Below are 57,302 nucleotides of genomic sequence, written 5' to 3'. Positions count from 1 at the left end.
GGCGGTCTTCAACCCGTTGTGCCGGCGGTGCACGGTACGCCCTCCTGGTGGTGCGTGGGGGAACCCTCTGTTGACTGGTGCTTCCACTGTTCAGTGGACCCTCCCGTACTGGTCAACGCCAGGCGGGGAGCACTAGTTCCCTTGTGCGCTCAGGAGCGGTGTAGGCCGCGCGGGTGACGGCTCCGGGGCCGCGGTCAGAAGAGGCCGGTGTCCGAGAACCTCAGGACGAGCTGCGGCGCTCCGGAGAGCGCGACGCCGAGGACCGCGGTCAGCGCGATGGCCGCCGTGACAGGGGCCGGGACACGGTGCTCGACCGGCTCGCCCTCGGGGGCGCGGAACAGGAGCGCGGTCCACTGGAGGTAGTAGTAGAGCGCGATCACCACGTTCACGGCCATCACCACGGCGAGCCAGCCGAGGCCCGCGTCCACCGCGGCGGAGAAGACGGTGACCTTGGCGAAGAGTCCGATGATGCCCGGTGGCAGGCCCGCGAGGCAGAGCAGGAAGAAGGCCAGCACGAGGGCGGCCAGGGGGCTGCGCGCGTACAGGCCCCGGTAGTCGCTGACGCGGTTCAGGCGCTGGGTGCGCCCGACGAGCGCGGCCACGGCGAAGGCTCCGAGGTTCACGACCGCGTACATCAGGGCGTACGCGACGGTGGAGCCGATGGCCTTCTCGGCGCCGGCCTCGTTGTCCGCGTACCCGGCGGCGGCGATCGGCACCAGGAGGTACCCGGCCTGGCCGACCGAGGACCAGGCGAGGAGGCGGACCGCGCTGTACGCGCGCGTGGACTGCTGCCGCAGGGCTGCGACGTTGCCCGCCGTCATGGTGAGCGCGGCGAGGACGGCGAGGACCGGGCCCCAGACGTCCGCGTACGAGGGGAAGGCGACGACGGTGACAAGGATGAGCCCGGTGAATCCGACGGCCTTCCCGACGACGGAGAGGTACGCGGCGACCGGCAGGGGCGCGCCTACGTAGGTGTCCGGTACCCAGAAGTGGAAGGGCACGGCGGCCACCTTGAAGGCGAAGCCGACGAGGGTGAGGGCGACGCCGGTCTGGGCGAGCGTGTGCAGCTGCCCGTCGACCTCCTGGAGTTTGGTGGCGATCTCTGTGAGGTGCAGGGTGCCGGTCGCCGCGTACACGAAGCTGACGCCCATGAGGCTCACGGCAGTCGCGGTGACCGAGGAGAGGAAGAACTTCAGGGCCGCTTCGGAGGAGCGCTTGTCGCCGTACCTGAGGCCTACGAGGGCGAAGGCGGGCAGGGAGGCGACTTCCAGGGCGACGATGAGCGTCGCGAGGTCGCGCGAGGCGGGCAGCAGGGCGGCGCCCGCCGCGGAGGAGAGCAGCAGGAACCAGAACTCGCCCGCGGGGAGTTCGCCCTCGGAGATCTCGGAGACCTCGGAGACCTTGGAGCCTTCGGGCCCCTTGGGCCCCTTGGGCCCCTGCGCGTCCTTCAGGGTGGTCATGGAGAGCAGGGCGGCCAGCAGAGCGCCACCCAGGACGAGGAGTTGGATGACCAGGGTGAAGCGGTCCGCGGTGTAGCTGCACGCGTGCGTGCCGCCGCCGGTCAGGCAGAAGGTCGAGCGGTCGTCGTCCAGGAGGGGCAGCAGGGCGAGCGCCGCCGCGGCCAGGCCCGCCACGGAGATCCAGCCGAGGAGCGCCTTTTTGCCGTCGCCCACGAAGAGGTCGGCCACGAGTACGACGAGGCCGACGACCGCCGCGATGGTCGGCGGCGCGATCGCGAGCCAGTCAACGGACTGGACGAGGCTTGCGGCGCTTTCGGCGGCCACGGTCACGACTTGCCTCCAGTGAGGAGCTTCTGCACGGCCGGGTCGGTCAGGCCGAGGAGAGCCGCGGGCCAGAGTCCGGCGAGGATGGTGAGGGCGACGAGTGGGGTCCATGCGGCGAGTTCGTAGCCGTGGACGTCGGCGAGCGGAGTGGGAGCGGGCTCGGCGGCCGGCGCGGTCTGCGGCATCGGGCCCATGCAGACTCTGCGTACGACGATGAGCATGTAGGCGGCGGTGAGCAGGGTGCCGAAGGCGCCGATCGCCATGAAGGTGAGGAACGCCGGGCGGCTCAGCCCCTCGGCGGGCTTGAACGCGCCGAACAGCGCCAGCATCTCGCCCCAGAACCCGGCGAGGCCCGGCAGGCCGAGCGAGGCGACGGCGCCGAAGGCGAGCAGGCCGCCGAGGCGCGGCGCCTTGCCGTAGAGGGCGGCGCCGGACTCCTGCGCGAGCGAGTCGAGGTCGGTGGTGCCGGTGCGGTCCTTGAGCGCGCCGACGAGGAAGAAGAGCAGGCCGGTGATGAGGCCGTGCGCGATGTTGGCGAACAGCGCGCCGTTCACGCCGGTCGGGCTCATCGTCGCGATGCCGAGCAGCACGAAGCCCATGTGGCCGACGGACGAGTAGGCGATGAGGCGCTTGAGGTCGCCCTTCGCGCCCCGCTTGGCGAGCGCGAGGCAGGCGAGCGAGCCGTAGATGATCCCGACGACCGCGAAGGCCGCGAGGTACGGCGCGAACTCCCGCATTCCGTCCGGGGCGATGGGCAGCAGGATGCGGACGAACCCGTACGTACCCATCTTCAGCAGCACGCCGGCCAGCAGGACCGAGCCGACGGTGGGCGCGGCGGTGTGGGCGTCCGGCAGCCAGCTGTGCAGCGGCCACATCGGCGTCTTGACCGCGAGCCCGATCCCGATCGCCACAACGGCGATGACCTGCACGGATGTGGTCAGGCCCCGGCCGTTGTCAGTGGCGAGTGCCACCATGTCGAATGTGCCGGACTTGAGCCCGATGAGGAGGAGGCCCAGCAGCATCACGACGGAGCCGAGCAGCGTGTAGAGGATGAACTTCCAGGCCGCTTGGGTGCGTTGACCACCGCCCCAGCGGGCGATGAGGAAGTACATCGGGATGAGCACCATCTCGAACGCCAGGAAGAACAGCAGCAGATCGAGGACGGCGAAGGTCGCGAGGGTGCCGGATTCGAGTACGAGGATCAGCGCGACGAATGCCTTGGGGGACGGGCCCGCGGGCATTTTGAAATAGCTGTAGAGCGCGCAGAGGAAGGTCAGCAGCGCGGTCAGGACCAGAAGGGGGAGCGAGATGCCGTCGATGCCGAGGTGGATGCGCACGTCGAGTGCGGGGATCCAGCTGATATCGGTCGTGGCCTGCATCTTCGACGGCTGGGATGGGGTCTCCCCTGCTCGAGCGGAGTCGAGAGCTTGGGGATGGTCGAAGCCGAGCGCGAGGACGATCGCGGCCAGCAGGATGACGCCGCTCACCAGCACGCCGTGGCGCAGCACGGCCTGGTTGGGCGACTTTCCCTTCAGCCCGGGCGGGGCCGGCAGGAGAGCGGCCACGGCGCCGATGAGCGGGCCGACGACGATCAACACCAGAAGAAACTGCATCACGGACTCACTGATACCGATCACGGCTGCTCACGCTCCGGCGGTGGCGACGAGGACGGCGGCGACGGCCAGGACGACCGTGCCTGCGAGCAGCGCGCTCAAATAGGTCTGCACGTTGCCGGTCTGCGCGCGCCGGACGGCCGCGCCGAGCCAGCGGGGTGCGGTGCCCGCGCCCCGCACGTACGTCTCCACGACCTCGCGGTCGAGGAAGCGGACGAGGCGCGCGGCGGCCTGGACCGGGCGGACGAACACGGCGGCGTAGACGGCGTCGAGGCGGAAGCCGACGGCCGCGTGGCGGTGCAGGGGCCCGAGCAGCAGGCGGCCGGGGTCGGCCGGGTCGTGGGCCGAGGCCACGTCTCCGTATGCGGGGGCGTGCGAGGCGATGGCCTCTGCCTCGACCTGTCCCCCGTCACCGTCCGGGCTCACCGCGACCGCGCCCATCGGGACGCGGGCGGCGAGTGCCGCGGTGTGCCGCCACGCGCCGTAGGTGACGAGGACGCCGACGAGGGCGAGGCCCGTGCCGAGTACGGAGGTCGTGAGCGTCGGGGCGAGCGAGTGGCCGTCGAACCAGTCCGGCAGGACACCGACGGCGAGACCGAAGGCGAGGGAGGGGACGGCAAGCACCCAGAGCACGGCCGTCATGGCGAGGGGCTGCCTGCCGTGGTCGGGCACCTCGGCTCCCCTGCAGTGGAAGGCCAGCAGCCATAGACGCGTCGCGTACGCGGCGGTGAGGAGGGCGGTGAGCAGACCGGCGACGAGGACGATCCAGCCCGCGGTGGTGGGCGCGGACTCGGCGTGGCCCGTGGCCGTGTGCTCGGCGGCGCCGAGCACGGCCTCCTTGGAGAAGAAGCCGCTGAACGGCGGGATCGCGGCGAGTGCGAGGAGCGCCACGGTCATCGTCCAGTAGGCGTCCGGGATGCGGTCGCGCAGGCCCCGCATGCGGGACATGGCGGCCAGCGAGTTGGTGCCGGCGGCGTGGATGATCACGCCCGCGGTGAGGAACAGCAGCGCCTTGAAGGCGCCGTGTGACAGGAGGTGGAAGACGGCGGCACCGCGGTCGCCGACGGCGAGGGCGCCGGTCATGTAGCCGAGCTGGCCGATCGTCGAGTACGCGAGGACGCGCTTGATGTCGTCCTGGGCGAGCGCGGCGAGGGCCGAGCCGGCCATGGTGACGGCGGCCATGACGGCGAGAACGACCAGGGCCGCGTGGGAGGCGGCGAAGACAGGGAGGAGCCGGGCCACGAAGTAGACACCGGCGGCGACCATCGTCGCGGCGTGGATCAGCGCGGAGACGGGCGTGGGGCCCGCCATCGCGTCGGGCAGCCAGGTGTGCAGCGGGAACTGCGCGGACTTGCCCGCCACTCCCGCGAGGAGCAGCAGGGCGATCAGCGTGGGGTGGTCGAGGCCGCCGTCCGCGACCGTCGCGAGGATCGTCGTGATGCGGAACGAGCCCGTGTCCGTGGCGAGGGCGAACAGGCCGATCAGGAAGGGGACGTCGCCGAGCTTGGTGACCAGGAAGGCCTTCAGGGAGGCGGCGCGCGCCTCGGGCGTCTCCCAGTAGTGGCCGACGAGGAAGTACGAGCAGATGCCCATGATCTCCCAGCCGACCAGGAGCACCATCAGGTCGCCGGAGTAGACGACGAGCAGCATCGCGGAGGTGAAGAGGGAGACGAGAGCGGCGTACGAGGGGTAGCGCGGGTCCTCGCGCAGGTAGCCCGTCGAGTAGATCTGCACGCAGGAGGCGACGACGCCGACGAGGACGGCGACGAGGGCGGCGAAGCCGTCGATGTGCAGGGCGAGTTCGATGGGGACCGACCCGGTCGGGGTGAGCTCGGTGGCGGCGTCGACCGGCTGGTCGCCGCCCTGGCGGACGGCCACGAGGACGGCAAGGAGCAGGGCCGTCAGCGTGGGCAGGACCGCGAGGGGGCGTACGAGTTGGGGGGTCCGGCGGCCGAGCAGCAGGCCCGCGGCCGCGCCCAGGAACGGCAGGAGGGGGACGAGGACGGCGAGGGTGGTCGTGGTCACGCGGTGGCCTCGGCCTTCTGCGACTGAGCTGACTGCGGTGACTCCTGCGTCTCCTGCGACCCCTGTGATTCCCGCGTCTCGTCTGCCGCAGTGGGTTCGGCGGTGTCGCGGAGGTCGTCGACGGCGGAGGTGCCGCGGTTGCGGTAGACCGCCAGGACGATCGCGAGGCCGATGCCGATCTCGGCGGCGGCGATGGCGATGGTGAAGAGGGCCAGGGCCTGGCCGGCGTGGAGGGAGTCGCGGAGCCAGACGTCGAAGGCGACGAGGTTGAGGTTGACGGCGTTGAGCATCAGCTCGACGGACATCAGGACGAGGATCGCGTTGCGCCGGGCGAGTACGCCGTAGAGGCCGACGCAGAAGAGGAGGGCGGCGAGGACGGCCGGGTAGGCGAGGTGGAGGTGCATCAGCGGTCTCCCTCCGGGGCGGTGGCGCCGTTGGTCGTCTCGGGGCCGGTCGCGCCGTTCGTCGTGCCGGGGCCGGTCGCGCCCTTGGCCGCCTTGCGGGACAGGACGATCGCGCCGACGAGGGCGGCGAGGAGGAGGACCGAGAGCGCCTCGAAGGGGAGCACCCAGTGCCGGAAGAGGACCGAGCCGGTCACGTCGGTGGAGCCCTGGGCGGCGCCTTCCAGGTCGATCACCGTGGTGCGGAAGGCGTCCACGACGACCCAGACCAGAGCGGCGGCGGCGACGAGGGCCACCGCGAGCGCGACCGGGCGGTTGCCGGAATCGGCGTCCGGGGAGCGGCCGATGGGCGCCCTGGTGAGCATGAGACCGAAGAGGAGGAGGACCACGACGGAACCGACGTAGATGAGGACCTGCACCCAGGCGATGAACTCCGCGGTCAGCAGGAGGTACTCGACGGCGAGGCCGCCGAGCGCCACGACCAGCCAGAGCGCGGCGTGCACCAGCTGCCTGGTCGTGACGGTGATGACCGCCGCGCCGAGCGTGACGAGGCCGACGAGGAGGAAGGCGATCTCGACGCCGGTCGGGGAGAGGAAGCCGTGGGTTTCGGCGGCCTTGGCGGCTGTCGCCGCGGTGGCTGCTGCGGAGGTCACGCCTCGCCCTCCTTCGTCTCGGGCGCGGTCGCCTCGGCGGCGGCCAGCTTCTCCGCGGCCTTGCGGGCGGCGGCGAGTTCCTTCGGCTCCTCGGCGCCGGGGTCCAGGGCGGGCGGGGCCGGGACCGTCCACATCCACTCGCGGAGTTTGTCGCGCTCGTGGGTGAGTTCGTGGATGTCGGTCTCGGCGTACTCGAACTCCGGGGACCAGAAGAGGGCGTCGAAGGGGCAGACCTCGATGCAGATGCCGCAGTACATGCAGAGGGCGAAGTCGATGGCGAAGCGGTCGAGGACGTTGCGGCTGCGCTCGCGGCCGCCGGGGGCGGCGGGCGGGACCGTCTCCTTGTGGGAGTCGATGTAGATGCACCAGTCCGGGCACTCGCGGGCGCACAGCATGCAGACCGTGCAGTTCTCCTCGAACAGACCGATGACGCCTCGGGTGCGGGGCGGCAGCTCGGGCTGGGCTTCGGGGTACTGCTCGGTGACGGTCTTCTTCGTCATCGTGCGGAGGGTGACGGCGAGGCCCTTGGCGAGGCCTGACCCTGGGATCGGAGGCATCAGTTGATCGCCACCTTCACGATTCCGGTGAGCGCGATCTGCGCGAGGGCGAGGGGAATGAGCGTGGTCCAGGCGAGCTTCTGGAGCTGGTCCTCGCGGAGACGGGGGTAGGAGACGCGCAGCCAGATCACGACGAACGCGAGGACGGCCGTCTTGAGCAGGGTCCAAACCCAGCCCAGGCCGTCGGCGCCCCACGGGCCGTGCCAGCCGCCCAGGAAGAGGACGGTGGTCAGGCCGCACAGGACGACGATTCCGGCGTACTCGGCGAGGAGGAAGAGGGCGAAGCGCAGACCGGTGTACTCGGTGTAGGCGCCGAAGATGATCTCGGAGTCGGCGACCGGCATGTCGAAGGGCGGGCGCTGGAGTTCGGCGAGGCCCGCGACGAAGAAGACGAGGGCGCCGACGATCTGCCAGGGCAGCCACCACCACTCGAACGCGTCGACGATGCCGGGCAGCGAGACCGTGCCCGCCGCCATCGCGACCGAGGCGGCGGCGAGCAGCATGGGCAGTTCGTAGGCGAGGAGTTGGGCGGCGGTGCGGAGGCCGCCGAGGAGGGAGAACTTGTTGGCGCTGGCCCAGCCCGCCATGAGCGAGCCGAGTACGCCGATGCCCATGACCGCGAGTACGAAGAAGATGCCCGCGTCGACGACCTCGCCGACCGCGCCCTCGCCGGGGCCGATCGGGATCGCGACGAGGACGAGGAGGTACGGGAGGAGGGCGATCGCGGGGGCCAGCTGGAAGACGCGGCGGTCCGCCTCGGCCGGGACGATGTCTTCCTTCTGGGCGAACTTGACACCGTCGGCGACGAGTTGGGCCCAGCCGTGGAAGCCGCCGGCGTACATGGGGCCGAGGCGGCCCTGCATATGGGCCATCACCTTGTGCTCGGTCTGGCCGATCACGAGGGGCAGGACCAGGAACACCGCGAAGACGATGACGAGGCGCAGGGCGACGTCGAGGGCGTCGTTCACTCACTGCCTCCTGGGCGTTCGCCGTTCTCCGGGTTCTTGGCGGGGGCGGGGTTCGTCTCGGGCTCGGGGGGCTTGGGGGGTTCGGCGGGGGCTGACTGCTCGGGCTCCACCTCGGGCCGCTTGGGGTCCGTGTCGTCGAACGTCGGGCGTGCGTGGTGCCACGGGGCGTCCGAGCTGCGTGGGGCCGGGCGGCGCTTGGGCTCGGGGTTCGCGGAAGGCGCGGCCTCGGGTGCCGGTGCCGGTGCCGCCTCGGATGCGGGCTCCGGCTCTGCCTCCGGTGTGGCCCCCGTGGCTTCCGCGCCCTCCATAGCCGGGGCCGCCTCGCGCTGGGACACCGAGCCCTGGCCGGCGCTGCGCGAGCGCCTCGGGGGGCGGGCAGGGGTCACCGGTTGCTGAGCCTCGGCGGGCTGCTCCCCGGGGGTGACCGGCTCGCGGGGGTCGACCGGGTCTACGGAGGTGGCCGGGTCTGCGGACGGCGTGGTCGGCTCTCCGGAGGTGGCGACCGGCTCACCAGAGGCGACCGGGTCTACGAAGGTGGCCGCCTCTCCGGAGGCGACCGGGTCTACGGGGGTGGCCGCCTCTCCGGAGGCGACCGGGTCTACGGACGGCGTGGTCGGCTCTCCGGAGGTGGCGACCGGCTCACCAGAGGCGACCGGCTTCCCGGAGGGGCCCTGCCCCTCCGCCTTGTCCTGGCCCGCCGCAGCCGCGGTCTCGCCCACCACACCCGCAGGCTGGCCCGCCGCAGCCGCGGTCTCACCCGCCAACCCCGCAGACTGGCTCGCCGCACCCGCGGACTGGCTCGCCGAGCCCTCGCTCACCGAGCGGGACCGCCGCGCCGGGCGTTCACCGCCCACCGCACGGCCAGCGGCACCCGCCGCGCCCCGAGCAGCCCCCGCCGCCCCGCCAGCGGCACCCGCCGCGCCCGCCGCGCGCCCCGCGCCACGGGTCGGGCGGGACGGCGTCGCGGGGAGCTGGCCCTTCAAGGGGCCCCATTCGTTGGGGTCGGGTACGCCGGGGGGGAGCATTTGGCGGCGCTTGGGGCCGCCGTGTTCGGACTCTCCCGGTTCCTTGGCGCCCGGCCAGGCCTTCGCGACGCGGGCCGCGAGGATGAAGTCCTTGCGGAGAGGGTGGCCTTCGAAGTTCTCGGGCAGCAGCAGCGGCGCGAGGCCGGGGTGGCCCTCGAACGTCACGCCGAACATCTCGTGCGTCTCGCGCTCGTGCCAGGCGGCACCCGCGTAGACGCCGACCGCGGAGGCCAGCACCGGGGCGTCGTGCGCGACGGTCGTACGCAGGAGGAGGCGTCGTACGGGAGAGAGCGCGACGACGTGGGCGGCGACGCGGAACCCCGTGCCGGGCTCGTCGACCGCGCTCAGCCAGTCGAAGTAGGTGCAGGAGAGCGTGGTGCGGGCGGTCTCCAGGGCGGTGGTCCAGGAGGCCGCGGGGACGTCGACGGTCAGTACGTCGTACGCCTCCTCGGCCGTCGCCTCCGTGCCGAAGAGCTCCTCGACGGGGCTCGGCAGCCAGCCGGTCACCGGTCACCTTCCTGGGCCTCGGGGGCGGACGCCGGGGCCTGGACGAGGCCGCTGCGAAGCGCCGCCGCGGAGGGCCGCGTGCCGGTTCCGTACCGCTCGCCCAGCGACTCCCGGGCGATCTTCTCCTGGAGTTTGAGGATGCCCTGGAGCAGCGCCTCGGGCCGGGGCGGGCAGCCGGGAACGTACACGTCGACCGGGATGATCTGGTCGACGCCCTTGGTGACGGAGTACGAGTCCCAGTAGGGGCCGCCGCAGTTGGCGCAGGCGCCGAAGGAGATGACGTACTTCGGTTCGGGCATCTGTTCGTACAGGCGCTTCACGGCGGGCGCCATCTTGTCCGTGACCGTGCCGGAGACGACCATCAGGTCGGCCTGGCGCGGGCCGGGCGCGAACGGGATGACGCCGAGCCGGATGAAGTCGTGGCGCGCCATGGAGGCGGCGATGAACTCGATGGCGCAGCAGGCGAGGCCGAAGTTGAAGACCCAGAGGGAGTACCGGCGGCCCCAGTTGAGGACCACCTTCATCGGCTCGGGGGCCAGGCGGGAGAGCACGCCCAGCCTCTTCGGCTCCGGAAGGTCCACGGGAGCGGGGGCGGGGGCGGGGGTCACGTCCACGTCAGGACGCCCTTCTTGTATGCGTACAGCAGGCCCACGGCGAGGAAGCCGAGGAAGATGAACATCTCCACGAGCGTCGTCGCGCCGTAGCCGGGCTCGGCGAAGACCGTCGCCCAGGGGAAGAGGAAGATCGAGTCGACGGCGAAGATCACGTAGAGGAAGGCGTAGACGTAGTAGCGGACCTGGGTGTGCGCCCAGCCCTCGCCGACGGGGTCGACGCCGCACTCGTACGTCAGGAGTTTCTCGGGGGTGGGCACCACCGGGCGCAGCAGCCGCCCCGCGCCGAAGGCGACGGCGACGAACAGCACGCCCACGAGGGCGAGCAGCCCTACGACGGAGTACGACTGGTAGTAGCTCGCCGCGACGTTCGTCACGTGCACGTCAGCCCCTCACTCACGTCAGCCCCTCGATCTGTACGCACGGGAGTCTAGGGCCTGCTAAAGGATCGGTAAGCAGAGCGTCACGCATCGGTGTGGACGGGCCGGTGGGGTGGGGTTATCCCCCGGCCCGTCCGGGCGGGGGTCCTCATGGCGTTACGGCGGCGCGCCGGGCACTCTGGCGCGTATGACCGCAAGCACCATGCCCCCGCCCGAGGACCGGACATCGCCCGCGCCGTCGTACGACGACCGGACATCGCCCGCGCCGTCGTACGACGACCGGGTGTCGTCCGCGCCGTCCCACGACGACCGGATGTCGCCCGGGTCCTCGTACGACGACCGGCCGCCGCCCGCGCGATTCGCGTACGACCGGCACACCTGGAAAGAGATCGCTCAGCTGCTGGTGAACCTGCCGGTGGGTGTCGTCGGCTTCGTCTACGCGGTGGTGTCGCTGGCGCTCGGCGTCGGTCTGACGGTGACGGTCGTCGGTCTGCCGCTGCTGGCGGCGGCGTTGCTCGGGGCGCGGCTGCTGGGCAGGGCCGAGCGGGCGCGGGCCAGGAAACTGCTCGGTGTGCGGGTGGAGGAGCCGAGTCCGATGCCGGTGCTCGGCGGGCACGGCTTCTTCGGCTGGCTCTGGTCGAGCCTGAAGGACCCGGTGGGGTGGCGCACGATGCTGTACGCGTTCATCCGGTTGCCGTGGGGCGTGTTGACCTTCGCGGTCACGCTCATCGGGCTCTTCGTGCTCTGGCCGGTGCTGCCCTTCGTCGTCCGTGGCCTCACCAACGTCGACCGGGCGATGGTGCGCGGGCTGCTCTGCCCCTCCGACGAGCTGGAGCGGCGTATCGCCGAACTGGAGTCCGACCGGGGGGTGGTCGTGGACACGGCCGCCGCGGATCTGCGGCGCATCGAGCGCGATCTGCACGACGGCGCGCAGGCCCGCCTGGTCGCCCTGGCGATGGGGCTGGGGCTCGCCAAGGAGAAGCTGACCGAGGACCCCGAGGCCGCGGCCCGCATGGTGGACGAGGCACACGGCGAGGTGAAGGTCGCCCTCCAGGAGCTGCGCGACCTCGCCCGCGGCATCCACCCCGCGGTCCTCACCGACCGCGGCCTGAACGCGGCGCTCTCCTCACTCGCCGCGCGCTGCACCGTGCCGGTGAAGGTGACCGCGGATCTGCCGGCCCGGCCAGCGGCCGCCATCGAGGGCAGCGCGTACTTCACGGTCTCCGAGCTGCTGCAGAACGTCAGCAAGCACAGTGGGGCGCGGAACGCGAGCGTCGAGGTGTGGCGCGCGGACGACCGGCTGCTCATCCAGGTCTGGGACGACGGGCGTGGCGGGGCCCGGCTCGACGGCGGCACCGGCATGGCGGGCCTCGCGGACCGGCTCGGCGCGGTCGACGGGCTGTTCGTCATCGACTCGCCGGAGGGCGGTCCGACGACGATCACGGCGGAACTGCCGTGGCGCGACCGCGCGGGGGACCACGGTGGCCATGCGTCCGGTTCGCCGCGCCGGCTTTGACTTTTTCCGGCGGGGCGCCAGGGGGCTGGGCCGGATGCGGGTGGGCACGCCACCCGCCGATGGCCAGGGTAGGGAAAACCCCCGCCCCGAGACGCCGACCCGCTCCATGGTCCGCGAGCCCCGTGGCGGCGAGGCTGGAGGCACGGCAAACAGGCAGCGGCTCGACCAGAAACGGATGGCAGTGATGGCCACGGAATACGGACAGGGGTACACGCACATGGACCGGCCGGACTTCCGGGCAGAGGCAACCGGCATGGAGGAGCGGCGCCGCCGCCTCCCCGCGGGGCTGCGCGCCCCGATCGAGGCCCGTGCCTGGAAGGAGTTCGGCTACATCCTGCTGAGCCTGCCCATCGGCATCACCTCCTTCGTCTTCGCGGTCACGATGCTCTCGCTCGGCGCGGGTCTGCTGGTCACCTTCATCGGCATCCCGGTGCTCGCCGGCGCCCTGGCCGGCTGCCGCGGCATCGGCGCCCTTGAGCGGACGCGGGCCCGCGGCCTGCTCGACCTCGACGTCGCCGCCCCGGAGCCGCTGCGGCCCAAGGGCGGCGGTGCGATGGCGGTCATCGGCGCCGTCCTCAAGAGCGGCGCGTCCTGGCGGCATCTGCTCTACTCCGTGCTGCTGATGCCGTGGTCGCTGTTCTCGTTCGTCGTGGCGGTGGTCTTCTGGTCGTACGGCTGGATGATGCTCACGTATCCGCTGTGGTTCTGGCTCTTCCCGATGTACGGAGGCCAGGACGGCATCCAGCTCTACGACGACGGCGGCCACCACATCTACCTCGACAACCCCTTCGAGATCGGCATCACGGCGGCGACCGGCCTGCTGATCACGCTGGCCACGCCGTGGATCGTGCGGGCCCTGACGACCGTGGACCGCGTTCTGGTGCACGGCCTGCTCGGCCCCTCGCGGCTCGCGACCCGCGTCGTCGAACTGGAGTCCGACCGAGGCGTGGTCGTGGACACCGCCGCCGCGGATCTGCGCCGCATCGAGCGCGATCTGCACGACGGCGCGCAGGCCCGCCTGGTCGCCCTCGCGATGGGGCTGGGCCTCGCCAAGGAGAAGCTGACCGAGGACCCCGAGGCCGCGGCCCGCATGGTGGACGAGGCACACGGCGAGGTGAAGGTCGCCCTCCAGGAGCTGCGCGACCTCGCCCGCGGCATCCACCCCGCGGTCCTCACCGACCGCGGCCTGAACGCGGCGCTCTCCTCACTCGCCGCGCGCTGCACCGTGCCGGTCCAGGTGGAGGTCGACCTGGACAGCCGTCCGGCGGCCGCCATCGAGGGCATCGCGTACTTCACGGTCTCCGAGCTGCTGCAGAACATCAGCAAGCACAGCCGGGCGACCCAGGGCTCGGTCGACGTGTGGCGGTCCGAGGACCGGCTGATGCTCCAGGTCACGGACAACGGCTCGGGCGGCGCCGACGTGACGGCGGGCTCCGGACTCGCGGGCCTCGCAGAGCGGCTGGACGCGGTCGACGGAATCCTGGTCGTCGACTCGCCGCTGGGCGGCCCGACCACCATCACCGCGGAACTTCCCTGGCGCCATGCCTGAGGCCCCACATTCCAGGTCCCGGGTTCTGGCCTGAGTTGATCTGCCCGCCCCCCTTCCGCGCGCCGCCCCCGGTCCGACGCACCGACCGGGGGCGGCGCGCCGCGTGACGAGCCGACCAGTCTGGTGACAGCGCCGGTCGGCGGACGCGGATCGCGCGATACTGAGGTGCCGGACGTTCGGCCGACGCGATGGACGTCGGACCGTTGAGTGCCGGTCGAGCGTGCCGGGGGGCCGACAACAGTGGAGGACAAAGTGCGGGTGGTCATCGCCGAGGATTCAGTGCTGCTCAGGGAGGGCCTGACCCGGTTGCTGACCGACCGCGGGCACGACGTGGTCGCCGGTGTGGGTGACGCCGACGCGTTGATCAAGACGATCACGGACCTCGCGGCGCAGGACGCCCTGCCGGACGTGGTCGTCGCCGATGTGCGGATGCCGCCGACGCACACCGACGAGGGGGTGCGGGCCGCGGTGTTCCTGCGCCAGCAGCATCCGGGGCTCGGGGTGCTGGTCCTTTCGCAGTACGTCGAGGAGCAGTACGCCACCGAGCTGCTCGCCGGGTCGAGCCGGGGCGTGGGTTATCTGCTCAAGGACCGGGTCGCCGAGGTGCGCGAGTTCGTGGACGCGGTGGTGCGGGTGGCGCAGGGGGGTACCGCGCTCGACCCGGAGGTCGTGGCGCAGCTGCTCGGCCGCAGCCGCAAGCAGGACGTCCTCGCGGGGCTTACCCCGCGTGAGCGCGAGGTACTCGGGCTGATGGCGGAGGGCCGGACGAACTCGGCCGTCGCACGGCAGCTCGTGGTGAGCGACGGCGCCGTCGAGAAGCACGTGAGCAACATCTTCCTGAAGCTCGGCCTGTCACCGAGTGACGGGGATCACCGTCGCGTGCTCGCGGTTCTCACCTACCTCAACTCATGACGAGCTGACACCCTGCGAGTGATCGCAGACCCAAAAGGGCCACAGGGGAGACGAGCCGAGGGAAGCCGGACAGAGTCCTAGAACCAAAGGATGAGCGGGGAGCGTCATCTATGAAGGGCCGGGGGGTTAGGCAAAACATGGCAAACCATGGCATCGGACCGTCTCAAAAGGACGTCCAAAATACGAGCTACCCGAGGAAGGCACCCCTTACAGACGTAGGGTGGGCTTTGGGAACGCCGGGCGTCCCGGCGTTTCCCCTCAGCCGCCTCGAGGGAGGTCCAGTTCAGTGACCAGCCAGGTCAGTAGCCAAGCCGAGCAGGCCGACGGGGCACTCGTCGGAGAGCAACGCAAGCCCGCGGGTGAGAAAGACGTACGGCGCCTGGACCGGGTGATCATTCGTTTCGCGGGTGACTCCGGTGACGGTATGCAGCTCACGGGTGACCGCTTCACTTCGGAGACCGCGTCTTTCGGTAACGACCTGTCGACGCTGCCGAACTTCCCGGCCGAGATCAGGGCGCCCGCAGGGACGCTGCCGGGTGTCTCGTCCTTCCAGCTGCACTTCGCCGATCATGACATTCTCACTCCGGGTGACGCGCCGAATGTATTGGTGGCGATGAACCCGGCGGCGCTGAAGGCGAATATCGGTGATGTGCCGCGCGGCGCGGAGATCATCGTGAATACGGATGAGTTCTCCCGGCGGGCGATGCAGAAGGTGGGCTATGACACCTCGCCGTTGGAGGACGGTTCGCTGGATGGCTACAGCGTGCACCCGGTGCCGCTGACGACGCTGACGGTGGAGGCGCTCAAGGACTTCGGCCTTTCACGCAAGGACGCGGGCCGGTCCAAGAACATGTTCGCGCTGGGCCTGCTGTCGTGGATGTATCACCGGCCCACCGAGGGGACGGAGAAGTTCCTGCGGGCCAAGTTCGCCAAGAAGCCGCAGATCGCTGAGGCGAACATCGCGGCGTTCCACGCGGGCTGGAACTTTGGTGAGACGACGGAGGACTTCGCGGTCTCCTATGAGGTCGCCCCGGCCGCGAAGGCGTTCCCGGCCGGCACCTACCGCAACATTTCGGGGAACCTGGCGCTGTCGTACGGTTTGATCGCCGCGTCCCGGCAGGCGGATCTGCCGCTGTATCTGGGCTCGTATCCGATCACGCCGGCCTCGGACATCCTGCATGAGCTGTCCAAGCATAAGAACTTCGGGGTGCGCACTTTCCAGGCGGAGGATGAGATCGCCGGGATCGGGGCGGCGCTGGGTGCGGCGTTCGGCGGGTCGCTGGCGGTGACGACGACCTCAGGTCCGGGTGTGGCGCTGAAGTCGGAGACCATCGGGCTGGCGGTCTCGCTGGAACTGCCGCTGCTGGTGGTGGACATCCAGCGTGGCGGGCCCTCCACTGGGCTGCCGACCAAGACCGAGCAGGCCGACCTGCTGCAGGCGATGTTCGGGCGCAACGGTGAGGCGCCGGTGCCGATCGTGGCACCCAGAACCCCGGCGGACTGTTTCGAGGCCGCTGTGGAGGCGGCCCGGATCGCGGTCACCTACCGCACCCCGGTCTTCCTGCTGAGCGACGGCTATCTGGCCAACGGCAGCGAGCCCTGGCGCATCCCCGACGTGCAGGAACTGCCCGACCTGCGCGTGCAGTTCGCCTCGGGGACCAACCACACCCAGGACGACGGCACCAAGGTGTTCTGGCCCTACAAACGCGACCCCAAGACCCTGGCCCGCCCCTGGGCCATTCCCGGCACCCCGGGCCTGGAACACCGGATCGGCGGCATCGAGAAGCAGGACGGCACGGGCAACATCTCCTACGACCCGGCCAACCACGACTTCATGGTCCGCACCCGCCAGGCCAAGATCGACGGCATCGAGGTGCCCGCCCTGGACGTCGACGACGCACACGCCAACGCCACCACACTGGTCCTTGGCTGGGGCTCCACCTACGGGCCGATCACCGCCGCCGTGCGCCGGCTGCGCGCGGCCGGCCAGTGCATCGCACAGGCCCACCTGCGCCACCTCAACCCCTTCCCGCCCAACCTCGGCGAGGTCCTGGCACGCTACGACAAGGTGGTGATCCCCGAAATGAACCTCGGACAGCTCGCCACCCTCATCAGGGCGAAATACCTGGTGGACGCGGTCTCATACAACCAGGTCAACGGAATGCCGTTCAAGGCCGAGCAGCTCGCCACGGCCCTCAAGGAGGCCATCGATGACTGACGCCGGCAACCGGCTGCTGCAGCTGGTCCCCAAAGCCGAGGCCACTCAGACCATGAAGGACTTCAAGTCCGACCAGGAAGTGCGCTGGTGCCCCGGCTGCGGCGACTACGCCGTCCTGGCCGCCGTGCAGGGCTTCATGCCCGAACTCGGCCTGGCCAAAGAGAACATCGTCTTCGTCTCCGGCATCGGCTGCTCCTCCCGCTTCCCCTACTACATGAACACCTACGGGATGCACTCCATCCACGGCCGCGCCCCCGCCATCGCCACCGGCCTGGCCTCCTCGCGGCGCGATCTGTCCGTGTGGGTGGTCACCGGCGACGGCGACGCGCTGTCCATCGGCGGCAACCACCTCATCCACGCCCTGCGCCGCAACGTCAACCTGAAGATCCTGCTCTTCAACAACCGCATCTACGGCCTTACCAAAGGCCAGTACTCCCCCACCTCCGAAGTCGGGAAGATCACCAAGTCGACGCCGATGGGCTCCCTCGACGCGCCCTTCAACCCCGTCTCCCTGGCGATCGGCGCGGAAGCCTCCTTCGTCGCCCGCACCGTCGACTCCGACCGCACACACCTCACCAGCGTGCTGCGCGAGGCCGCCGACCACCCCGGCACCGCACTGGTGGAGATCTACCAGAACTGCAACATCTTCAACGACGGCGCCTTCGAAGTCCTCAAGGACAAGCAACAGGCCGAAGAAGCCGTCATCCGCCTGGAACACGGGCAGCCCATCCGCTTCGGCACCGACCAGTCCAAGGGCGTCGTGCGCGACACGGTCACCGGTGACCTCAAAGTCGTCGCCGTCACCCCCGACAACGAGCGCGACGTCCTCGTCCACGACGCGCACTCCACGTCACCGACGACCGCGTTCGCCCTCTCCCGCCTCGCCGACCCCGACACCCTGCACCACACCCCCATCGGCGTCTTCCGCAACGTCGAGCGCCCGGTCTACGACACCCTCATGGCCGACCAGCTCGACACCGCCATCGAACAGAACGGCAAGGGCGACCTCGCCACCCTCCTCGCGGGCGGCGACACCTGGACAGTCGTCGGCTAGCAGGCGTTTCCCCTTGTGATGGCTGAGCGCGAAGCCCGGTTCTGGATCTTCAGGACCGGGCTTCGTCGTACTCCTGTCGCGCCTTCTGTACGTCGGCCATGCGCCGTTCCGTCCAGGTCGCGAGGGTCCTGACCTGCTCGGCGGCCTCGCGCCCTAGGGCCGTGAGGGAGTAGTCGACGCGGGGCGGGATGACCGGCTTCGCGTCGCGGTGCACCAGGCCGTCGCGCTCCAGGGTCTGCAGGGTCTGGATCAGCATCTTCTCGCTGACGCGGCTGACCTCGCTGATGGCGCGGCGCAGCTCGCTGAAGCGGTACGAGCGCTCTTCGAGGGCGATCAGGACGAGGACGCCCCAGCGGCTCGTGACGTGCTCCAGGACGAGGCGGTACGGGCACATTTCCTCGGCGCCAGGCTTCCAGTTGCTTACGGCCATGCCAGTACCTTACTTCAAAGTGGGTACTTACGGATAGTTAGTGCAGGCCCTAAGGTGAGTGCCACAAGGCAGATCACACCGAAAGCCATAAACAGGAGTTCTCAGTCATGAGCATCGTCGTCACCGGAGCAACCGGGAACCTCGGCCGTCTCGTCATCGAGGGGCTGCTCACCGCCGACGTCCCCGCCGGGCAGATCGCGGCCGTCGTACGCGACAAGGCCAAGGCCGCCGACCTCACCGAGCGCGGCGTCGAACTGCGGATCGCCGACTACAACGCCCCCGAGACCCTGCGCGGCGCCTTCGCCGCGGGCGACCGCGTGCTGCTGATCTCCGGCAGCGAGGTCGGCCGCCGGGTGGAGCAGCACCGCGCGGTGATCGACGCGGCGCGCGAGGCGGGCGTGGCGCTCCTCGCCTACACCGGCATCCTCGGCGGCCCCGACGCCGACTTCGACCTGGCGGCCGAGCACAAGGAGACCGAGCGGCTGATCCTCGGCTCCGGCCTGCCGCACACGTTCCTGCGCAACGGCTGGTACCACGAGAACTACACCGAGCACCTCGCCCCGGTCCTGGAGCACGGCGCCGTCGTCGCCTCCGCCGGGGAGGGCCGCGTCGCCTCCGCCTCGCGCGCCGACTACGCCGCGGCCGCCGTCGCCGTGCTGACCGGCGAGGGCCACGAGGGCAAGGTCTACGAGCTGAGCGGCGACGTCGCGTGGAGCATGGCCGAGTACGCCGCGGAGGTCGCCCGGCAGAGCGGCAAGGACATCTCGTACGCGAACGTCTCCACCGAGGAGCACCTCGCGGTGCTGACCGGGGCGGGGGTGCCGGAGCCGATGGCGGCGATCCTCGTCGACGTCGACGCGGCTGTCGGGCGGGGGCGCCTGGCGGGGACGAGCGGGGATCTGGCCCGGCTCATCGGACGACCGACCACGCCGCTCGCTGACGCTGTGTCTGAGGCGCTTCGGGGCTGATGTCCGTCTGGCGTGCCGGGCGTGCCGTCCATCGCCCTTCGGGCTCGTCCTCGATCGCCGGACGGGCTTTTATCGGCCACCCCAGTGTCATGAGTGTCTCGGCCATACGGACATGACAGGCGAGGGGCTTCGGCGCTACCTTCGGTGAGGCAGCGTCGGGCTGCCGTGTGCCAAGGAGGGGCCGTGGACAGCGGAGCAGCCGGACAGGCCAAGGGTGAGCAGCGCGTTGGGCTGCTGAACGGATTCGCGGCCTACGGAATGTGGGGCCTCGTCCCCCTCTTCTGGCCGCTCCTCAAGCCGTCCGGGGCCGCCGAGATCCTTGCGCACCGGATGGCGTGGTCCCTCGTCGTGGTGGGCGTCGCGCTGCTCTTCGTACGACGTTGGGGCTGGGCCCGCGAGCTGCTGCGCCAGCCGCGCAGGCTGGGCCTGGTGGTGATCGCCGCGGCGGTCATCACCGTCAACTGGGGCGTCTACATCTGGTCCGTGAACTCCGGCCACGTCGTCGAGGCCTCGCTCGGATACTTCATCAACCCCCTGGTCACCATCGCGATGGGCGTCCTGCTGCTCGGCGAGCGGCTGCGGCCCGTGCAGTGGGCGGCGGTCGGCGTCGGGTTCACCGCGGTCCTCGTGCTCGCCTTCGGCGCCGGGCAGCCGCCGTGGATCTCGCTCTGCCTCGCGCTCTCCTTCGCGACGTACGGCCTGGTGAAGAAGAAGGTCAATCTCGGCGGCCTGGAGTCGCTCGCCGCCGAGACCGCGGTGCAGTTCCTGCCCGCCGTCGGCTATCTGGTGTGGCTCGGCGCGCAGGGGGATGCCACGTTCGGCGGGGAGGGCGCCGGGCACACGGCGCTGCTGGCCGCCACCGGTGTGGTGACCGCCGCTCCCCTGGTCTGCTTCGGCGCCGCGGCGATCCGGGTGCCGCTCTCCACGCTGGGGCTGCTCCAGTATCTGGCGCCCGTCTTCCAGTTCCTGCTCGGGATCCTGTACTTCCATGAGGCGATGCCGCCCGAGCGGTGGGCGGGCTTCGGGCTGGTGTGGCTGGCGCTCTCGCTGCTGACGTGGGACGCGTTGCGGACGGCCCGCCGGAACGCGGTCCGGCTGTCCGCCGCGCGCCGGGCGGGGGCGGCCGGGGCGGCCACGCCGACCGCCAAGGACGCTGCGGACGCCGTGGACACGGCCCGGGTGTCCTGATCAAGAGGTCCAGGCGCCCTTCGAGCAGGGGCGCGTGCCTGGTTCGCCAGGAACTTCGCCGAGCTGGTCGAAAGGCCCCCATGGCCTACCTCACCGAGGGGCGCATGACGCTCGCCGCGGAACTGCTCACCGAGCCCGGCGCGACGGTCGCCTCGGTGGCACGTCGTGGCCGAAAGCCGAGCGCTCCGACCGCGTAACCGCTAAGACTGGTTACATGACTCACACCCTGCACTGGAAACTCGTCATCGACGCCACCGACCCGCAGGCCCAAGCGGCCTTCTGGGGCGAGACGTTGGGGTACGAGGTCGAGGACAACAGCGCGCTGATCGAACGTCTCCTCGGTTTCGGCGCGGTGCCGGAGTCGGCGACCGTCGAGTTCCGCGGCCGTCGCGCCTGGCGCGACCTCATCGCCGTGCGGCACCCCGACGATCCGTACGAGGAGGAGAGCGGCGTGGGTCTCGGCCGCCGGATCCTCTTCCAAGGCGTACCGGAGGCCAAGACCGGCAAGAACCGACTGCACCTCGACGTGCACTCCGCGCCGGGGCGCCGTGACGACGAGGTGTCCCGCCTGGAGGCGCTGGGCGCGGCCGTGGAGCGGCACGTCAAGGAACCCGGGGGCGAGTGGGTGATCATGCGGGACCCGGAGGGAAACGAGTTCTGTGTCCACTAGGGACGGCGGCCCGCCGGTGGCAAGCTGGCCGTGACGCATCCCGATGGCCGGGGAGCTGACCGCGGCGGCGGGGACGGGGACGTGGTGAGGGACGGGGAGGGGGTGAAGGGCAGGGAGCGGGTGAAGGGCAGGGAGCGGGTCAGTGGCCGAGAGCGGGTTGGCCGCGGAGAGCCGCTGTGCAGCGAAAGCCTCACGCGCCGCGAAAGGCAGGCCCCCGCACCCCACCGCCTCCTCCTCGCCGTCTGCTGTGCCTTCGCCCTGCTCTCGCTCGCTCTCGTTCCGATCGGTCTGCCGCTCGGCTGGGACGAGCTGGTCTATGCAAGTCGGTACTCGCCCTACGCCCCCGCCACCCCGTTCAGCGCGCCCCGCACCCGCGGTGTGCCATTCCTCATCGCGCCCGTGGCTGCTTGGAGCGACTCCGTCGTGCTCCTCAGGGTCTGGCTGACGCTGCTCTCGACCACCGCGCTCTATCTGGGCTTCCGGCCCTGGCTGCGCGCCGCGGCCCGGCCCTCGGTGGCCCCCGTCGCCGCCGCGCTGTACGGCGGGCTGTGGATCACGCTGTTCTACGCGAGCGCCGCCATGCCCAATCACTACACCGCCATGGGTGCCGTCGGCGCGGTCGGGTTGTTCCTGTGGGCGCGGCAGTCCCTCCTGACCTGCACCGGTATCGCGGTCGGCCTCGCGCTGGCCACCCTGATGCGGCCCAACGACGGCGCCGCCGTAGCGCTGCCGCTCCTGATCGCCGCCCTGCTGGTGCCCGCCTGGCGGGGCCGGGGCCGCCCCATGGCCGTGCTCGGCGGGCTGGTGGCGGGCGTGCTGCCCTGGGTCGTCGAGGCGTACGTCCGTTTCGGCGGCGTCCGTCAACGGCTGACGGAGGCCAGCGAGGTGCAGGGCGACCTGCGTCCGCTGCTCTCGTTCGTCCACCACCTCACGGTCCTGGACGGGCCGCTGCTGTGCCGCCCCTGTGACAGCGACGGCATCCGTCCCGTGGCGGCGGAGTGGTGGCTCCTGCTGCTGATTCTGGTGGGGGCCGGTCTATGGGCCCTCCATCGCCATCGCGGCACACCGCCCCGCAGCGGGCCGCCGGACTCCGGCGAGGCCCCCCGCCGGCGACCACCCACACCCCGTTGGCCCCACGGCACCTTTCTCCCCCTCTTCACCGCCTTCGCCGTAGCCCTCCCCTACCTCCTCCTCGTCCCTTACGCCGCCCCCCGTTTCCTCCTCCCCACCCACGCCCTGCTCGCCCCCACCGCCGCCCTCGGCCTGCTCACCCTCGTCGGCCTCGCCCGCGTGGCCCGGCCCCGGTGGGTCGCGGTCGGTGTGCTGGCCCTCGCGCTGAGCGGTCACCTCACCGTCCAGGTGCTCCTCGCCCACGGCAACGCCACCATCCAGGCGGGCGCCCGCGGCGACTGGGAGCGGATCGCCGAGGTGCTGCAGCGGCACGGCGTCGGCAACGGCACGGAGCCCGGTACCAGCACCCGCGCCCCCTGCACCCTGAACGGCAACACCTCCGTCATCCCCCTCGCCTACGTCGCCGGATGCGCACCCGGCAGCGGCCCGCGCGATCGGCGCCGCCCCACCGCCCTGGTGCTGCGCGAGGCGGCGCCCCCGCGCTGGGCCCGCCACTGGCCCCGCCACACCGTGCCCGACACGTACGCCTCCGGGTGGATCATCCTCGTACGCCCGTGAACGGCCGGGCCCGCGCACGCGCACCCCGGGCCGCGGGCCACCCCTGGACGATATTGCTTGCGCATGCATATAGTGCGCGTGCAAGTAATTGCCGCGCCCGGTCGCACCGAGCCACATCCAGGGGGATTCCCATGACCCGCAAGTTCCTCTTCGTCGTCGGCAGCGCCCGCCCCGAGGGCAACACCGAGATCCTGGCCCGCAAGGCCGCCGAGCAGCTGCCCGCGGACGTCGAGCAGCGCTGGATCCGTCTCGCCGATCATCCGCTCCCCGACTTCCAGGACCTGCGCCACGACGACGCCCACCCCCGTGCCCGCCCCCGCCCCGAGGGCGACGACGAGGCGCTGCTGCTGGACGCGACCCTCGACGCCACGGACATCGTCATCGTCTCGCCGCTGTACTGGTACTCGGTGTCGGCCACCATCAAGCGTTACCTCGACTACTGGGACGCCTGGCTGGAGACCCCCGGCCTCGACTTCAAGGAGACCCTCAAGAGCCGCACCCTGTGGGGCGTGACGGCGCTCGCGCACCGCGAGGAGGAGGTGGCCGAGCCGCTGATCGGCACGCTGAACCACACCGCCGCGTTCTTCCCGATGCGCTTCGGCGGCGTCCTGCTCGGCAACGGCAGCCGCCCCGGCAACGTACTGGAGGACGAGCAGGCGCTGCTCCGCGCCAAGACGTTCTTCGCGCAGGAGCCGCCGCTGGCCCGCTACCCCTACGACGAGGCGTAACCGCACGTCATGGCGTAACCGTCACGCCATGATGTCCTTCGCCCCGAACCGCGCCCACGCCGCCGAGCCGAAGACGGCCGCGTAGAGCCCCTGCATCTGGAGGTTCTTGATGAGGTCGTCCCAGTAGATCGGCTCCCGCATCAGGTCGGCGAAGGACAGCCAGTAGTGGGAGAAGAAGTACGGGTGCAGGGCGTGCAGTTGGGGGATCTGGTCGAGGATCTGCACCGTGATCAGCAGCCCTACGGTCGTCGCCATCGCCGCGATGCCGCTGCTGGTCAGCGTCGAGACGAACAGGCCGAGCGCCGCCACGCCGACCAGTGACGCGGCGACGACGAGCGCGATGAGCAGGGCCCGCAGCAGCCCCTCCCCGAAGCTCATGCGCGTACCGGAGATCGTGGTGACCTCGCCCAGCGGAAAGAGCAGCGCGCCGGTCGCCAACGCGGACGCGGCGACGACCAACGTCGCGACCAGGCAGAACGTCAGCGTGGTCGCGTACTTGACGAGGAGCAGACGAGTGCGGCCCGCGGGTGCTACCAGCAGATAGCGCAGCGTGCCCGCGCTCGCCTCCCCCGCGATGGCGTCGCCCGCGACGACGCCGATCGCCATCGGCAGGAAGAACGGCAGCGTCGCGGCGAGCGCGGTGAAGACCAGGAACAGGCCGTTGTTGGTGATCTGCGCGATGAAGGCGGGGCCGCCGCCCTCGCCGCCTCCGCCGATCGTGGAGCCGTCGCTCGTCTCGATCCTGACGGCGACACCGACGAGGATCGGCACGGCGGCGAGCACACCGAGCAGCGCCAGCGTCCGCCAACGGCGGAAGGTGATCACAAGCTCACTGCGGAAGAGCCCCAACGCCCAGGCCGGCCGCGGCTCCCTCGAAGTACCCGGCTCCCTCGAAACACCCGGCTCCCTCGAAACACCCGGCTCCCTCGAAGCCCCCGGCGCTCCCGGCGCCCCCGAAGCACCCGCCCCCGATACGCCCATCGCCTCAGCCCGCGACATCGAACCCCTCCCCCGTCAGCGCTACGAACGCGTCCTCCAAGGAGGCCCGTTCCAGGCCGAAGCCGCGGACGCGGACGCCCGCCTCGACCAGCGCGGCGTTCAGATCGGCCAGCTCCGTGTCCCGGCCGGACGACGCGTCCTGGCCCGGTGGCTCGCCCGTCACGCGGTCCTCCGTCACGACGAGGTCCGCCACGCCACGCTCCTTCAGGACGCGGGCCGCCTCACCCGGGTCCGGTGTCGTCACGACCAGTCTGCCGCGCGCGCCCGCCGCCAGCTCGGCGACCGGGCCCTGCGTGATCAGGTGGCCCCGGGTCATCACGGCCGCGTGCGTACAGACCTGTTCGATCTCGTCGAGGAGGTGCGAGGAGAGGAAGACGGTCGTGCCCTCGGCCGCCAGTTCCCGCACCAGGGAGCGGATCTCGCGCATGCCCTGCGGGTCGAGGCCGTTCGTCGGCTCGTCCAGGACGAGGAGCCTGCGCGGCTGGAGCAGCGCCGCCGCCAGGCCGAGCCGCTGCTTCATGCCCAGCGAGTACGCCTTCGCCTTCTTGCCGGCGGCCGCGGTGAGCCCGACCCGGTCCAGCGCCGCCTCGGCCCGTGTCCGCCGGGTCCGCGGATCGGCGGCCGGGTCGGCGGAGTCGTACCGCAGGAGGTTGTCGCGTCCCGACAGGAAGCCATACAGGGCGGGGCCCTCGATCAGCGCGCCCACGTGCGGCAGGACGGTGCGGGTGGCGCGCGGCATGGGTCTGCCGAGGACCCGCGCGGTACCCGAGGTCGGCTCGATGAGGCCCATCAGCATGCGGATGGTGGTCGTCTTGCCCGAGCCGTTCGGCCCGAGGAACCCGAAGACGCTCCCTTCGGGGACGGTAAGGTCCAGCCGGTCGACGGCGAGGTGCTTTCCGTAGCGCTTGGTGAGCCCGCGCGTCTCGATCACGCACGGCACGCCGTCGCCCAAAGCGCCGTCGCCCGGCGCCCCGTCACCCGGCGCCCCCGGTGTCGGCGGTTCCCCGATGGTGCCTGGCACCGCTTCCTCCTGTCGCCCGTGACCTGTCGCCTGTCGCCCGTGACCTGTCGCCTGTCGCCCGCTCCGTAAGACTTGGTCGCCGTCGCGGTGTTCCACGGTGCCGCCACCTGTCCGCGCACCCGCACCCGCACCCGCACCCGCACCGTGAAACACCGCTCGGGCCCCACGCCTAGTGCGCCGCGTTCGCCGCCTTCACCAGCGCGTCCTTCGTGACCGCGCCCGCGTAGACCTTGCCGTCATCGGTGACGAGGGCGTTGATCAGGCGCGTCGAGAAGACCGTGCCGGAGCCGAACTCGCCGCTGACCTGGTCGCCCAGCGAGTCGAGCAGCTTCTGCGCGTCCGGCGGGACATCGCCCGAACCGGCCGTCGGCAGGCCCTCTCCGCCCGGCAGCTTCAGCTCGGCGATGGAGCTCCAGCCCTTGCCGATGACCTTCAGGTCGTTGAGGTCCTCCTCCTTGAACTCCTTGCCCCCCTTGCCGCCCCTATCACCCTTATCACCCTTGTCCGCGAAGTCACGGCCGTCGTCCTTGGCGTGCTCGTCGGCCTCGGTGACCTTCGCGCCCTTGGGCGGCGTGAAGTCGAACGTGTCCGCGGACGGCTTGTCGAAGTCGACCTTCGTGAAGCCCGCGTCGATGACCGCCGCGCCACCGGAGGCCGGGGTCAGGGTGAACTTGAGCGGCGTACCCGTCTCCGCGTCCACGGCGACCGTGATCCGGCCGACCGTCGAACCGGCCTGCTTCGGCTCGATGACCAGGCGGTACGCGTCGCGGCCCGCGACCTGCGCGGTCCCGTCGACCTTGACGGACGTCGTGTCGTCGACGGCCTTCAGCGCCTGCTCGGCGAACTCCTCGGGCGTGGTCGGAAGATCCTTCGCCGCGTCCTTCCGGTCCCGCTCACCGGCGGCCGCCGCTCCGGCTTCCTTCGCGTGGTACGCCTCGTTCGACGCGCTGTCGTACGCCCACACGTCGTCGCCGTTGTGGATCAGGCTGTACTCGGAGGCGTCGCCCAGGAGCGACACCTTCTGCTTGTCGGGGCCGTCCGCCGCGACCCGCAGCGTGTGCGTGCCGGACGCCAGTTCCATCAGCTTGCTCTTGGGGTCGGCGGCCGAGCCTCCGCCGTCGCCGTCCTCACCGCGGTCCCCGTCGCCTCCGCCGCCACCGGCGAAGCCGCCCGCCATGCCGCCCAGCGACGGCAGGCCCAGATCCGTGCTGATCCTGACGTTGCCGGAGAGCTGCTGCGTGTCCGACGCGGCTATCTTCTCGATGAGTTCCTGAGCGGTGACCTTCGGCAGATCCGGGTCGCCCGAGGTGGCGAGCGCCGGGACGAGCCCGATGGTCGCCGCCGCCACCCCCGCCACCGCGAGCGGGACTACGTAACGAGCCGCCTTGCGGCGGCCGGCGCGCAGCTCCCCGGCCTCACTGGTGTTCTGTTCCGGTTCGTACGGTGCCATTGTGTGCCCTACCTCCGTGGTCGGCGGCGGCCTTCCTGTACGTGCATACATGCGTACGTGCCTTCGTCCACCCTGCGCCGCCATTCTCACCCGAATTGGTCAGGAGTGGTGGTCCTTGCTGGGGTCTATCCGACCAAATCGGCCGAGCAGAAGCGTCAGACCCCGGGCTCAACTCGACGTACTGCCCTGGGATGACAAAAAGCGGCGGCGCCTCCCCCGACCCGTAGGGGGTGGCGCCGCCGATCGTCGGTAACGGCCTCTCAGCCGGCCCGGTGCACCACCAGATCGCAGAGCTCCACCAGCGAGGTCTTCGCGTCGCACTCCGGCAGCGGCACCAGCGCGGCCCGCGCCTCCTCCGCGTACCGCACCGTGTCCCGGCGGGCCTGCTCCAGGGCGGGGTGCGCGCGCAGCCGGACGAGCGCCTCGGCGTGCCGGGCGTCGTCGGTGAGGTCGGAGTCGAGCAGCTCGCTCAGGGCGATGTCGTCGGGCAGGCCGAGCCGCGTCACGCGCTCGCGCAGGCGCAGGACCGGCAGCGTGGGGATGCCCTCGCGCAGATCCGTGCCCGGTGTCTTGCCGGACTCGTGCGAGTCGGAGGCGATGTCCAGCACGTCGTCGGCGAGCTGGAAGGCGACGCCGAGCCGCTCGCCGTACTGCGTCAGGACGTCCACGACGGTCTCGTCGGCGCCCGACATCATCGCGCCGAACCGGCACGCCACGGCGACCAGCGAGCCGGTCTTGCCGGCGAGCACGTCGAGGTAGTGGTCGACCGGGTCGCGCCCCTCGGTGGGCCCCGCGGTCTCCAGGATCTGCCCGGTGACCAGACGTTCGAAGGCCTCCGCCTGGATGCGGACGGCCTCCGGGCCGAGGTCGGCCAGGATGTACGAGGCGCGGGCGAAGAGGAAGTCGCCGGTCAGCACGGCCACGGAGTTGCCCCAGCGCTGGTTGGCGCTGGAGACCCCGCGGCGCACGTCCGCCTCGTCCATCACGTCGTCGTGGTAGAGCGTCGCGAGGTGCGTGAGCTCGACGACCACGGCGGAGGGCACGATGCCGGGTGCGTACGGGTCGCCGAACTGGGAAGCGAGCATCACGAGCAGCGGACGGAAACGCTTCCCCCCGGCTCGGACGAGGTGCTGCGCGGCCTCCGTGATGAAGGGGACCTCGCTCTTGGTGGCCTCGAGCAGGCCCTCCTCGACGGCCGCCAACCCTGCCTGGACATCGGCTTCGAGAGCCTGGTCCCGCACGCTCAGCCCAAAAGGCCCGACGACGGTCACGAGAGGTTCTCCTGTCTGCTGACGATCACATGGCGAACTCGGTCGATCATTGGATCTCGGTCGATGACACGGTTTGTCGATGTGTCGCTGCCATCACTCAAGTCAGCGTATCCGGTCGCCTTTCGATCACAGCGAGCACCTGCCCGCACAAAGACGGCCGGGCGGCCCCCGATCCCCACCGGTATGTTCCTGATCAGCCCATACAACCGACAGGCCCGATCAGTACCAGTTGGCGTGCAATAACTGGGGTCGGCCGTTTTGTCCCGTACTACTGCCGAGTACGAGCCCTGCTTCAGACAACCGCGCGGTCTGCTCACCCTCTCCGGCCCGGGAGATCCGGGAGATCCGGGAGGCCCGGGAGGCCCGGGAGATCCAGGAGGCCCGGGAGACCCAGGAGGCCCGGGCAACGCGGGCGACGCGGGAGGTCCGGCAGCGCTTCTCGTTCCTCGGCATGCAGGCCGCCATCCTGGTCCTCCACGACGCCGGTCCATCTGGTCTCCGTGGCGTGCGGCCGGCGGACGGGCCCGCGCCGGCCGCACGCCTCCAACCTGCTCGGCCCCGGCGACGTCCTCCTGGAGACGTCGAGCATGTCGGCGACGACGAAGCTCGCCCCGAAGACCTTCACCGGCCAGACCATGGCGCTGCGGTTCCTCTCCCTCGCACTCGCCAACGGCATCCAGGCACAGGTCGTCAAGGCGTACGGAGAGGTCTCCCACCCCGCCTACTTCGGCGTCAACGGCGGCATCGCGGTGCTCGCGGGCATAGCCGTGATCGCCACCCTCGACCCGTGGCTGCGCCGCACCATGCACCCCGTCCACTGAGGTTCCTCCCATGACGCACCTGAAGATCCGTTCCGATTTCCCGTACGAGACGATGCGCGAGGACATCCGCGTACCCCTCGCCGACGGGACCACGCTCTACGCGCGCGTGCCGCTCAAGGCGATCGTCACCCCCTGCTCGGCGGACGACCGTTATGGCAACGACGTGCACTACATGGGCGGTTCCGTCCTGGCGGTGGACATGCACGCGTGGGCGGTGAACTCGACGGCCATCGGCCACACCTTCCCGCCGGGCCACCGCATCCGCTCACTGGAACTGCCGGTAGGCGCATGTACCCCGACGGTCTGGAGTTCACCGAGGACGCCGTGGAGACGTACACGATCCACGAGAACGACCCACTGAGCGCCCGCGCCCGCTCCTACTCCCACTCCTACTCCCACTGGGGGTTCCGCCTGCACCGCCCCGAACTCGTCGCCTGGGACGTGACGGTCGAGTCCCACTCGGTCGTCATCCACCGGACATGGGAGCGGCGGATCCGGCGCACGGCGGGGTGACTAGATCAGGCCCGACATTCGCTCCAGGATGACGGCGATCCCGTCGTCCTCGTTCGAGAGGGTCAACTCGTCGGCTACGGCCTTGAGTTCCCTGTGGGCGTTGGCCATGGCCACGCCGTGCGCCGCCCACAGGAACATGGGGATGTCGTTCGGCATGTCACCGAAGGCGACCGTGTCGGCGGCCGTGAGGCCCATCCGCTCGGCGGCCAGCGCGAGCCCCGTCGCCTTGGTCACCCCGCACGGCTGGAGCTCCACGGTGCCGGGCCCCGACATCGTCACCGTGGCGAGCGAGCCCACCGCCCCGCGCGCCACCGCGGCCAACTCGTCGTCGGCCAGCGCCCGGTGGCGCAGCAGCACCTTGCTGATCGGTGCCTCCCACAACACGTCCCGCCCGGGGACGCGCACCGCGGGAAGCGTGGGGTGCGGCATCTCGTATCCCGGTTCGATGAGCGTGAGTCCGTCCACGCCGTCCTGGTCCACGGCCGCGAAGACCTGCCCGGCCTCGGCCTCGATCTTCCCGAGCGCGACTTCGGCGAGCTGGCGGTCGAGCGTCACCGACCACACCATGCGGTGCGCCCCGGCGTCGTAGAGCTGCGCTCCCTGCCCGCAGACGGCGAGGCCGTCGTACCCGAGATCGTCGAGGAGGGGCCGCACCCGGGGCGCCGGCCGCCCCGTCACCACGAGGTGCCGCGCACCCCCTTCGCCCACGGCGGCCAGCGCCCGCCGCGACCGGTCCGAGACCGTGTCGTCGCCGCGCAGCAGCGTGCCGTCCAGGTCAGTGGCGATGAGTGCATATGCGAGGGGAGCGGCCATGATCCAGAGAATACGGATCCTGAGCCGCGCGGGAAGCGGCTTGGCAAGGCCGGTGCGGGAGGGGGGCGGTGGGGGCCGCCACGGTTCACCAGAAAAGTGGAATATCTGATTCCAGGGAACCGACTTGGGGGGCGCCCGTTCCGTGACCCAGCTTCGCATCCGAGCAAGCACGTTGCTGAGTCGCGGGTACGACGGGGGATACGTATGGGGGGCCATCGGCCGAGGGATTGGCATGTCCTGACTTGGACGGGACGAGGTCCTGACTTGGACGGGACGAGGACCCGACTTGGACGGGACGAGGACCCGACGGCGGCCTGACGGTTGCCTGGGGGCCTGATCCCCAGCCTCCTCGCAGGCGCCCCCGACAACGCGCTGGAGAGCCTCATCCGGGGCAGTACAGCGCATCGAGCGGAAGGCTCAACCATGCGCCCTCGCCACATGCCCCGCCCAACATGCCGGTGAAGTACAGGCCGGGGGCGGCGGGAGTGGCGATGCGTGCTCGGCGCGCAGCTCGTGCAGCGCCTGCTTGCTGGCGAGGCACCGCGGCAGTTGCGCTTCCACGCGCGGGAAGAGGAAACCGCCGAAGCCGGCGTGCGGCCCGGACAGCTCGTCCTGGTGCTCGGCGATGAGGACGGCCGCCCCCACGCCGGTGGGGATGAGCACGGCCGGCGCGCCGATCCGGCGACCGACCCGCGAAAGCCCCTCCACGAGGCGTCCGGCGCCAAGCCGGAATTGGCCGCCTCAGCAAGGCTTATCCGGGCATTACGCACTCTTTAGACACTGCCGCAACAGGGGACTCCACACGTAACGTGTGGCACACCCCTGTGGCACACCCCCATGGAAAGCGAGGCAGGTACGCATGTCCGAGCAGACCCCGCTCGACCCGGCCGCCGGTGACTCCGCCGGCCTCCCCGAGAGCGACTCCTTCGGCCTCTCCGAGGGCGATCCCTTCGGCCTGCCCGAGGGCGATCCCTTCGGACCGCACAACCTCCCCTACGGCGTGTTCTCCCTGGCGGGCGAGCGGGACGACCAGCGCAGGGTCGGGGTACGGCTCGGCTCGTACGTCCTGGACGCGGGCGCCGCGGCCGCCGCGCTCGGCTCCCCCTACGTCTCGCTCCTCGCGCGTCCCACGCTGAACCCGCTGCTCTCCGCGGGCCGCACCGCCTGGTCCGACGTGCGGCGCGCCCTCACCGCGTGGGTGACCGTCCCGTCCTACCGGGACTCCGTACGCCCCCTGCTCCACCCCCTCTCCGACGTGACCTTGCACCTGCCGTTCGAGGTCGCCGACTACGTCGACTTCTACGCGTCGGAGAACCACGCGACGAACCTCGGCAAGATGTTCCGCCCGGATTCGCCGACGCCGCTGACCCCCAACTGGAAGCACCTCCCCATCGGTTACCACGGCCGGTCCGGCACCGTCGTGGTCTCCGGGACGGACGTGGTGCGCCCCACCGGCCAGCGCAAGGCGCCCGCCGACACGGCCCCCGTCTTCGGCCCCTCGGTCCGTCTCGACATCGAGGCGGAGGTCGGCTTCGTCGTCGGCGCGCCCTCGACGCAGGGCACTCCCGTGCCGCTCGCGGACTTCCGCGAGCACGTCTTCGGGCTCACCCTCCTCAACGACTGGTCGGCGCGCGACATCCAGGCCTGGGAGTACGTCCCCCTCGGACCGTTCCTCGGCAAGTCCTTCGCCACGTCGGTGTCGGCGTGGATCACCCCCCTCGAAGCGCTGGACGCGGCCCGGGTGGCGCCCCCGGAGCGCACGCATGAGCTCCTGCCCTACCTGGACGACTCCGCCGAGTCGGCGGCGGACGAGCCGGGCGGCTACGACCTGCGCATGACGGTCACGCTCAACGGCCAGGTCATCTCCGAGCCGCCGTTCTCCACCGTGTACTGGACGGCCGCGCAGCAGTTGGCGCATATGACGGTCAACGGCGCCTCCCTGCGCACCGGCGATCTGTACGGCTCGGGCACGGTCAGTGGCCCCTCGGCCGGCCAGCACGGCTCCCTGATCGAGATCACCTGGAACGGCCGCGACCCCATCGAACTCCCCGACGGCAAGCGGACGTTCCTGGAGGACGGCGACGAGGTCACGCTCTCCGCGTGGGCCCCGGGCCCGGACGGCACCAAGGTGGGTCTCGGCGAGGTGACGGGGCGGATCGTGGCGGCACGCTGAGGCCCGCCCGGTCGCGCTGTACCGTCCCCCCGCCACCCACCACCCACCGGCCCAAGGGCCTGTCCGGCGGATCTCGCCGGACAGGCCCTGAGGCCCCCGTTTCCGAGGCCCCCCTGATCCCAAGGGCCTCTGGTCCCAGGAGAGTTCAGCGCTTGAGCGTGAAGGTGAAGTCGCCGGAGAGCTTGCCGCTCAGTCGGATTGCCGAAACGATTCTGCCCTCCGTGATCAGCCTCTCGACCTCGGCCCGCGAAAGACCGCAGCCTTCAGCGATCAACCGCACCGGCCGGACGGGTATCCGAGCCGCGAAGCTGACCGAGACGTCGATCGCCTCGCGGTCCAGGTGATCCGATCCGCCGGTGTCCAGACGCCAGGCGTTGTCCCAGTCGAGGCCGATGCGATTACGGCGCCGCACGACCGGCTCCTGGAGCAGGTCGGCTGCCAGGCCGGGGTCGTTGTCATGCATCCGGTCCAGCAGCTCAGGCCGTACGGAGCGCACATTCATCCGCTCAAAGACCGTGAGCTTCACGGTGTCCCCGCAAGCGGTGCAGAGCGCGAGGAGCCAGGCGTCGATGATCTTGTGGTGTGCGTTGACGCGAAATTTGCCGTTCGCCCGGAAGCGCTCGGCCGCGCACGTGTGGCAACGGCGGAGAACGAGCGGCAGGCAGGTGGGCATGACCAACCAGTTGTTGAGCACAGAAGTACACCGGTTCCAGTGAGAAGTCCGCAGCAAAAAGGAGCGCGGCGCACAGGGCGCGACGCGCGACGATTCAGCACTCGGGAGGTCTCACAGGGTGTACAACGGCACGTCCTTGCCCAGACGACTTGGTTCGGCAGCACGGTAATGGCGCACAGCGGCGCCGCTCCACTGGTTTTCGAGCACCTCATCCGGCCCGCCGGTCCTTCGGGCTCGGGGCTGGTGTGCTTGATGTGGCGTCTGTGCGGGGGCGGCAATTACGGCAAGTTACGGCGGGAGCCGCAGGCCTTGTCTACGACGCCCAGTCCGGCTCCTCCTCGTCCCCCCAGTCCGGCTCCACGTCATCGCTGAGCCGCGGCGCAGATGCCCCCACCGGTTCCGCCGGTCCCACTGGCCCCGCCGACGGCCCGCCGGAAGCCACACCCGCGGGCCCCGTCCCGCCGGGCGCCCCGCCAAGCTCGCCGCCAGACTCGCCGTCCGTGAACTCCGCGACGACTCCGACAACACCCTCGCCGTACGTCGCCCGCTTCTTCTCGCCCACCCCGCTGATGCCCGCGAGGTCCGCCACGGACGTGGGCCGCAGCGTGGCGATCTCGCGCAGCGTGGCGTCGTGGAAGATGACGTACGCGGGGACGCCCTGCTCCTTGGCCTGGGCTCCGCGCCAGGCGCGCAGCGCCTCGAAGACCGGCACCGCCTCCTGGGGCAGCTCGGCGACTACTGCCGCCGCCTTCGCCTTGCGCTCGCCCTTGGCGGGCCGCGCCGCCGGAGCCCGCTTCGGCTCCTTGCGCAGCCGCACCTCGCGCTCCCGGCCCAGGACGGAACCGCTCGTCTCGGTGAGCACCAGCGTGCCGTACTCCCCCTCGACCGCGATCAGGCCCTGCGCCAGCATCTGCCGGACCACGCCCCGCCATTCGGCCTCCGCCAGCTCCTCGCCGATGCCGAAGACCGAGAGCTGGTCGTGGTCGAACTGGATGACCTTCGCGGTCTTCTTGCCGAGCAGGATGTCGATGATCTGGCCCGCGCCGAACTTCTGGCCGCGCTCACGCTGGAGGCGCACCACCGTGGAGAGCACCTTCTGTGCCGCGACCGTGCCGTCCCAGGTCTCGGGCGGGGTGAGGCACGTGTCGCAGTTGCCGCACGACTGCGCCGCCGCTTCCTGGCCGAAGTAGGTGAGGAGCTGGGCGCGGCGGCACTCCGCGGTCTCGCAGAGCGCCAGCATCGAGTCCAGATGGGAAGCGGCCCGGCGCCGGAACGCCTCGTCGCCATCGCCACCCTGGATCATCTTGCGCTGCTGGACGACGTCCTGGAGGCCGTACGCCATCCAGGCTGTCGAGGGCAGGCCGTCGCGGCCCGCGCGGCCCGTCTCCTGGTAGTACCCCTCGACGGACTTGGGCAGGTCGAGGTGGGCGACGAAGCGGACGTCCGGCTTGTCGATGCCCATGCCGAAGGCGATGGTGGCGCAGACGACGAGGCCCTCCTCCCGCAGGAAGCGGGACTGGTGGGCCGCGCGTGTGCGTCCGTCGAGCCCCGCGTGGTACGGGACCGCCTCGACGCCGTTCCGGCAGAGGAACTCGGCGGTCTTCTCGACCGAGTTCCGCGAGAGGCAGTAGACGATGCCGGCGTCGCCCGCGTGCTCCTCCTTCAGGAAGGACAGGAGCTGCTTCTTCGGCTCGGCCTTGGGCACGACGCGGTACTGGATGTTCGGCCGGTCGAAGCTCGCCACGAAGTGCTTCGCGTCCGGCATGCCGAGCCGCTCGGTGATCTCCCGGTGCGTGGCGTGCGTGGCCGTCGCCGTGAGGGCGATCCTCGGGACGTCGGGCCAGCGCTGCCCGAGCACGGAGAGCGCCAGGTAGTCGGGCCGGAAGTCGTGCCCCCACTGCGCGACGCAGTGCGCCTCGTCGATGGCGAAGACGGAGATCTTGCCCCGCGAGAGGAGGTCCAGCGTGGCGTCCAGGCGCAGCCGCTCCGGAGCGAGGTAGAGCACGTCGAGCTCGCCCGAGAGGAACTCGGCCTCCATCACGCGCCGCTCGTCGAAGTCCTGCGTGGAGTTGATGAACCCGGCGCGCACGCCCGCTGCCCGCAGCGCGTCCACCTGGTCCTGCATGAGCGCGATGAGCGGGGAGACCACCACGCCCGTGCCCGGTCTGACCAGGGCCGGGATCTGATAGCAGAGGGACTTTCCGCCGCCGGTGGGCATGAGGACGACGGCGTCACCGCCGGCCACGACATGGTCGATGACCGCTTCCTGCTCGCCGCGGAAGGCGTCGTACCCGAAGACGCGGTGGAGCGTGCGCAGCGCGTCGCTCTCCGTCACCGCACCGGTCACTTCACCGGTAGTCGCGCCAGTCGCCGCGCCGGTCGCCGCGCCCGGCATCGCTGCCGACGCCGTCACCTCGCTCATGCCATTGGTCCCATCCATCGCCCTGTCCCCCGCCGTACGTCCTGCCTCGTCCACTGCCTCGACCACTGCCCCCACGATAGGGCCCCGCACCGACAGGCCGAAAAGTTATCCACAGGCCGCCGCCCGGCATCCCCAGGTCGGGATGCCGGGCGGCGACACATGTGCGAAAAAAGAGGCGGCTACCGGACGAAGACCCCCGCCTGGCCCGCCAGATCCAGGAAGTACTGCGGGGCCACACCGAGGACCAGCGTCACCGCGACGCCCACGCCGATCGCCGTCATCGTCAGCGGTGAGGGCACGGCGACCGTCGGGCCGTCCGCCTTCGGCTCGCTGAAGAACATCAGCACGATCACACGGATGTAGAAGAACGCGGCGATCGCCGACGACAGCACGCCGACCACGACCAGCGCGCCCGCGCCGCCCTCCGCCGCCGCCTTGAACACCGCGAACTTGCCGGTGAAGCCGGAGGTCAGCGGAATGCCCGCGAAGGCGAGGAGGAAGACCGCGAAGACCGCAGCGACCAGCGGAGACCTGCGTCCGAGCCCCGCCCACTTGGACAGGTGCGTGGCCTCGCCCCCCGCGTCCCGCACCAGCGTGACCACGGCGAAGGCGCCGATCGTCACGAAGGAGTAGGCCGCCAGATAGAAGAGGACCGAGGAGACACCGTCCGGGGTAGTGGCGATGACACCGGCGAGGATGAAGCCCGCGTGCGCGATGGACGAGTACGCGAGGAGCCGCTTGATGTCGGTCTGGGTGATCGCGACGATCGCGCCGACCAGCATCGTGATGATCGCGACGCCCCACATGACCGGCCGCCAGTCCCAGCGCAGGCCCGGCAGGACCACGTAGAGCAGCCGCAGCAGCGCGCCGAACGCGGCCACCTTCGTCGCCGCCGCCATGAAACCGGTGACCGGCGTCGGAGCACCTTGGTACACGTCGGGCGTCCACATGTGGAACGGCACCGCGCCCACCTTGAAGAGCAACCCCATCACGATCATCGCGACGCCGATCAGGAGCAGCGCGTCATTGCCCATGGTGTCGGCGAGCGCCGGGTCCACGGTCTTGACGTTGCCCTCGACGACGTTCGCGATCGTCGCGTACGACACGGAGCCCGCGTACCCGTACAGGAGGGCGATGCCGAAGAGCGTGAACGCGGAGGCGAAGGCGCCGAGCAGGAAGTACTTGACGGCGGCTTCCTGCGACATGAGGCGCTTGCGGCGGGCGAGCGCGCACAGCAGGTACAGCGGCAGGGAGAAGACTTCCAGCGCGATGAAGAGCGTCAGGAGGTCGTTGGCCGCGGGGAAGACGAGCATGCCGCCGATGGCGAAGAGCGCCAGCGGGAACACCTCGGTGGTGGTGAACCCCGCCTTTGTGGCGGCCTGTTCGCCCTCACTGCCCGGCACCGCCCCGGCCTGCGCGACGAACGAGTCGACGCGGTTGCCGTGCGTCAGCGGGTCGAGCCGCCGCTCGGCGAAGGTGAAGATGGCCACGAGCCCGGCGAGCAGGATCGTGCCCTGGAGGAAGAGCGCGGGCCCGTCGACCGCGATCGCGCCCATGGCCGCGATCTGCGCCTTCGTCGTGCCGAAGCCGCGGGCCGCGAGCCCGACCACCGCGGCGAAGGCGGCGGCGAGGGCGACGACGGAGACGAACAGCTGGACGTGGTAACGGGACTTGCGCGGGACGAAGGCTTCGATGAGCACTCCGAGGACGGCCGCGCCGATGACGATCAACGTCGGCGAGAGCTGCCCATACTCGATCTTGGGCGCGTCGATCTTGTCGATCGGATCGGCCGCCATTGTCCACAGGCTGTGGACGGCTGATGCGCTCACTTGGCCGCCTCCACCTCGGGCTCGGGGTCCTTCTGCTGTACGTCGGACATAGTGTGCTCGACCGCCGGGTTCACCAGATCCGTGAGCGGCTTCGGGTACACCCCGAGGCCGATCAGGAGCGCGATCAGCGGGGCGACGACGACCAGTTCACGCACCCGCAGGTCCGGCATGGCCGAGACCTCCGGCTTCACGGGGCCCGTCATCGTCCGCTGGTAGAGGACGAGGGTGTAGAGCGCGGCGAGCACGATGCCGAAGGTCGCGATGATCCCGACCACCGGATACCGCGCGAAAGCGCCGACCAAGACGAGGAATTCACTGACGAAGGGTGCGAGCCCCGGCAGCGAGAGCGTGGCCAGACCGCCGATCAGGAAGGTGCCCGCGAGCACCGGGGCGACTTTCTGCACGCCTCCGTAGTCGGCGATCAGGCGCGAGCCGCGCCGCGAGATCAGGAAGCCGGCCACCAGCATCAGCGCGGCGGTCGAGATGCCGTGGTTGACCATGTAGAGCGTCGCGCCGGACTGGCCCTGCGAGGTCATCGCGAAGATGCCGAGGACGATGAACCCGAAGTGCGAGATCGACGCGTACGCCACCAGGCGCTTGATGTCGCGCTGGCCGACCGCGAGCAGCGCGCCGTAGATGATGCTGATCAGCGCGAGTACGAGGATGACCGGCGTCGCCCACTTGCTCGCCTCGGGGAAGAGTCCGAGGCAGAACCGCAGCATCGCGAACGTACCGACCTTGTCGACCACCGCCGTGATCAGTACGGCGACCGGGGCCGTGGACTCCCCCATCGCGTTCGGCAGCCAGGTGTGCAGCGGCCACAGCGGCGCCTTCACCGCGAAGGCGAAGAAGAAGCCGAGGAAGAGCCACCGCTCGGTGCTGGTCGCCATGTCGAGCGTGCCGTTGGCCCGGGCTTCGGCGATCTCCTGGAGCGAGAAGTTACCGGCGACTACGTAGAGCCCGATCACCGCGGCCAGCATGATGAGGCCGCCGACGAGGTTGTAGAGCAGGAACTTCACGGCCGCGTACGAGCGCTGCGCCGAGGCGTTCTCGTCGCTGCCCGCGTGGGCGCGGTCTCCGAAGCCGCCGATGAGGAAGTACATCGGGATGAGCATGGCTTCGAAGAAGATGTAGAAGAGGAAGACGTCGGTGGCCTCGAAGGAGATGATCACCATCGCCTCGACGGCCAGGATCAGGGCGAAGAAGCCTTGAGTGGGCCGCCACTTATAAGGGGCCTTCGTTTCATCGGGGCCTCCCCTGCTCGAACGAAGTTGAGAACTTGGGGAAGGGTCGGCGTCGTGCCAGCCCGCCAGGATGATGAACGGGATCAGCAGCGCGGTGAGTCCGATGAGCGCGACGCCGATGCCGTCGACACCCAGCTCGTACCGCACTCCGAACTCCGCGATCCACGCGCGGGACTCGGTGAGTTGATAGCGGTCGCCGTCCGGGTCGAACCGCACGAGCACGGTCACGGCGAGCGCGAGCGTGGCGAGCGAGACGAGCAGCGCGAGCCACTTGGCGGCGGACCGCCGGGCGGCCGGGACGGCTGCCGTGACGATCGCGCCGACCGCGGGCAGGACCGCCGTCGCTGTCAGCAGAGGAAAAGACATCGGTATCAGACCGCCCTCATCAGCAAGGTCGCGGCGATGAGTACCGCAGCGCCGCCGAACATCGAGACCGCGTAGGAGCGGGCGTAGCCGTTCTGCAGTTTGCGCAGCCGCCCGGAGAGGCCGCCCATCGAGGCCGCCGTGCCGTTGACGACCCCGTCGACCAGGCTGTGGTCGACGTAGACCAGGGACCTCGTGAGGTGCTCGCCGCCGCGCACCAGGACGACGTGGTTGACGTCGTCCTGGAGGAGGTCGCGGCGGGCGGCCCGGGTGAGCAGCGAGCCGCGCGGGGCGGTGACCGGGACGGGCCGGCGCCCGTACTGGACGTAGGCCAGGGCGACGCCGATGGCGAGGACCACCATGGTGGCGCCCGTGACCGTGGCGGCGCTCAGCGGCGAGTCGCCGTGGTCGTGGTGGGTGACCGGCTCCAGCCAGTGCGTGAAGCGGTCGCCGATGCTGAAGAAGCCGCCCGCGAAGACCGAACCGAAGGCGAGCACGATCATGGGGATCGTCATGGACTTCGGGGACTCGTGGGGGTGCGGTTCCTCGTGTGTCCCCCGCGTCTCGGCGGCGGGCTCGACGCTCGGCCGGTCCGGGGAGGCCGTCGCGCGGTGGCGCCAACGCTCCTCTCCGAAGAACGTCAGGATCATGACGCGCGTCATGTAGTACGCGGTGATGGCCGCGCCCAGGAGCGCCACCGAACCGAGGATCCAGCCCTCCGTACCGCCCTTGGCGAACGCCGCCTCAATGATCTTGTCCTTGGAGAAGAAGCCGGACAGACCGGGGAAGCCGATGATCGCGAGATAGCCGAGTCCGAAGGTGACGAAGGTGACCGGCATGTACTTCCGGAGGCCGCCGTACTTCCTCATGTCGACCTCGTCATTCATGCCGTGCATGACCGAACCGGCGCCGAGGAAGAGCCCGGCCTTGAAGAAGCCGTGCGTCACCAGGTGCATGATCGCGAAGACGTAGCCGATGGGACCGAGGCCCGCGGCCAGGATCATGTAGCCGATCTGGGACATCGTCGAACCGGCGAGGGCCTTCTTGATGTCGTCCTTCGCGCAACCGACGATCGCACCGAACAGGAGCGTGACCGCTCCGACGATCGTCACGACGAGCTGGGCGTCCGGCGCGCCGTTGAAGATCGCCCCGGAGCGGACGATCAAGTAGACGCCGGCGGTCACCATCGTGGCGGCGTGGATGAGGGCGGAGACCGGGGTCGGGCCCTCCATCGCGTCGCCCAGCCAGGACTGCAGCGGCACCTGCGCGGACTTGCCGCACGCGGCGAGCAGCAGCATCAGGCCGATGACGGTGAGCTTGCCCTCGCCGGTCTCACTCGTCGCCTCCAGGACGGGCCCGAAGGCGAACGTCCCGAAGGTGGTGAACATCAGCATGATCGCGATCGACAGGCCCATGTCGCCGACCCGGTTGACCAGGAATGCCTTCTTGGCGGCGGTCGCCGCGCTGGGCTTGTGCTGCCAGAAGCCGATCAGGAGGTACGAGGCGAGGCCGACGCCCTCCCAGCCGACGTACAGGAGCAGGTAGTTGTCGGCGAGCACCAGGAGGAGCATCGCCGCGAGGAAGAGGTTCAGGTAGCCGAAGAAGCGGCGGCGCCGCTCGTCGTGCTCCATGTACCCGATGGAGTAGATGTGGATCAGGGTGCCGACACCGGAGATCAGCAGGACGAACGTCATCGACAGCTGGTCGAGCTGGAAGGCGACGTCCGCCTGGAAGCCCTCGACGGGGACCCAGCTGAACAGGTGCTGCGACAGGGTGCGCTCCTCGGCGCCCTTGCCCAGCATGTCGGTGAAGAGCACCACGGCGACGACGAAGGAGGCGGCCGCGAGCAGCGTGCCGAGCCAGTGGCCCGCGCGGTCCAACGCCCGCCCGCCGCACAGCAGTACGGCCGCTCCGAGCAGAGGCGCCGCGACGAGCAGCGCAATCAGGTTCTCCACTTTCAGCCCCTCACAGCTTCATCAGGCTGGCGTCGTCGACCGAGGCCGAGTGGCGGGAACGGAAGAGCGACACGATGATCGCGAGCCCGACCACGACCTCCGCGGCGGCGACGACCATCGTGAAGAAGGCGATGATCTGGCCGTCGAGATTGCCGTGCATCCGGGAGAAGGCCACGAACGCGAGGTTGCAGGCGTTGAGCATCAGCTCGATGCACATGAACACCACGATCGCGTTCCGCCTGATGAGCACGCCGGTCGCGCCGATCGTGAACAACAGGGCGGCGAGATAGAGGTAGTTGACCGGGTTCACTTCGACGCCTCCTCGGTCCGCCCGATGTCGGTCCTGCGCAGGTCCGGCCGCTCCAGGCGGTCGGCGGAGCGCTGCTCCAACGCCCGCAGGTCGCTCAGGGCCTCGTCCGACACGTCGCGGATCTGGCCGCGCTCGCGCAGCGTCTTGTTGACCGTGAGCTCGGACGGGGTGCCGTCGGGGAGCAGACCCGCGACGTCCACGGCGTTGTGCCGGGCGTACACACCCGGGGCGGGCAGCGGCGGCAGGTGCTTGCCGCGCACGCGCTCCTCGGACCGCTCGCGCTGCGTCTTGGCCCGCTCGGTGCGCTCGCGGTGGGTGAGCACCATCGCGCCGACCGTGGCGGTGATGAGCAGGGCGCCGGTGATCTCGAAGGCGAAGACGTACTTTGTGAAGATGAGCTGGGCGAGGCCCTCCACATTGCCGCCGGCGTTCGCCTTGCCGAGGCCGTTGAACTCCTTCACCGAGGCGTTCCCGATGCCCGCGAAGAGCAGCACCGCGAAGCCGAGGCCGCACAGCAGGGCCAGCCAGCGCTGCCCCTTGATGGTCTCCGTCAGGGAGTCGGCCGCGGTGACGCCGACGAGCATGACCACGAAGAGGAAGAGCATCATGATCGCGCCGGTGTAGACGACGATCTGGACGATGCCCAGGAAGTACGCGCCGTTGGCGAGGTAGAAGACCGCCAGGATGATCATGGTCCCGGCGAGGCAGAGCGCGCTGTGCACGGCCTTCTTCATGAGGATCGTGCACAGGGCGCCGATCACGGCGACCGTGCCGAGGGTCCAGAACTGGAAGGCCTCACCGGTGGAGGTGGAGTAGGCGGCGAGCTGCGTCATCGGCCGACCACCTTCTCGGACGCCGGCTCGCCGTCCCCGAAGTCGGAGGCCGCTTCCTGCGGCGTCTCCCCCTTGGAGAGGGCGACTTGGGGAACCGTCCCTGGGGCGGCCTCGGTCACCAGACCCCGGTAGTAGTCCTGCTCGTCCATGCCGGGGAAGATCGAGTGCGGGCTGTCGACCATGCCCTCTTCGAGCCCGGCGAGCAACTGCTCCTTGGTGTAAATGAGGCTCTCGCGGCTGCTGTCGGCCAGCTCGAACTCGTTCGTCATCGTCAACGCGCGCGTGGGGCAGGCCTCGATGCACAGGCCGCACAGGATGCAGCGGGCGTAGTTGATCTGGTAGACGCGGCCGTACCGCTCGCCCGGGGAGTACCGCTCCTCTTCCGTGTTGTCCGCGCCCTCCACATAGATGGCGTCCGCGGGGCAGGCCCAGGCGCAGAGCTCACAGCCGATGCACTTCTCCAGGCCGTCCGGATGGCGGTTCAGCTGGTGCCTGCCGTGGAAGCGGGGAGCGGTGGTCTTCTGCTCCTCCGGATACTGCTCGGTCAGCCGCTTCTTGAACATGGCCTTGAAGGTCACGCCGAAGCCCGCGACAGGGTTCTGGAACCCCTGCTTCGATTGGTTGGACTCGTCAGGTGATTCCGGTGATTCCTGGTTCGACTCAGCCATCGGACGCCTCCTTTCCGTCACTTCGGGTTCCGTCACTTTGAGTATCCGGCCCACCACTGACAATCAGCTCCCGCTCCTGGCGCGAGCGTCGGCGAGGGACGGGCGGCAGGCTCTGCCCGGGCAGCGGCGGTACGGGGAATCCGCCCGCCATCGGGTCGAAGGCGACCGGCTTCTCCTCGACGGCTGCCGCCTTCTCCCGCTTGTCGCGGAAGATGTCGATCACCACGGAGAGCAACAGCAACGCGATGACCCCGCCGGCGACATAGAGCACGATCGAGGAGAAGTCGTAGTCCTCGTTCCGCATCGCCCTGACGGTGGCGACGAGCATCAGCCAGACGACCGAGACCGGGATGAGGACCTTCCAGCCGAGCTTCATCAGCTGGTCGTAGCGCACGCGTGGCAGCGTGCCGCGCAGCCAGATGAAGAAGAACAGCAGCAGCTGGACCTTGAGCACGAACCAGAGCATCGGCCACCAGCCGTGGTTCGCGCCCTCCCAGAAGGTGCTGACCGGATACGGGGCCCGCCAGCCCCCCAGGAAGAGCGTGACCGAGACCGCCGAGACGGTGACCATGTTGACGTACTCGGCGAGCATGAACAGCGCGAACTTGATGGAGGAGTACTCGGTGTTGAAGCCACCGACGAGGTCGCCCTCTGACTCCGGCATGTCGAACGGCGCGCGGTTGGTCTCACCGATCATCGTCACGATGTAGATGAGGAACGACACGGGCAGCAGCAGCACGTACCAGCGGTCCGCCTGCGCCTCCACGATCGCCGAGGTCGACATCGACCCGGAGTAGAGGAAGACGGACGCGAACGCCGCGCCCATCGCGATCTCGTACGAGATCATCTGCGCGCAGGAGCGCAGACCGCCGAGGAGCGGATAGGTGGATCCAGAACTCCAACCCGCGAGCACGATGCCGTAGATGCCGACGGAGGCGACCGCGAGGATGTAGAGCATCGCGATCGGCAGGTCGGTGAGCTGCATCGTGGTGCGCTGGCCGAAGATCGAGACTTCGTTGCCCGCGGGCCCGAAGGGGATCACGGCGATCGCCATGAAGGCCGGGATCGCCGCGATGATCGGGGCGAGGACGTAGACCACCTTGTCCGCGCGCTTGACGATGACGTCTTCCTTGAGCATCAGTTTGATGCCGTCGGCGAGGGACTGGAGCATGCCCCACGGTCCATGCCGGTTGGGGCCGATGCGCAGCTGCATCCACGCGACGACCTTGCGCTCCCACACGATCGAGAAGAGGACCGTCACCATCAGGAACGCGAAGCAGAAGACCGCCTTGAGGGCGATCAGCCACCAGGGGTCACGGCCGAACATGGACAGGTCTTCCGCCGCAAGCGGCACCACGGTGTGCGTCACGACGTCACCTCCGGGGCCTCAGTGGGCTCCGGCAGGACCGCCGGGCCGATACGGACGAGGTCGCCGGGGCGCGCGCCGGTGTCGGAAGTGACGCCTCCCCCGGTCGAGTTCAGCGGCAGCCAGACCACGCGGTCGGGCATCTCCGTGACCTGGAGGGGCAGCGCGGTCGCCCCGGCCGGGCCGGTGACGGCGAGGAGGTCGCCGTCCTTCACGCCCGCCTCCGCCGCCGTGGCCGCCGACACGCGCGCGTGGGCCGCGTGCCGCGTACCGGCCAGCGCCTCGTCGCCGTCCTGGAGGCGGCCCTGGTCGAGCAGCAGCCGATGCCCGGCGAGCACGGCCTCTCCGGAGGCGGGCCTCGGCGGCTGGCCCCCTGTCTCCAGGGGCTCGGTGGCGTACGGCCCACCCCAGGCGCCGAGCCGGTCCAGCTCACGGCGGAGCGTCACCAGGTCCGGGAGACCGAGGTGGACGTCACCGGCGTCGGCCAGCATGTGCAGCACGCGCGCGTCGGTGGGCGCCAGCCTGCGCGTCATCTGGTCCGGCTTCAGCGCGGCCTCGAACATCCGCGCCCTGCCCTCCCAGTTGAGGAACGTGCCCGGCTTCTCCGCGACAGCGGCCACCGGCAGGACGACGTCCGCCCGCTCCGTCACCTCGCTGGGGCGCAGCTCCAGCGAGACCAGGAAGCCGACGGCGTTGAGCGCCTCACGCGCGCGCGGCGGGTCGGGCAGGTCGGCGACCTCGACACCCGCGACGAGCAGCGCGCCGAGCTCGCCGGTCGCGGCGGCCTCGACGATCTGCCCCGTGTCACGGCCGTAGCGGTGCGGGAGTTCGGCGACGCCCCAGGCGGCCGCGGTCTCTTCCCGCGCGCGCGGGTCGGTGGCCGGACGCCCGCCGGGCAGCAGCGACGGCAGCGCGCCCACCTCGACGGCGGCCCGCTCCCCCGCCCTGCGCGGGATCCACACCAAGTGGGCACCGGTCGCGGAGGCGGCCCGCACGGCCGCGGTCAGCCCGCCGGGCACGGCCGCGAGCCGCTCGCCGACGACGATGACCGCGCCTGCAGCACGCAGCGCCTCGGCCGCCTCTGCCCCGTCGTCCGCCAGGCCCACCCCGGCGGCGAGCGCGTCCAGCCACTCCGTCTCGGTGCCGGGAGCCGCGGGCAGCAGCGTGCCGCCCGCCTTCTCCAGGCCGCGGGTGGCGTGCGTGGCGAGGGAGAAGGTGCGCTGGCCGTGCTTGCGCCAGGCCTTGCGCAGCCGCAGGAAGACGCCGGGCGCCTCCTCCTCGGACTCCAGCCCGGCGAGCAGGACGGCGGGCGCCTTCTCCAGGGACGCGTACGTGACGCCGCTCCCGTCGAGGTCAAGGCCCCGTCCGGCCACCCGTGCGGCGAGGAAGTCGGCCTCCTCGCTGCTGTGCACGCGCGCGCGGAAGTCGATGTCGTTCGTGTCGAGCGCCACGCGCGCGTACTTGCTGTACGCGTAGGCGTCCTCCACGGTGAGCCGACCGCCGGTCAGCACACCCGCCCGGCCGCGCGCGGCGGCCAGTCCACGGGCCGCGACCGCCAGGGCCTCGGGCCAGCTGGCGGGCTCCAGCTCACCCGAGGCGTTGCGCACCAGGGGGTTCGTGAGCCGGTCGGGCCGCTGCGCGTAGCGGAAGCCGAAGCGTCCCTTGTCGCACATCCACTCTTCGTTGACCTCGGGGTCCTCCGCCGCCAGGCGCCGCATGACCTTGCCGCGCCGGTGGTCCGTGCGGGTCGCGCAGCCGCCCGAGCAGTGCTCGCACACCGACGGCGACGACACCAGGTCGAACGGGCGCGAGCGGAAGCGGTACGCCGCCGAGGTGAGCGCGCCGACCGGGCAGATCTGGATGGTGTTCCCGGAGAAGTACGACTCGAAGGGGTCACCCTCGCCGGTGCCGACCTGCTGGAGGGCGCCGCGCTCGATGAGCTCGATCATCGGGTCGCCGGCGATCTGGTTGGAGAACCGGGTGCAGCGCGCGCACAGCACGCACCGCTCACGGTCGAGCAGCACCTGCGTGGAGATCGGCACCGGCTTCTCGTACGTCCGCTTCTTGCCGTCGAAGCGGGTGTCGGTGTCGCCGACCTGCATCGCCTGGTTCTGCAGGGGGCACTCGCCGCCCTTGTCGCAGACCGGGCAGTCCAGCGGGTGGTTGATGAGCAGCAGCTCCATCACGCCGCGCTGCGACTTCTCGGCGACCGGCGAGGTCAGCTGCGACTTCACGACCATGCCGTCGGTGCAGGTGATGGTGCAGGACGCCATCGGCTTGCGCTGTCCCTCCACCTCCACGATGCACTGGCGGCAGGCGCCCGCCGGGTCGAGCAGCGGGTGGTCGCAGAACCGGGGGATCTCGATGCCGAGCAGCTCGGCGGCGCGGATCACGAGCGTCCCCTTCGGGACGCTGATCTGGATGCCGTCGATGGTCAGTGAGACGAGGTCCTCGGGCGGAACGGCCGCCTCCCCGCCCCCGGAGGGAGCGCTGTTCGTGGTCACTGTCATGCGTTCACCTCCGTGTGCTGGTCGGCCCGGTCGCTCCAGAGAGTCGACTTGGCCGGGTCGAAGGGGCAGCCCTTGCCGGTGATGTGCTGCTCGTACTCCTCGCGGAAGTACTTGAGCGAGGAGAAGATCGGCGAGGCGGCGCCGTCGCCGAGGGCGCAGAAGGACTTGCCGTTGATGTTGTCGGCGATGTCGTTCAGCTTGTCGAGGTCGGCCAGGACGCCCTTGCCGGCCTCGATGTCGCGGAGCAACTGCACCAGCCAGTACGTTCCTTCGCGGCAGGGCGTGCACTTTCCGCAGGACTCGTGGGCGTAGAACTCGGTCCAGCGGGTCACCGCCCGCACGACGCAGGTCGTCTCGTCGAAGCACTGCAGCGCCTTCGTGCCCAGCATCGAACCGGCGGCGCCCACGCCCTCGTAGTCGAGGGGGACGTCGAGGTGCTCGTCAGTGAACATCGGCGTCGAAGAGCCGCCGGGCGTCCAGAACTTGAGCCGGTGGCCGGCCCGCATACCGCCGCTCATGTCGAGCAGCTGGCGCAGCGTGATGCCGAGCGGGGCCTCGTACTGGCCGGGGCTGGTGACGTGCCCGCTCAGCGAGTAGAGCGTGAAGCCCGGGGACTTCTCGCTCCCCATGGACTTGAACCAGTCTTTTCCGCGGTTGAGGATCGCGGGAACCGACGCGATGGACTCGACGTTGTTCACGACAGTGGGGCATGCGTAAAGGCCCGCGACAGCCGGGAAAGGGGGACGCAGTCGCGGTTGGCCTCGACGGCCTTCGAGCGAGTCGAGCAGCGCGGTCTCCTCACCGCAGATGTACGCGCCCGCGCCCGCGTGCACGGTGAGTTCCAGATCGAGTCCGCTGCCCAGGACGTTCTTGCCGAGGTAGCCCGCCGCATAGGCCTCGCGGACGGCTTCGTGCAGCCTGCGCAGCACGGGGACGACCTCGCCCCGCAGATAGATGAAGGCATGCGACGAACGGATCGCGTAGCACGCGATCACGATCCCCTCGATGAGGGAATGCGGGTTCGCGAAGAGGAGCGGGATGTCCTTGCAGGTCCCCGGCTCCGACTCGTCGGCGTTGACAACTAGATAGTGCGGCTTGCCGTCTCCCTGTGGGATGAACTGCCACTTCATCCCGGTGGGGAATCCCGCGCCGCCCCGGCCCCGCAGGCCCGAGTCCTTCACGTACGCGATGAGGTCGTCCGGGTCCATGGCAAGCGCCTTGCGCAGGCCCTCGTAGCCCTCGTGCCGCCGGTAGGTCTCCAGCGTCCAGGACTCCTCCTCGTCCCAGAAGGCCGAAAGGACCGGTGAGAGCAGCTTCTCGGGGCTGGTCTCGTTGTTGATCTCGGCTGCCAAGGTCATCACTCCCCCTCCTCGGCCGTCGGTCCGGCCGGGTGGGCCGGGTCGGATGCCGAGGTCTGCTGCGGTGCGTCGTGCGAGCTGAGGTGCTCGGCGGGCGCCTCGTCCTGGGGGCCTCCCGCGCGCGGGTGGACGACGCGCCGTTGCGGCGCCTCGCCCTTGGCCAGGCGCAGTCCGATCAGTGAGGCGGGGCCCGCGCCACCGCTCGCCTCGACGGCGCCGGGCCGCTCGTCGGGGAAGCCCGCCAGGATCCGGGCGGTCTCCTTGTACGTGCAGAGCGGCGCGCCCCGGGTGGGCTCCACGGGGGCGCCCGCGCGCAGGTCGTCCACGAGCCGCTTGGCGGACTCGGGGGTCTGGTTGTCGAAGAACTCCCAGTTGACCATCACCACGGGGGCGAAGTCGCAGGCCGCGTTGCACTCGATGTGTTCGAGCGTGATCTTGCCGTCCTCGGTCGTCTCGTCGTTGCCGACGCCGAGGTGCTGCTTGAGCTCGTCGAAGATCGCGTCACCGCCCATGACCGCGCAGAGCGTGTTGGTGCAGACGCCGACCTGGTAGTCGCCGGAGGGCTTGCGCCGGTACATGGTGTAGAAGGTCGCGACGGCCGTGACCTCGGCCGTGGTCAGGCCGAGCACGTCGGCGCAGAACCGCATGCCCGTGCGCGTGACGTGCCCCTCCTCGGACTGCACCAGGTGCAGCAGGGGAAGGAGCGCGGACCGCGAGTCCGGGTAGCGGGCGGTGATCTCCTTGGCGTCCGCCTCCAGCCGGGCCCGGACATCGGCCGGGTAGGCGGGGGCGGGGAGTTGGGGCATGCCCAGGCTGACGCCCGCGGCCTTCTCGGAAGGAGTGGTGGTCACCGGTCGACGCCTCCCATCACGGGGTCGATGGACGCGACGGCGACGATGACGTCGGCGACCTGGCCGCCCTCGCACATCGCCGCCATGGCCTGCAGGTTGGTGAACGACGGGTCGCGGAAGTGGACCCGGTAGGGGCGGGTGCCGCCGTCGGAGACGACATGTACGCCCAGTTCGCCCTTGGGCGACTCGACCGCTGTGTACGCCTGTCCCGCGGGGACCCGGAATCCCTCGGTCACCAGCTTGAAGTGGTGGATCAGGGCCTCCATGGAGGTGCCCATGATCTTCTTGATGTGGTCGAGGGAGTTGCCGAGACCGTCGGGGCCGAGCGCCAGTTGGGCGGGCCAGGCGATCTTCTTGTCCTCGACCATGACGGGCCCGGGCGCGAGCCGGTCCAGGCACTGCTCGACGATGCGCAGCGACTGCCGCATCTCTTCGAGGCGGATCAGGAAGCGCCCGTAGGAGTCGCAGGTGTCAGCGGTCGGGATGTCGAAGTCGTAGTTCTCGTAGCCGCAGTAGGGCTGGGACTTGCGCAGGTCGTGCGGCAGGCCCGCCGAGCGCAGGACGGGGCCGGTGGCGCCGAGGGCCATGCACCCGGCGAGGTCGAGGTAGCCGACGTCCTGCATACGGGCCTTGAAGATGGGGTTCCCGGTGGCGAGCTTGTCGTACTCGGGAAGGTTCTTGTCCATCTTCTTCACGAACTCGCGGATCTGGTCCACCGCGCCCGGCGGCAGGTCCTGGGCGAGTCCGCCGGGCCGGATGTACGCGTGGTTCATCCGCAGGCCGGTGATCAGCTCGTAGATGTCGAGAATCAGTTCACGATCCCGGAAGCCGTAGATCATGATCGTCGTCGCGCCGAGTTCCATGCCGCCGGTGGCGATGCACACCAGGTGCGAGGAGAGACGGTTGAGCTCCATGAGGAGCACGCGGATGACCGTGGCGCGGTCCGGGATCCGGTCCTCGATGCCGAGGAGCTTCTCGACCCCGAGGCAGTACGCCGTCTCGTTGAAGAACGGCGTCAGGTAGTCCATGCGCGTGACGAACGTCGTGCCCTGCGTCCACGTGCGGTACTCGAGGTTCTTCTCGATGCCCGTGTGCAGATAGCCGATGCCGCAGCGGGCCTCGGAGACGGTCTCGCCCTCGATCTCCAGGATGAGGCGGAGCACGCCGTGCGTGGAGGGGTGCTGCGGCCCCATGTTGACGATGATGCGCTCGTCGTCGGCCCTCGCGGCGGACTGGACGACCTCGTCCCAGTCGCCGCCGGTGACCGTATATACGGTCCCTTCGGTGGTCTCCCGGGCAGAAGCGTGGGAAGTGCTCATCAGCTGTACGACCTCCGCTGGTCCGGAGCCGGGATCTGGGCGCCCTTGTATTCGACGGGGATGCCGCCGAGGGGGTAGTCCTTGCGCTGCGGGAAGCCCTGCCAGTCGTCCGGCATCATGATCCGCGTCAGGGCCGGGTGACCGTCGAAGACCAGCCCGAAGAAGTCGTACGTCTCGCGCTCGTGCCAGTCGTTCGTCGGATAGACGGAGACCAGCGAGGGGACGTGCGGATCGGCGTCGGGCGCGCTGACTTCGAGGCGGATCAGCCGGTTGTGGGTGATCGAGCGCAGGTGGTAGACGGCGTGCAGCTCGCGGCCCTTGTCCTCCAGGAAGTGCACCCCCGAGACGCCCGTGCAGAGCTCGAAGCGCAGGGCCGGGTCGTCGCGCAGCGTCTGGGCGACGCGGAGGAGGTGCTCGCGCGCGATGTGGAAGGTCAGCTCGCCGCGGTCGACGACCGTCTTCTCGATCGCGTTCTCCGGGAGCAGGCCCTGTTCCTCCAGGGCGCCCTCCAGTTCGTCGGCGACCTCGTCGAACCAGCCGCCGTAGGGGCGCGGGGACGCGCCGGGCAGGGCGATGGTCCGTACGAGGCCGCCGTAGCCGGAGGTGTCCCCGCTGTCGTCGGCGCCGAACATGCCCTTGCGTACGCGGATGACCTCGCCGGTCTCGTCGCGCGGGGCGGGGACGCCGTTCGCGGCCCCGTTCAGGTGCTCGTCGCTCACCGCAGCAGCCCCTTCATCTCGATGGTGGGGAGCGCCTTGAGGGCCGCCTCCTCCGCCTCGCGGGCCGCTTCTTCCGCGTTCACGCCGAGCTTGCCGCCCTGGATCTTCTGGTGAAGCTTGAGGATCGCGTCCATCAGCATCTCGGGCCGCGGCGGACAACCAGGCAAATAGATGTCAACAGGGACGACATGGTCCACACCCTGCACAATCGCGTAATTGTTGAACATCCCACCCGATGAGGCGCAAACTCCCATCGAGATCACCCATTTGGGGTTGGGCATCTGGTCATATACCTGCCGCAGCACCGGCGCCATCTTCTGGCTCACCCGGCCGGCCACGATCATCAGATCGGCCTGGCGCGGCGAGCCGCGGAAGACCTCCATGCCGAAGCGCGCCAGGTCGTACCGCCCCGCGCCCGTCGTCATCATCTCGATGGCGCAGCACGCGAGGCCGAACGTGGCGGGGAAGACGGATGACTTGCGCACCCAGCCCGCGGCTTGTTCGACGGTGGTCAGCAGAAATCCGCTCGGCAGTTTCTCTTCGAGTCCCATGCTCTTTGGCCCCTCAGACCTTTAGTCCCATTCCAGGCCGCCGCGCCGCCATACGTACGCGTACGCGACGAAGACGGTGAGCACGAAGAGCAGCATCTCCACGAGCCCGAAAATCCCCAGCGCGTCGAAGGTGACGGCCCAGGGGTAGAGGAAGACGATCTCGATGTCGAAGACGATGAAGAGCATCGCCGTCAGGTAGTACTTGATGGGGAAGCGCCCACCACCGGCCGGTGTCGGCGTCGGCTCGATACCGCACTCATAGGCCTCTAGCTTCGCGCGGTTGTACCGCTTTGGACCGATAAGCGTGGCCATGACCACGGAGAAGATCGCAAAGCCTGCCCCGAGGGCTCCCAGCACGAGGATGGGCGCATAGGCGTTCACGCTCCTCGCTCCTCTCAGTCGGCACTGACTGTTGGCGGTTACGTCGGGCCGAGCCCCGGCTCGCACTGAAGATCGCTTACATGTGAAGCAGGTCACAAGCCCAACTGCCCCGCATCTTATGCCCGCCGGTCTGTGATCTGCGACACGGGGTGCGACAACGGCTTTGTGATCTCCACCACCTGACGAAGGATCATGAAGTCGGATGAGCGGTGATCTTCGTACGCGAAGCGCCTGAGTGATCACTAGAGGTGACATCTCACCGCGTCACCCCAGGTCGAGGGCCTGTCGCTCTATCAAGAGATGTCGCGCGCAGGCAAATTGGCGCTGGCCCGGATCACTTGATAGAGGCGCCGCGTTCACGCCTTGGTGGCAGGGGTGGGGACAGATGTGGACGCGTGCGCCGATTCACGAGCGGTGGTTCGGAATCCACCCGGAGGGCAGGCGAAAAGTACGGGACATCTCAGGGAGGTCTCAGCCAGATCTCAGGGAGACCCCCGACCCATTCACACTGTGACCTGCACCACAGTCGCCCCTGCACCCAATCAACCGGGCTTGGCCATCTGCCTCAACCGGTGGTAGACCGCAGGCAATTCGGGCGTATCACTGAAAACCCATGATCACAGGCGTGATCACGAGTGTCCGCATTGCCCGTTACGGCGTCAATAAGAAGCGACACGCCCGGGATTCGGGCTCGCGAGCCGCAACTGTGGCGCAGCACACGTTTCTTGATGGGAACCGTGAGTCCCTGGTACCGGTTGTTCTCATGTCCCACACCGCTCACATACCCAGCCACCGGAAGCCCCGTCGCAGCGCCTCCAAGATCGCCCTGCGCGCCGGAGTTGCCGGTGGCGTCCTCAGCACCCTGGCAGTGGCCGCGGCGGCCGGTACGGCGAACGCGGCCGAGCCGGTGACCGAGACCATCGAGATGCCCACCCTCACCACCGATCTGTCCGCCCAGATCGCGCAGTCGGCGGATGTCACCCAGCAGGCCGCCGACACGTACGAGTCGCGTGCCGAGCAGGACGCGGCCGCCGCCAAGGCCGCCAAGCAGGCCAGGGCGGACCAGGCGCTGGCCGAGAAGAAGGCCGAGGCCAAGCGCAAGGCCGAGGCCGCCGCGGAGAAGAAGGCCGAGGAGGAGCGCGCCTCCCGCGCCACCGAGCGGACGTCGCTCTCCACCCAGTCGACGTCGTCGGGCTCCTCTTCCGGTTCCGGTTCCGATTCCGCTTCCACCGCCTCGAACACGACCGCCCCGGCCAGCGGCAGCGTCGGCACGGTCATCAGCTTCCTCAAGGCGCAGCTCGGTGACGCGTACGTGATGGGCGCCTCGGGCCCCAACGCCTGGGACTGCTCCAGCCTGGTGCAGGCCGCGTTCAAGCAGGCGGGCGTGGACCTCCCGCGCGTCTCGCAGGACCAGTCGGTCTCCGGCACGCCGGTCTCGCTCTCCAACATCCAGGTGGGCGACATCCTTTACTGGGGTGGCGCCGGTTCCGCGTACCACGTCGGTGTGTACATCGGTAACGGCCAGTACCTGGACGCCGCCAACCCCAGCAAGGGCGTTGTCATCCAGGACCTGTCGGGTTACCCGGCCTCGGGCGCTGTGCGCGTCCTGTGACGGCCTCGTAGAGACACGACCAAGGGCCGGAGCCCCCACGGGGAGTTCCGGCCCTTGGCGTGCCCTGAAACGCCTTCTCAGGCGTTCTTCGGGTCTTCTCAGGCGTTCTTCGGGCCTTCTCAGGCGTTCTTCGGGCTGAGTTCCGCCATGCGCGACCAACCGGTGCCCGGAATCTCCGTGTTCACGATCTCCGGAACCGTGGCGATCGCCTCCGCCATCGTCTCCATGGCGGCCTTGAAGTGGTCCGAGCCGACGTGCGCGGCGCCTGCGTCACCGTCGGCGAAGGCCTCCAGGAGCACGAACTGGTTCGGGTCCTCGACCGACCTGGACCACTCGAAGAAGACGTTGCCCGGCTCCGCGCGCGTGGCGGCGGTGAATGCGGCGGTCCGCTCGATCCAGCTGTCGCTGTGCTCGGGGCGGACGGTGAACTTGACGGCAATAAATATCATGCGTCCATTTTGCACCGAACTGCTCTCGCCGCGCGCACGGGCCGTCGGCGCGCCGACTACGCCTTCGGTGCCACCTTGCTCAGCCCGTTGATGATGCGGTCCATGGCGTCGCCACCCGTCGGGTCGGTCAGGTTCGCCAGCATCTTCAGCGTGAACTTCATCAGGATGGGGTGGGTCAGACCCCGCTGCGCGGCGATTTTCATGACCTTCGGGTTCCCGATGAGCTTCACGAAGGCGCGGCCCAGCGTGTAGTAGCCGCCGTAGGTCTCCTTGAGGGTCTGCGGGTAGTTCCGCAGCGCCAGTTCGCGCTGGGCGGGGGTGGCACGCGCGTGTGCCTGCACGATGACGTCGGCGGCGATCTGGCCGGACTCCATGGCGTACGCGATGCCCTCGCCGTTGAACGGGTTGACCAGGCCGCCCGCGTCGCCCACCAGGAGCAGCCCCTTGGTGTAGTGCGGCTGGCGGTTGAAGGCCATCGGCAGGGCGGCGCCGCGGATCGGCATCGTCATGTTGTCCGGGGTGTAGCCCCAGTCCTCCGGCATCGACGCGCACCAGGCCTTGAGCACCTCGCGCCAGTCGAGCTCGCGGAAGGCCTTGGAGGAGTTGAGGATGCCGAGGCCGACGTTGGACGTGCCGTCGCCCATGCCGAAGATCCAGCCGTAGCCGGGCAGGAGCCGGTCCTCGGCCCCGCGGCGGTCCCACAGCTCCAGCCAGGACTCCAGGTAGTCGTCGTCGTGGCGCGGCGAGGTGAAGTACGTCCGCACGGCGACGCCCATCGGGCGGTCCTCGCGGCGGTGCAGGCCCATGGCCAGCGAGATCCGCGAGGAGTTGCCGTCGGCCGCGACGACCAGCGGGGCGTGGAAGGTGACCGGGGTCTTCTCCTCGCCGAGCTTGGCGTGCACGCCGGTGATGCGGCCGGTGCGGTCGTCGATGAGCGGTTCGCCGACGTTGCAGCGCTCGTGCAGCCGCGCGCCCGCCTTCTGTGCCTGGCGGGCGAGCTGCTCGTCGAAGTCGTCGCGCTTCCGTACGAGGCCGTAGTCGGGGTAGGAGGCGAGATCCGGCCAGTCCAGCTGGAGCCGTACACCGCCGCCGATGATGCGGAGGCCCTTGTTCCGCAGCCAGCCGGCCTCTTCGGAGATGTCGATTCCCATGGAGACGAGCTGCTTGGTGGCGCGCGGGGTGAGCCCGTCACCGCAGACCTTCTCCCGTGGGAACGCGGTCTTCTCAAGGAGGAGGACGTCGAGCCCGGCCTTCGCCAGGTAGTACGCCGTCGTCGAACCGGCGGGTCCGGCTCCGACGACGATGACGTCCGCTGTGTGTTCGGAGCGGGGCTCGGTCACGGCGGGTTCTCCCCAAGGCTCGAAATCTGTGTGCCGACCGGCACGGGATATGGGCAGTCTATGAGGCGGTACCGATCAGCCATCCGAAGGGCCACACGTGACCGAGCAGACCGAGACCTTGCCCGCCGTACAGCTTCCCGCCGTACGGTTGCGCGTCCCCACCCACGAGGACGCCTTCGCCTGGCACCGGCTCTTCGACGACCCCGAGGTCATGGAGTTCCACGGCGGTGCGTCGGCGGAGCTGTCCATGTACGAGGAGCTGACCGCTCGGCAGCGCAGACACGACGCCGAACGGGGCTACTGCCTGTGGACGTTGCTGGACGAGTCCGGTGACCCGATCGGCTTCACCGGCGGCCAGCCCTGGCCCCACCCCTGGGGCCCGACCGGCGAGATCGAGATCGGCTGGCGGCTGACCCGCGCGGCCTGGGGCAAGGGGTACGCGACCGCGGCCGCCCGCGCCACCGTCGAGCGGCTGCGGGCGGCGGGCGTGCCGAGCGTGGTGGCGATAGTCGCCGCCGGCAACGAACGTTCCGTCGCGGTGACCCGGCGGCTCGGCATGGAGCTCGGCGAGACGTTCGCGAGGCCGCAGCCGCCGGGCGAGGAGGGCTCGCGGCGCATGGCCTACTGCTTCCGGCTCGTTCTGTAACGGGGCGGGGCAGCGGGGCCGGGGCAGCGGGGAGGGAGCGGTGAGCGGTGAGTGGGGGCCGCCGGCCGTTCAGTAGCCCGTCAGCCGCCAGGTCTCCAGCGCGGTCCGGTGCGTCTTCGCGCCCTCGCCGGTGGGCCAGAAGCCCTCGCGCCAGGAGAGCTGGATCGCGTACTCGGTGCCGTTCTCCGCGACGTAACTCTGGTTGATGGCGTGGATCGTCCGGCCCGCCTCGTCGGTGTACGTGTACTCCCAGATCGCGCCGTCCTGCCCCTGGAAGGTGTTCTCCTCCATCCGGATCCGGCCGTAGTCCGACTTGTCCGGGGCGGACTTGGTGTGCTGCTCGATGTTCGCGAAATTCTCGTACGAGGTGTAGGGCGCGTCCGTGACGACGCCGACGAGGAACTCCTCACGGCCGGTCGAGCCCGCGTACGTGATCTGCCCCGGCCGCTCCGGGTCCACGGACTGCCGCGTCCAGCCCTCCGGGACCGCGAGGGAGAAGCCCTCGGAGTCCGTCACGCGCTGGGAGCCCTTGGGGACTTCGGCCTCTTCGGCGTTTCCGGGGTCTGTGCTGTCCGTGTCCCGCGTCGTCGCGGGGCTGGGCTCCTGGCTCGGTTCCTGATTCGGTTCCTGGTTCGGCTGCCGGCTCGGCTGCCGGCTCGGCTCCTCGGAACGGCTGACCGAGGGCTTGTCGTCCCGCCCCGCGTCATCTGCCTTGTCGTCGCCGCTGTCCTGCCAGACCAGAATGCCGGCGGTCGCGCCCCCGCCGATGAGGAACGCCCCGGCGAGCGTGCCCACCCAGACGCCGACGCGGCCTCGCGGCTTGGTGGTGGCGGCGGGGGGCTGGGGGCCGAGGTGGACGGAGTGGAGGGGGTGGACGGGGTGGACGGGGTGCTCGGGGTCTTGGGGGTTGGGGGTGTACGTGGGTGTGGGGGTGCCCGTGGGGGGCGTGCCGGGTGCGATGGGCGTGCCGGGCGCGGACTGTGTGACGTACGCGGCGACCTCCTCGGGGGTGGTCCCGGTGGAGGCGGCTCCGGGGGGAGTCGCCCCGGTGGGAGTGGGCGCGGCGGGAGTCGCCCCAGTGGGCGCGGAGTCGGCGGGAGACGCCCCGGCGGGCACGGGGCCGGTGGGAGACGCCCCGGCGGGCACGGGGCCGGTGGGAGACGCCCCGGCGGGCGCGGGGCCGGTGGGAGACGCCCCAGTAGGCGCAGAGCCGGCGGGCACAGGGCCGGTGGGAGTCGCCCCAGTAGGCGCAGCCCCGGCGGGCACGGCCCCGGCAGGAGCCGCCCCAGCAGGCGCAACCCCGGCGGGCACGGCCCCGGCAGGAGCCGCCCCAGCAGGCGCAACCCCGGCGGGCACGGCCCCGGCAGGAGCCGCCCCAGCAGGCGCAACCCCGGCG

At 70.2% G+C, this 57,302-nt stretch carries 51 protein-coding genes and 2 pseudogenes (1 of these 53 running past the window's edge); 16 read left to right on the top strand and 37 right to left on the bottom strand.

The features are described from left to right. The 11 genes from htpX to ACWDVB_RS15120 form a co-directional block, all read right to left on the bottom strand. A protein-coding gene (htpX, locus tag ACWDVB_RS15170) for a zinc metalloprotease HtpX (RefSeq protein WP_451515083.1) crosses the window boundary here: on the bottom strand, positions 1–33 show its start. 831 nt of this gene lie to the left of the window's left edge; 33 of the gene's 864 nt are visible here — the first part of the coding sequence; the start codon lies at positions 31–33; its stop codon lies beyond the left edge, outside the window. A gap of 161 nt (positions 34–194) precedes the next feature. Further along, the gene (locus ACWDVB_RS15165; protein WP_451515084.1) at positions 195–1,895 is read right to left on the bottom strand and encodes an NADH-quinone oxidoreductase subunit N; all 1,701 of its coding nucleotides are present in this window, start codon (positions 1,893–1,895) and stop codon (positions 195–197) included. Next, on the bottom strand, positions 1,787–3,421 hold the full coding sequence (locus ACWDVB_RS15160; protein ID WP_451515085.1) for an NADH-quinone oxidoreductase subunit M: 1,635 nt from the start codon (positions 3,419–3,421) through the stop codon (positions 1,787–1,789). Before ACWDVB_RS15160 ends, ACWDVB_RS15165 begins: the two co-directional genes overlap by 109 nt. A 6-nt stretch (positions 3,422–3,427) precedes the next feature. Continuing rightward, positions 3,428–5,422 (bottom strand): NADH-quinone oxidoreductase subunit 5 family protein, encoded by a 1,995-nt coding sequence (locus ACWDVB_RS15155; RefSeq protein WP_451515086.1) that lies wholly within the window; start codon positions 5,420–5,422, stop codon positions 3,428–3,430. Then, entirely contained in the window at positions 5,419–5,826 is a 408-nt protein-coding gene (nuoK, locus tag ACWDVB_RS15150) for an NADH-quinone oxidoreductase subunit NuoK (protein WP_451515087.1), read from the bottom strand. Before nuoK (ACWDVB_RS15150) ends, ACWDVB_RS15155 begins: the two co-directional genes overlap by 4 nt. After that, the gene (locus tag ACWDVB_RS15145) at positions 5,826–6,476 is read right to left on the bottom strand and encodes an NADH-quinone oxidoreductase subunit J family protein (protein WP_451515088.1); all 651 of its coding nucleotides are present in this window, start codon (positions 6,474–6,476) and stop codon (positions 5,826–5,828) included. The genes nuoK (ACWDVB_RS15150) and ACWDVB_RS15145 overlap by 1 nt, the downstream gene beginning before the upstream one ends. Beyond that, the gene (locus tag ACWDVB_RS15140; protein WP_451515089.1) at positions 6,473–7,033 is read right to left on the bottom strand and encodes a NuoI/complex I 23 kDa subunit family protein; all 561 of its coding nucleotides are present in this window, start codon (positions 7,031–7,033) and stop codon (positions 6,473–6,475) included. The genes ACWDVB_RS15145 and ACWDVB_RS15140 overlap by 4 nt, the downstream gene beginning before the upstream one ends. Beyond that, on the bottom strand, positions 7,033–8,001 hold the full coding sequence (locus ACWDVB_RS15135; RefSeq protein WP_451515090.1) for a complex I subunit 1/NuoH family protein: 969 nt from the start codon (positions 7,999–8,001) through the stop codon (positions 7,033–7,035). Before ACWDVB_RS15135 ends, ACWDVB_RS15140 begins: the two co-directional genes overlap by 1 nt. After that, positions 7,998–9,533: an NADH-quinone oxidoreductase subunit C gene (locus tag ACWDVB_RS15130; RefSeq protein ID WP_451515091.1), complete on the bottom strand. Its 1,536-nt coding sequence runs from the start codon at positions 9,531–9,533 to the stop codon at positions 7,998–8,000. Before ACWDVB_RS15130 ends, ACWDVB_RS15135 begins: the two co-directional genes overlap by 4 nt. After that, positions 9,530–10,147, bottom strand: coding sequence for an NADH-quinone oxidoreductase subunit B (locus ACWDVB_RS15125; RefSeq protein ID WP_451515092.1), 618 nt, complete (start codon positions 10,145–10,147; stop codon positions 9,530–9,532). The genes ACWDVB_RS15130 and ACWDVB_RS15125 overlap by 4 nt, the downstream gene beginning before the upstream one ends. After that, on the bottom strand, positions 10,138–10,527 hold the full coding sequence (locus ACWDVB_RS15120; protein ID WP_451515093.1) for an NADH-quinone oxidoreductase subunit A: 390 nt from the start codon (positions 10,525–10,527) through the stop codon (positions 10,138–10,140). The genes ACWDVB_RS15125 and ACWDVB_RS15120 overlap by 10 nt, the downstream gene beginning before the upstream one ends. A 310-nt stretch (positions 10,528–10,837) precedes the next feature. Between ACWDVB_RS15120 and ACWDVB_RS15115 the strand changes: the two genes are divergently transcribed. The 5 genes from ACWDVB_RS15115 to ACWDVB_RS15095 all read left to right on the top strand — a co-directional run bounded on the left by ACWDVB_RS15115 (position 10,838) and on the right by ACWDVB_RS15095 (position 17,773). After that, positions 10,838–12,040, top strand: a complete 1,203-nt coding sequence (locus tag ACWDVB_RS15115) for a sensor histidine kinase (RefSeq protein WP_451515216.1) — start codon at positions 10,838–10,840, stop codon at positions 12,038–12,040. A 184-nt stretch (positions 12,041–12,224) separates the two neighbouring features. Further along, positions 12,225–13,589, top strand: coding sequence for a sensor histidine kinase (locus ACWDVB_RS15110; RefSeq protein ID WP_451515094.1), 1,365 nt, complete (start codon positions 12,225–12,227; stop codon positions 13,587–13,589). A gap of 252 nt (positions 13,590–13,841) precedes the next feature. Further along, a complete protein-coding gene (locus ACWDVB_RS15105) occupies positions 13,842–14,501 on the top strand; it encodes a LuxR C-terminal-related transcriptional regulator (protein WP_451515095.1) in 660 nt (219 codons plus the stop codon). Positions 14,502–14,787: 286 nt separating this feature from the next. Continuing rightward, entirely contained in the window at positions 14,788–16,719 is a 1,932-nt protein-coding gene (locus tag ACWDVB_RS15100) for a 2-oxoacid:acceptor oxidoreductase subunit alpha (protein WP_451515096.1), read from the top strand. Continuing rightward, entirely contained in the window at positions 16,712–17,773 is a 1,062-nt protein-coding gene (locus tag ACWDVB_RS15095; RefSeq protein ID WP_451515097.1) for a 2-oxoacid:ferredoxin oxidoreductase subunit beta, read from the top strand. The genes ACWDVB_RS15100 and ACWDVB_RS15095 overlap by 8 nt, the downstream gene beginning before the upstream one ends. A 49-nt stretch (positions 17,774–17,822) precedes the next feature. On the opposite strand, the gene ACWDVB_RS15090 is transcribed toward ACWDVB_RS15095, so the two are convergent. Continuing rightward, complete coding sequence (locus tag ACWDVB_RS15090) at positions 17,823–18,203, bottom strand: winged helix-turn-helix transcriptional regulator (protein ID WP_451515098.1); 381 nt, start codon at positions 18,201–18,203, stop codon at positions 17,823–17,825. 107 nt (positions 18,204–18,310) lie between these two features. Between ACWDVB_RS15090 and ACWDVB_RS15085 the strand changes: the two genes are divergently transcribed. From ACWDVB_RS15085 to ACWDVB_RS15065, 5 genes are all read left to right on the top strand, one after another. After that, positions 18,311–19,171, top strand: a complete 861-nt coding sequence (locus ACWDVB_RS15085) for an SDR family oxidoreductase (RefSeq protein WP_451515099.1) — start codon at positions 18,311–18,313, stop codon at positions 19,169–19,171. 183 nt (positions 19,172–19,354) lie between these two features. Next, positions 19,355–20,359 carry an EamA family transporter RarD gene (gene rarD / locus ACWDVB_RS15080; RefSeq protein ID WP_451515100.1) on the top strand — a complete coding sequence of 335 codons (1,005 nt, stop codon included), beginning with the start codon at positions 19,355–19,357 and terminating at the stop codon, positions 20,357–20,359. Between the two features lie 214 nt (positions 20,360–20,573). Next, complete coding sequence (locus tag ACWDVB_RS15075; RefSeq protein WP_451515101.1) at positions 20,574–21,029, top strand: VOC family protein; 456 nt, start codon at positions 20,574–20,576, stop codon at positions 21,027–21,029. Positions 21,030–21,059: 30 nt separating this feature from the next. Next, positions 21,060–22,718 carry a hypothetical protein gene (locus tag ACWDVB_RS15070; RefSeq protein WP_451515102.1) on the top strand — a complete coding sequence of 553 codons (1,659 nt, stop codon included), beginning with the start codon at positions 21,060–21,062 and terminating at the stop codon, positions 22,716–22,718. Positions 22,719–22,849: 131 nt separating this feature from the next. Then, positions 22,850–23,446 carry a flavodoxin family protein gene (locus tag ACWDVB_RS15065; protein WP_451515103.1) on the top strand — a complete coding sequence of 199 codons (597 nt, stop codon included), beginning with the start codon at positions 22,850–22,852 and terminating at the stop codon, positions 23,444–23,446. A gap of 21 nt (positions 23,447–23,467) precedes the next feature. Here ACWDVB_RS15065 and ACWDVB_RS15060 read toward each other — a convergent pair whose 3' ends face one another. The 4 genes from ACWDVB_RS15060 to ACWDVB_RS15045 form a co-directional block, all read right to left on the bottom strand. Next, entirely contained in the window at positions 23,468–24,445 is a 978-nt protein-coding gene (locus tag ACWDVB_RS15060) for an ABC transporter permease (RefSeq protein WP_451515104.1), read from the bottom strand. Beyond that, positions 24,432–25,466 carry an ABC transporter ATP-binding protein gene (locus ACWDVB_RS15055; RefSeq protein ID WP_451515105.1) on the bottom strand — a complete coding sequence of 345 codons (1,035 nt, stop codon included), beginning with the start codon at positions 25,464–25,466 and terminating at the stop codon, positions 24,432–24,434. Before ACWDVB_RS15055 ends, ACWDVB_RS15060 begins: the two co-directional genes overlap by 14 nt. A 169-nt stretch (positions 25,467–25,635) precedes the next feature. Beyond that, positions 25,636–26,916 (bottom strand): LolA family protein, encoded by a 1,281-nt coding sequence (locus ACWDVB_RS15050; protein ID WP_451515106.1) that lies wholly within the window; start codon positions 26,914–26,916, stop codon positions 25,636–25,638. Positions 26,917–27,176: 260 nt separating this feature from the next. Then, a complete protein-coding gene (locus tag ACWDVB_RS15045) occupies positions 27,177–28,187 on the bottom strand; it encodes a polyprenyl synthetase family protein (RefSeq protein WP_451515107.1) in 1,011 nt (336 codons plus the stop codon). A gap of 548 nt (positions 28,188–28,735) precedes the next feature. Between ACWDVB_RS15045 and ACWDVB_RS15040 the strand changes: the two are divergent. The 3 genes and pseudogenes from ACWDVB_RS15040 to ACWDVB_RS15030 form a co-directional block, all read left to right on the top strand. Beyond that, positions 28,736–29,008: pseudogene (locus ACWDVB_RS15040) on the top strand (peptide MFS transporter); the annotation flags it as partial. A 10-nt stretch (positions 29,009–29,018) separates the two neighbouring features. Next, positions 29,019–29,369: a hypothetical protein gene (locus ACWDVB_RS15035; RefSeq protein ID WP_451515225.1), complete on the top strand. Its 351-nt coding sequence runs from the start codon at positions 29,019–29,021 to the stop codon at positions 29,367–29,369. Further along, entirely contained in the window at positions 29,333–29,521 is a 189-nt protein-coding gene (locus ACWDVB_RS15030; RefSeq protein ID WP_451515108.1) for a hypothetical protein, read from the top strand. Before ACWDVB_RS15035 ends, ACWDVB_RS15030 begins: the two co-directional genes overlap by 37 nt. Here the strand turns inward: ACWDVB_RS15030 and ACWDVB_RS15025 are convergent, their stop codons facing one another. Both ACWDVB_RS15025 and ACWDVB_RS15020 read right to left on the bottom strand, forming a co-directional pair. Further along, complete coding sequence (locus tag ACWDVB_RS15025; RefSeq protein ID WP_451515109.1) at positions 29,522–30,334, bottom strand: HAD family hydrolase; 813 nt, start codon at positions 30,332–30,334, stop codon at positions 29,522–29,524. Between the two features lie 480 nt (positions 30,335–30,814). Then, positions 30,815–31,048: pseudogene (locus ACWDVB_RS15020) on the bottom strand (ATP-grasp domain-containing protein); the annotation flags it as partial. Between the two features lie 145 nt (positions 31,049–31,193). On the opposite strand from ACWDVB_RS15020, the gene fahA reads away from it, so the two are divergent. Then, positions 31,194–32,507 (top strand): fumarylacetoacetase, encoded by a 1,314-nt coding sequence (gene fahA / locus ACWDVB_RS15015; RefSeq protein WP_451515110.1) that lies wholly within the window; start codon positions 31,194–31,196, stop codon positions 32,505–32,507. A gap of 145 nt (positions 32,508–32,652) precedes the next feature. Here fahA and ACWDVB_RS15010 read toward each other — a convergent pair whose 3' ends face one another. The 16 genes from ACWDVB_RS15010 to ACWDVB_RS14935 all read right to left on the bottom strand — a co-directional run bounded on the left by ACWDVB_RS15010 (position 32,653) and on the right by ACWDVB_RS14935 (position 51,859). Beyond that, a complete protein-coding gene (locus ACWDVB_RS15010) occupies positions 32,653–33,201 on the bottom strand; it encodes a DUF1062 domain-containing protein (RefSeq protein WP_451515111.1) in 549 nt (182 codons plus the stop codon). A gap of 292 nt (positions 33,202–33,493) precedes the next feature. Next, complete coding sequence (recQ, locus tag ACWDVB_RS15005) at positions 33,494–35,575, bottom strand: DNA helicase RecQ (protein ID WP_451515217.1); 2,082 nt, start codon at positions 35,573–35,575, stop codon at positions 33,494–33,496. A gap of 206 nt (positions 35,576–35,781) precedes the next feature. Then, on the bottom strand, positions 35,782–37,431 hold the full coding sequence (gene nuoN / locus ACWDVB_RS15000) for an NADH-quinone oxidoreductase subunit NuoN (protein WP_451515112.1): 1,650 nt from the start codon (positions 37,429–37,431) through the stop codon (positions 35,782–35,784). Continuing rightward, entirely contained in the window at positions 37,428–39,041 is a 1,614-nt protein-coding gene (locus ACWDVB_RS14995) for an NADH-quinone oxidoreductase subunit M (RefSeq protein WP_451515113.1), read from the bottom strand. Before ACWDVB_RS14995 ends, nuoN begins: the two co-directional genes overlap by 4 nt. A gap of 5 nt (positions 39,042–39,046) precedes the next feature. Then, positions 39,047–40,993: an NADH-quinone oxidoreductase subunit L gene (gene nuoL / locus ACWDVB_RS14990; RefSeq protein ID WP_451515114.1), complete on the bottom strand. Its 1,947-nt coding sequence runs from the start codon at positions 40,991–40,993 to the stop codon at positions 39,047–39,049. Between the two features lie 10 nt (positions 40,994–41,003). Continuing rightward, entirely contained in the window at positions 41,004–41,303 is a 300-nt protein-coding gene (gene nuoK, locus ACWDVB_RS14985) for an NADH-quinone oxidoreductase subunit NuoK (protein WP_003974374.1), read from the bottom strand. Then, positions 41,300–42,136 carry an NADH-quinone oxidoreductase subunit J gene (locus tag ACWDVB_RS14980; RefSeq protein WP_451515115.1) on the bottom strand — a complete coding sequence of 279 codons (837 nt, stop codon included), beginning with the start codon at positions 42,134–42,136 and terminating at the stop codon, positions 41,300–41,302. Before ACWDVB_RS14980 ends, nuoK (ACWDVB_RS14985) begins: the two co-directional genes overlap by 4 nt. Then, positions 42,133–42,804, bottom strand: a complete 672-nt coding sequence (gene nuoI / locus ACWDVB_RS14975; RefSeq protein ID WP_451515116.1) for an NADH-quinone oxidoreductase subunit NuoI — start codon at positions 42,802–42,804, stop codon at positions 42,133–42,135. Before nuoI ends, ACWDVB_RS14980 begins: the two co-directional genes overlap by 4 nt. Beyond that, positions 42,797–44,131 carry an NADH-quinone oxidoreductase subunit NuoH gene (nuoH, locus tag ACWDVB_RS14970; protein WP_451515218.1) on the bottom strand — a complete coding sequence of 445 codons (1,335 nt, stop codon included), beginning with the start codon at positions 44,129–44,131 and terminating at the stop codon, positions 42,797–42,799. The genes nuoI and nuoH overlap by 8 nt, the downstream gene beginning before the upstream one ends. Positions 44,132–44,169: 38 nt before the next feature. Then, on the bottom strand, positions 44,170–46,680 hold the full coding sequence (locus ACWDVB_RS14965) for an NADH-quinone oxidoreductase subunit G (RefSeq protein ID WP_451515117.1): 2,511 nt from the start codon (positions 46,678–46,680) through the stop codon (positions 44,170–44,172). After that, positions 46,677–48,038 carry an NADH-quinone oxidoreductase subunit NuoF gene (nuoF, locus tag ACWDVB_RS14960; RefSeq protein ID WP_451515118.1) on the bottom strand — a complete coding sequence of 454 codons (1,362 nt, stop codon included), beginning with the start codon at positions 48,036–48,038 and terminating at the stop codon, positions 46,677–46,679. Before nuoF ends, ACWDVB_RS14965 begins: the two co-directional genes overlap by 4 nt. Beyond that, positions 48,038–48,889: an NADH-quinone oxidoreductase subunit NuoE gene (nuoE, locus tag ACWDVB_RS14955; RefSeq protein ID WP_451515119.1), complete on the bottom strand. Its 852-nt coding sequence runs from the start codon at positions 48,887–48,889 to the stop codon at positions 48,038–48,040. The genes nuoF and nuoE overlap by 1 nt, the downstream gene beginning before the upstream one ends. Next, positions 48,886–50,208, bottom strand: coding sequence for an NADH-quinone oxidoreductase subunit D (locus tag ACWDVB_RS14950; protein WP_451515120.1), 1,323 nt, complete (start codon positions 50,206–50,208; stop codon positions 48,886–48,888). Before ACWDVB_RS14950 ends, nuoE begins: the two co-directional genes overlap by 4 nt. Beyond that, on the bottom strand, positions 50,208–50,927 hold the full coding sequence (locus ACWDVB_RS14945; protein ID WP_451515121.1) for an NADH-quinone oxidoreductase subunit C: 720 nt from the start codon (positions 50,925–50,927) through the stop codon (positions 50,208–50,210). The genes ACWDVB_RS14950 and ACWDVB_RS14945 overlap by 1 nt, the downstream gene beginning before the upstream one ends. Further along, positions 50,924–51,478 (bottom strand): NuoB/complex I 20 kDa subunit family protein, encoded by a 555-nt coding sequence (locus tag ACWDVB_RS14940; RefSeq protein ID WP_127911059.1) that lies wholly within the window; start codon positions 51,476–51,478, stop codon positions 50,924–50,926. Before ACWDVB_RS14940 ends, ACWDVB_RS14945 begins: the two co-directional genes overlap by 4 nt. 21 nt (positions 51,479–51,499) lie before the next feature. Then, entirely contained in the window at positions 51,500–51,859 is a 360-nt protein-coding gene (locus ACWDVB_RS14935; RefSeq protein ID WP_003992243.1) for an NADH-quinone oxidoreductase subunit A, read from the bottom strand. A gap of 763 nt (positions 51,860–52,622) precedes the next feature. Between ACWDVB_RS14935 and ACWDVB_RS14930 the strand changes: the two genes are divergently transcribed. Then, positions 52,623–53,471: a C40 family peptidase gene (locus tag ACWDVB_RS14930; protein WP_451515122.1), complete on the top strand. Its 849-nt coding sequence runs from the start codon at positions 52,623–52,625 to the stop codon at positions 53,469–53,471. A 119-nt stretch (positions 53,472–53,590) separates the two neighbouring features. Here the strand turns inward: ACWDVB_RS14930 and ACWDVB_RS14925 are convergent, their stop codons facing one another. Together ACWDVB_RS14925 and ACWDVB_RS14920 are read right to left on the bottom strand one after the other, a co-directional pair. Next, positions 53,591–53,920, bottom strand: a complete 330-nt coding sequence (locus tag ACWDVB_RS14925; RefSeq protein WP_451515123.1) for a putative quinol monooxygenase — start codon at positions 53,918–53,920, stop codon at positions 53,591–53,593. 56 nt (positions 53,921–53,976) lie between these two features. Then, positions 53,977–55,260, bottom strand: a complete 1,284-nt coding sequence (locus tag ACWDVB_RS14920) for a geranylgeranyl reductase family protein (protein WP_451515124.1) — start codon at positions 55,258–55,260, stop codon at positions 53,977–53,979. Positions 55,261–55,357: 97 nt separating this feature from the next. On the opposite strand from ACWDVB_RS14920, the gene ACWDVB_RS14915 reads away from it, so the two are divergent. Continuing rightward, a complete protein-coding gene (locus ACWDVB_RS14915; protein WP_451515125.1) occupies positions 55,358–55,906 on the top strand; it encodes a GNAT family N-acetyltransferase in 549 nt (182 codons plus the stop codon). A 69-nt stretch (positions 55,907–55,975) separates the two neighbouring features. Here ACWDVB_RS14915 and ACWDVB_RS14910 read toward each other — a convergent pair whose 3' ends face one another. Beyond that, complete coding sequence (locus tag ACWDVB_RS14910) at positions 55,976–57,022, bottom strand: hypothetical protein (protein ID WP_451515126.1); 1,047 nt, start codon at positions 57,020–57,022, stop codon at positions 55,976–55,978. Positions 57,023–57,302 lie beyond the last annotated feature (280 nt).

It is taken from the genome of Streptomyces sp. NPDC003379 (genome assembly GCF_053589195.1).
This window is presented reverse-complemented; position numbering and strand designations above follow the sequence as displayed.

What these genes read in the sequence shown, in the direction of transcription:
- ACWDVB_RS15165 (WP_451515084.1), bottom strand. Translation starts at nt 1,895, where the DNA reads ATGGACCCCACTCGTCGCCCTCACCATCCTCGCCGGACTCTGGCCCGC.
- nuoK (WP_451515087.1), bottom strand. Translation starts at nt 5,826, where the DNA reads ATGCACCTCCACCTCGCCTACCCGGCCGTCCTCGCCGCCCTCCTCTTC.
- ACWDVB_RS15140 (WP_451515089.1), bottom strand. Translation starts at nt 7,033, where the DNA reads ATGCCTCCGATCCCAGGGTCAGGCCTCGCCAAGGGCCTCGCCGTCACC.
- ACWDVB_RS15115 (WP_451515216.1), top strand. Translation starts at nt 10,838, where the DNA reads ATGTCGCCCGGGTCCTCGTACGACGACCGGCCGCCGCCCGCGCGATTC.
- ACWDVB_RS15110 (WP_451515094.1), top strand. Translation starts at nt 12,225, where the DNA reads ATGGCCACGGAATACGGACAGGGGTACACGCACATGGACCGGCCGGAC.
- ACWDVB_RS15095 (WP_451515097.1), top strand. Translation starts at nt 16,712, where the DNA reads ATGACTGACGCCGGCAACCGGCTGCTGCAGCTGGTCCCCAAAGCCGAG.
- ACWDVB_RS15090 (WP_451515098.1), bottom strand. Translation starts at nt 18,203, where the DNA reads ATGGCCGTAAGCAACTGGAAGCCTGGCGCCGAGGAAATGTGCCCGTAC.
- ACWDVB_RS15085 (WP_451515099.1), top strand. Translation starts at nt 18,311, where the DNA reads ATGAGCATCGTCGTCACCGGAGCAACCGGGAACCTCGGCCGTCTCGTC.
- ACWDVB_RS15075 (WP_451515101.1), top strand. Translation starts at nt 20,574, where the DNA reads ATGACTCACACCCTGCACTGGAAACTCGTCATCGACGCCACCGACCCG.
- ACWDVB_RS15065 (WP_451515103.1), top strand. Translation starts at nt 22,850, where the DNA reads ATGACCCGCAAGTTCCTCTTCGTCGTCGGCAGCGCCCGCCCCGAGGGC.
- ACWDVB_RS15060 (WP_451515104.1), bottom strand. Translation starts at nt 24,445, where the DNA reads ATGTCGCGGGCTGAGGCGATGGGCGTATCGGGGGCGGGTGCTTCGGGG.
- ACWDVB_RS15050 (WP_451515106.1), bottom strand. Translation starts at nt 26,916, where the DNA reads ATGGCACCGTACGAACCGGAACAGAACACCAGTGAGGCCGGGGAGCTG.
- ACWDVB_RS15035 (WP_451515225.1), top strand. Translation starts at nt 29,019, where the DNA reads ATGACGCACCTGAAGATCCGTTCCGATTTCCCGTACGAGACGATGCGC.
- ACWDVB_RS15025 (WP_451515109.1), bottom strand. Translation starts at nt 30,334, where the DNA reads ATGGCCGCTCCCCTCGCATATGCACTCATCGCCACTGACCTGGACGGC.
- fahA (WP_451515110.1), top strand. Translation starts at nt 31,194, where the DNA reads ATGTCCGAGCAGACCCCGCTCGACCCGGCCGCCGGTGACTCCGCCGGC.
- recQ (WP_451515217.1), bottom strand. Translation starts at nt 35,575, where the DNA reads ATGCCGGGCGCGGCGACCGGCGCGGCGACTGGCGCGACTACCGGTGAA.
- ACWDVB_RS14995 (WP_451515113.1), bottom strand. Translation starts at nt 39,041, where the DNA reads ATGTCTTTTCCTCTGCTGACAGCGACGGCGGTCCTGCCCGCGGTCGGC.
- ACWDVB_RS14980 (WP_451515115.1), bottom strand. Translation starts at nt 42,136, where the DNA reads ATGACGCAGCTCGCCGCCTACTCCACCTCCACCGGTGAGGCCTTCCAG.
- nuoI (WP_451515116.1), bottom strand. Translation starts at nt 42,804, where the DNA reads ATGGCTGAGTCGAACCAGGAATCACCGGAATCACCTGACGAGTCCAAC.
- nuoH (WP_451515218.1), bottom strand. Translation starts at nt 44,131, where the DNA reads ATGTTCGGCCGTGACCCCTGGTGGCTGATCGCCCTCAAGGCGGTCTTC.
- ACWDVB_RS14965 (WP_451515117.1), bottom strand. Translation starts at nt 46,680, where the DNA reads ATGACAGTGACCACGAACAGCGCTCCCTCCGGGGGCGGGGAGGCGGCC.
- nuoF (WP_451515118.1), bottom strand. Translation starts at nt 48,038, where the DNA reads ATGACCTTGGCAGCCGAGATCAACAACGAGACCAGCCCCGAGAAGCTG.
- ACWDVB_RS14950 (WP_451515120.1), bottom strand. Translation starts at nt 50,208, where the DNA reads ATGAGCACTTCCCACGCTTCTGCCCGGGAGACCACCGAAGGGACCGTA.
- ACWDVB_RS14940 (WP_127911059.1), bottom strand. Translation starts at nt 51,478, where the DNA reads ATGGGACTCGAAGAGAAACTGCCGAGCGGATTTCTGCTGACCACCGTC.
- ACWDVB_RS14930 (WP_451515122.1), top strand. Translation starts at nt 52,623, where the DNA reads ATGTCCCACACCGCTCACATACCCAGCCACCGGAAGCCCCGTCGCAGC.
- ACWDVB_RS14925 (WP_451515123.1), bottom strand. Translation starts at nt 53,920, where the DNA reads ATGATATTTATTGCCGTCAAGTTCACCGTCCGCCCCGAGCACAGCGAC.